This is a genomic window from Xanthomonas sp. NCPPB 1067 (genome assembly GCF_020783795.1).
In the GTDB taxonomy this organism is placed as follows: Bacteria; Pseudomonadota; Gammaproteobacteria; order Xanthomonadales; family Xanthomonadaceae; genus Xanthomonas; species Xanthomonas melonis.
On record NZ_JAJGQG010000002.1, the window covers coordinates 225,753 to 283,151 of the forward strand.

The 57,399-nt window shown below is 64.8% G+C and carries 51 protein-coding genes and 1 other RNA gene (2 of these 52 running past the window's edge); 27 read left to right on the forward strand and 25 right to left on the reverse strand.

Annotated elements, in window-relative coordinates:
* The 6 genes from LL962_RS02795 to LL962_RS02820 all read right to left on the reverse strand — a co-directional run.
* A protein-coding gene (locus LL962_RS02795) for a sigma-54-dependent transcriptional regulator (RefSeq protein ID WP_228315809.1) crosses the window boundary here: on the reverse strand, positions 1-275 show its beginning. 1,069 nt of this gene lie to the left of the window's left edge; 275 of the gene's 1,344 nt are visible here — the first part of the coding sequence; its start codon is at positions 273-275; the stop codon falls past the left edge of the window.
* Positions 276-424: 149 nt separating this feature from the next.
* Positions 425-811 carry a hypothetical protein gene (locus LL962_RS02800; protein ID WP_425599920.1) on the reverse strand — a complete coding sequence of 129 codons (387 nt, stop codon included), beginning with the start codon at positions 809-811 and terminating at the stop codon, positions 425-427.
* Between the two features lie 121 nt (positions 812-932).
* A complete protein-coding gene (locus tag LL962_RS02805) occupies positions 933-2,141 on the reverse strand; it encodes an ABC transporter permease (protein WP_228315810.1) in 1,209 nt (402 codons plus the stop codon).
* 60 nt (positions 2,142-2,201) lie between these two features.
* Positions 2,202-3,494, reverse strand: coding sequence for an ABC transporter permease (locus LL962_RS02810; RefSeq protein ID WP_228315811.1), 1,293 nt, complete (start codon positions 3,492-3,494; stop codon positions 2,202-2,204).
* A gap of 11 nt (positions 3,495-3,505) precedes the next feature.
* Entirely contained in the window at positions 3,506-4,225 is a 720-nt protein-coding gene (locus LL962_RS02815) for an ABC transporter ATP-binding protein (protein WP_228315812.1), read from the reverse strand.
* A 134-nt stretch (positions 4,226-4,359) separates the two neighbouring features.
* Positions 4,360-5,631: an efflux RND transporter periplasmic adaptor subunit gene (locus tag LL962_RS02820; protein WP_228315813.1), complete on the reverse strand. Its 1,272-nt coding sequence runs from the start codon at positions 5,629-5,631 to the stop codon at positions 4,360-4,362.
* A 206-nt stretch (positions 5,632-5,837) separates the two neighbouring features.
* Here LL962_RS02820 and glmS point away from each other — a divergent pair, with 206 nt between their 5' ends.
* From glmS to LL962_RS02840, 4 genes are all read left to right on the forward strand, one after another.
* Positions 5,838-7,667 carry a glutamine--fructose-6-phosphate transaminase (isomerizing) gene (glmS, locus tag LL962_RS02825; protein ID WP_228315814.1) on the forward strand — a complete coding sequence of 610 codons (1,830 nt, stop codon included), beginning with the start codon at positions 5,838-5,840 and terminating at the stop codon, positions 7,665-7,667.
* A gap of 302 nt (positions 7,668-7,969) precedes the next feature.
* Entirely contained in the window at positions 7,970-8,443 is a 474-nt protein-coding gene (locus LL962_RS02830; protein ID WP_228315815.1) for a hypothetical protein, read from the forward strand.
* A gap of 68 nt (positions 8,444-8,511) precedes the next feature.
* A non-coding RNA gene (locus tag LL962_RS02835) (sX9 sRNA) lies at positions 8,512-8,593 on the forward strand.
* A gap of 236 nt (positions 8,594-8,829) precedes the next feature.
* A complete protein-coding gene (locus LL962_RS02840; RefSeq protein ID WP_228315816.1) occupies positions 8,830-9,963 on the forward strand; it encodes a hypothetical protein in 1,134 nt (377 codons plus the stop codon).
* A gap of 46 nt (positions 9,964-10,009) precedes the next feature.
* On the opposite strand, the gene LL962_RS02845 is transcribed toward LL962_RS02840, so the two are convergent.
* The 6 genes from LL962_RS02845 to LL962_RS02870 all read right to left on the reverse strand — a co-directional run bounded on the left by LL962_RS02845 (position 10,010) and on the right by LL962_RS02870 (position 17,714).
* On the reverse strand, positions 10,010-11,890 hold the full coding sequence (locus LL962_RS02845) for an XVIPCD domain-containing protein (protein WP_228315817.1): 1,881 nt from the start codon (positions 11,888-11,890) through the stop codon (positions 10,010-10,012).
* Positions 11,891-11,997: 107 nt separating this feature from the next.
* Complete coding sequence (locus LL962_RS02850) at positions 11,998-12,756, reverse strand: hypothetical protein (RefSeq protein WP_228315818.1); 759 nt, start codon at positions 12,754-12,756, stop codon at positions 11,998-12,000.
* A gap of 325 nt (positions 12,757-13,081) precedes the next feature.
* Positions 13,082-13,606 (reverse strand): lactoylglutathione lyase, encoded by a 525-nt coding sequence (gene gloA, locus LL962_RS02855; protein ID WP_228315819.1) that lies wholly within the window; start codon positions 13,604-13,606, stop codon positions 13,082-13,084.
* 242 nt (positions 13,607-13,848) lie between these two features.
* Positions 13,849-14,898 (reverse strand): copper resistance protein B, encoded by a 1,050-nt coding sequence (locus LL962_RS02860; RefSeq protein WP_441004848.1) that lies wholly within the window; start codon positions 14,896-14,898, stop codon positions 13,849-13,851.
* A 368-nt stretch (positions 14,899-15,266) separates the two neighbouring features.
* The gene (locus LL962_RS02865; protein WP_228315821.1) at positions 15,267-17,042 is read right to left on the reverse strand and encodes a copper resistance system multicopper oxidase; all 1,776 of its coding nucleotides are present in this window, start codon (positions 17,040-17,042) and stop codon (positions 15,267-15,269) included.
* A gap of 222 nt (positions 17,043-17,264) precedes the next feature.
* Positions 17,265-17,714, reverse strand: coding sequence for a CopL family metal-binding regulatory protein (locus LL962_RS02870; RefSeq protein ID WP_228315891.1), 450 nt, complete (start codon positions 17,712-17,714; stop codon positions 17,265-17,267).
* Between the two features lie 91 nt (positions 17,715-17,805).
* Here LL962_RS02870 and LL962_RS02875 point away from each other — a divergent pair, with 91 nt between their 5' ends.
* The 3 genes from LL962_RS02875 (at position 17,806) to LL962_RS02885 (ending at position 21,808) form a co-directional block, all read left to right on the forward strand.
* Positions 17,806-18,909, forward strand: a complete 1,104-nt coding sequence (locus LL962_RS02875) for a PLP-dependent cysteine synthase family protein (RefSeq protein ID WP_228315822.1) — start codon at positions 17,806-17,808, stop codon at positions 18,907-18,909.
* A 90-nt stretch (positions 18,910-18,999) separates the two neighbouring features.
* A complete protein-coding gene (locus tag LL962_RS02880) occupies positions 19,000-21,024 on the forward strand; it encodes a M3 family metallopeptidase (protein WP_228315823.1) in 2,025 nt (674 codons plus the stop codon).
* 127 nt (positions 21,025-21,151) lie between these two features.
* A complete protein-coding gene (locus LL962_RS02885; protein ID WP_228315824.1) occupies positions 21,152-21,808 on the forward strand; it encodes an SH3 domain-containing protein in 657 nt (218 codons plus the stop codon).
* A gap of 87 nt (positions 21,809-21,895) precedes the next feature.
* Here the strand turns inward: LL962_RS02885 and fabB are convergent, their stop codons facing one another.
* Both fabB and fabA read right to left on the reverse strand, forming a co-directional pair.
* Positions 21,896-23,104, reverse strand: coding sequence for a beta-ketoacyl-ACP synthase I (fabB, locus tag LL962_RS02890; RefSeq protein ID WP_228315825.1), 1,209 nt, complete (start codon positions 23,102-23,104; stop codon positions 21,896-21,898).
* Positions 23,104-23,619 (reverse strand): 3-hydroxyacyl-[acyl-carrier-protein] dehydratase FabA, encoded by a 516-nt coding sequence (fabA, locus tag LL962_RS02895; protein ID WP_228315826.1) that lies wholly within the window; start codon positions 23,617-23,619, stop codon positions 23,104-23,106. Before fabA ends, fabB begins: the two co-directional genes overlap by 1 nt.
* A 333-nt stretch (positions 23,620-23,952) precedes the next feature.
* Between fabA and dinB the strand changes: the two genes are divergently transcribed.
* Positions 23,953-25,029, forward strand: coding sequence for a DNA polymerase IV (gene dinB / locus LL962_RS02900; RefSeq protein ID WP_104585125.1), 1,077 nt, complete (start codon positions 23,953-23,955; stop codon positions 25,027-25,029).
* Positions 25,030-25,204: 175 nt separating this feature from the next.
* A complete protein-coding gene (gph, locus tag LL962_RS02905; RefSeq protein WP_228315827.1) occupies positions 25,205-25,855 on the forward strand; it encodes a phosphoglycolate phosphatase in 651 nt (216 codons plus the stop codon).
* A gap of 101 nt (positions 25,856-25,956) precedes the next feature.
* Here the strand turns inward: gph and LL962_RS02910 are convergent, their stop codons facing one another.
* Positions 25,957-26,349 (reverse strand): TfoX/Sxy family protein, encoded by a 393-nt coding sequence (locus LL962_RS02910; protein WP_104585121.1) that lies wholly within the window; start codon positions 26,347-26,349, stop codon positions 25,957-25,959.
* Positions 26,346-26,828 carry a GAF domain-containing protein gene (locus LL962_RS02915; protein ID WP_104585119.1) on the reverse strand — a complete coding sequence of 161 codons (483 nt, stop codon included), beginning with the start codon at positions 26,826-26,828 and terminating at the stop codon, positions 26,346-26,348. Before LL962_RS02915 ends, LL962_RS02910 begins: the two co-directional genes overlap by 4 nt.
* A gap of 298 nt (positions 26,829-27,126) precedes the next feature.
* Between LL962_RS02915 and bioD the strand changes: the two genes are divergently transcribed.
* On the forward strand, positions 27,127-27,801 hold the full coding sequence (bioD, locus tag LL962_RS02920) for a dethiobiotin synthase (protein WP_228315828.1): 675 nt from the start codon (positions 27,127-27,129) through the stop codon (positions 27,799-27,801).
* Between the two features lie 252 nt (positions 27,802-28,053).
* Here bioD and LL962_RS02925 read toward each other — a convergent pair whose 3' ends face one another.
* The 3 genes from LL962_RS02925 to LL962_RS02935 form a co-directional block, all read right to left on the reverse strand.
* Entirely contained in the window at positions 28,054-28,389 is a 336-nt protein-coding gene (locus tag LL962_RS02925) for a phasin family protein (protein WP_228315829.1), read from the reverse strand.
* Positions 28,390-28,580: 191 nt separating this feature from the next.
* Positions 28,581-28,934, reverse strand: coding sequence for a 6-carboxytetrahydropterin synthase QueD (queD, locus tag LL962_RS02930; protein WP_228315830.1), 354 nt, complete (start codon positions 28,932-28,934; stop codon positions 28,581-28,583).
* A 135-nt stretch (positions 28,935-29,069) separates the two neighbouring features.
* Positions 29,070-30,452, reverse strand: a complete 1,383-nt coding sequence (locus LL962_RS02935) for a DEAD/DEAH box helicase (RefSeq protein ID WP_104585113.1) — start codon at positions 30,450-30,452, stop codon at positions 29,070-29,072.
* Between the two features lie 375 nt (positions 30,453-30,827).
* Between LL962_RS02935 and LL962_RS02940 the strand changes: the two genes are divergently transcribed.
* Both LL962_RS02940 and maiA read left to right on the forward strand, forming a co-directional pair.
* Positions 30,828-31,817: a fumarylacetoacetate hydrolase family protein gene (locus LL962_RS02940; RefSeq protein ID WP_329957103.1), complete on the forward strand. Its 990-nt coding sequence runs from the start codon at positions 30,828-30,830 to the stop codon at positions 31,815-31,817.
* A gap of 31 nt (positions 31,818-31,848) precedes the next feature.
* A complete protein-coding gene (maiA, locus tag LL962_RS02945; RefSeq protein ID WP_228315832.1) occupies positions 31,849-32,511 on the forward strand; it encodes a maleylacetoacetate isomerase in 663 nt (220 codons plus the stop codon).
* A gap of 657 nt (positions 32,512-33,168) precedes the next feature.
* Here the strand turns inward: maiA and LL962_RS02950 are convergent.
* Positions 33,169-34,302 (reverse strand): PilT/PilU family type 4a pilus ATPase, encoded by a 1,134-nt coding sequence (locus tag LL962_RS02950; RefSeq protein ID WP_003484093.1) that lies wholly within the window; start codon positions 34,300-34,302, stop codon positions 33,169-33,171.
* A 98-nt stretch (positions 34,303-34,400) separates the two neighbouring features.
* Here LL962_RS02950 and LL962_RS02955 point away from each other — a divergent pair, with 98 nt between their 5' ends.
* From LL962_RS02955 to LL962_RS02995, 9 genes are all read left to right on the forward strand, one after another.
* Positions 34,401-34,784: a DUF4398 domain-containing protein gene (locus LL962_RS02955; RefSeq protein ID WP_329957104.1), complete on the forward strand. Its 384-nt coding sequence runs from the start codon at positions 34,401-34,403 to the stop codon at positions 34,782-34,784.
* Positions 34,781-35,671: a hypothetical protein gene (locus LL962_RS02960; protein WP_104585106.1), complete on the forward strand. Its 891-nt coding sequence runs from the start codon at positions 34,781-34,783 to the stop codon at positions 35,669-35,671. Before LL962_RS02955 ends, LL962_RS02960 begins: the two co-directional genes overlap by 4 nt.
* Positions 35,672-36,013: 342 nt before the next feature.
* Positions 36,014-36,232, forward strand: coding sequence for a YdcH family protein (locus tag LL962_RS02965; protein WP_019237985.1), 219 nt, complete (start codon positions 36,014-36,016; stop codon positions 36,230-36,232).
* A gap of 234 nt (positions 36,233-36,466) precedes the next feature.
* Complete coding sequence (locus LL962_RS02970; RefSeq protein WP_228315833.1) at positions 36,467-37,837, forward strand: pyridoxal-phosphate dependent enzyme; 1,371 nt, start codon at positions 36,467-36,469, stop codon at positions 37,835-37,837.
* 90 nt (positions 37,838-37,927) lie between these two features.
* Positions 37,928-39,109: a cystathionine gamma-synthase gene (locus tag LL962_RS02975; RefSeq protein WP_228315834.1), complete on the forward strand. Its 1,182-nt coding sequence runs from the start codon at positions 37,928-37,930 to the stop codon at positions 39,107-39,109.
* Complete coding sequence (locus tag LL962_RS02980) at positions 39,106-39,912, forward strand: ABC transporter permease (protein WP_228315835.1); 807 nt, start codon at positions 39,106-39,108, stop codon at positions 39,910-39,912. The genes LL962_RS02975 and LL962_RS02980 overlap by 4 nt, the downstream gene beginning before the upstream one ends.
* Positions 39,912-41,207 (forward strand): ABC transporter ATP-binding protein, encoded by a 1,296-nt coding sequence (locus LL962_RS02985; protein ID WP_228315836.1) that lies wholly within the window; start codon positions 39,912-39,914, stop codon positions 41,205-41,207. The genes LL962_RS02980 and LL962_RS02985 overlap by 1 nt, the downstream gene beginning before the upstream one ends.
* Before the next feature lie 8 nt (positions 41,208-41,215).
* Complete coding sequence (locus LL962_RS02990; RefSeq protein ID WP_228315837.1) at positions 41,216-44,443, forward strand: glycosyltransferase; 3,228 nt, start codon at positions 41,216-41,218, stop codon at positions 44,441-44,443.
* A gap of 75 nt (positions 44,444-44,518) precedes the next feature.
* On the forward strand, positions 44,519-45,820 hold the full coding sequence (locus LL962_RS02995) for a glycosyltransferase (protein ID WP_228315838.1): 1,302 nt from the start codon (positions 44,519-44,521) through the stop codon (positions 45,818-45,820).
* Between the two features lie 18 nt (positions 45,821-45,838).
* Here the strand turns inward: LL962_RS02995 and wecB are convergent, their stop codons facing one another.
* From wecB to LL962_RS03010, 3 genes are all read right to left on the reverse strand, one after another.
* Positions 45,839-46,981, reverse strand: a complete 1,143-nt coding sequence (wecB, locus tag LL962_RS03000; protein WP_228315839.1) for a non-hydrolyzing UDP-N-acetylglucosamine 2-epimerase — start codon at positions 46,979-46,981, stop codon at positions 45,839-45,841.
* Between the two features lie 45 nt (positions 46,982-47,026).
* Positions 47,027-47,968 (reverse strand): electron transfer flavoprotein subunit alpha/FixB family protein, encoded by a 942-nt coding sequence (locus LL962_RS03005; RefSeq protein ID WP_228315840.1) that lies wholly within the window; start codon positions 47,966-47,968, stop codon positions 47,027-47,029.
* Positions 47,969-48,061: 93 nt separating this feature from the next.
* Positions 48,062-48,808, reverse strand: coding sequence for an electron transfer flavoprotein subunit beta/FixA family protein (locus LL962_RS03010; RefSeq protein ID WP_228315841.1), 747 nt, complete (start codon positions 48,806-48,808; stop codon positions 48,062-48,064).
* A 229-nt stretch (positions 48,809-49,037) separates the two neighbouring features.
* On the opposite strand from LL962_RS03010, the gene rfbB reads away from it, so the two are divergent.
* The 5 genes from rfbB (at position 49,038) to LL962_RS03035 (ending at position 54,001) form a co-directional block, all read left to right on the forward strand.
* A complete protein-coding gene (gene rfbB, locus LL962_RS03015) occupies positions 49,038-50,093 on the forward strand; it encodes a dTDP-glucose 4,6-dehydratase (RefSeq protein ID WP_228315896.1) in 1,056 nt (351 codons plus the stop codon).
* A 63-nt stretch (positions 50,094-50,156) separates the two neighbouring features.
* Positions 50,157-51,044, forward strand: coding sequence for a glucose-1-phosphate thymidylyltransferase RfbA (rfbA, locus tag LL962_RS03020; protein ID WP_228315842.1), 888 nt, complete (start codon positions 50,157-50,159; stop codon positions 51,042-51,044).
* A complete protein-coding gene (rfbC, locus tag LL962_RS03025; protein WP_228315843.1) occupies positions 51,041-51,598 on the forward strand; it encodes a dTDP-4-dehydrorhamnose 3,5-epimerase in 558 nt (185 codons plus the stop codon). Before rfbA ends, rfbC begins: the two co-directional genes overlap by 4 nt.
* Positions 51,595-52,494, forward strand: a complete 900-nt coding sequence (gene rfbD, locus LL962_RS03030) for a dTDP-4-dehydrorhamnose reductase (RefSeq protein WP_228315844.1) — start codon at positions 51,595-51,597, stop codon at positions 52,492-52,494. Before rfbC ends, rfbD begins: the two co-directional genes overlap by 4 nt.
* A gap of 340 nt (positions 52,495-52,834) precedes the next feature.
* The gene (locus tag LL962_RS03035; RefSeq protein ID WP_104585073.1) at positions 52,835-54,001 is read left to right on the forward strand and encodes a nucleotide sugar dehydrogenase; all 1,167 of its coding nucleotides are present in this window, start codon (positions 52,835-52,837) and stop codon (positions 53,999-54,001) included.
* Between the two features lie 298 nt (positions 54,002-54,299).
* Here the strand turns inward: LL962_RS03035 and LL962_RS03040 are convergent, their stop codons facing one another.
* Both LL962_RS03040 and LL962_RS03045 read right to left on the reverse strand, forming a co-directional pair.
* Positions 54,300-55,703: a mannose-1-phosphate guanylyltransferase/mannose-6-phosphate isomerase gene (locus LL962_RS03040; RefSeq protein ID WP_104585070.1), complete on the reverse strand. Its 1,404-nt coding sequence runs from the start codon at positions 55,701-55,703 to the stop codon at positions 54,300-54,302.
* 47 nt (positions 55,704-55,750) lie between these two features.
* Positions 55,751-57,097 (reverse strand): phosphomannomutase, encoded by a 1,347-nt coding sequence (locus LL962_RS03045; RefSeq protein ID WP_228315845.1) that lies wholly within the window; start codon positions 57,095-57,097, stop codon positions 55,751-55,753.
* Positions 57,098-57,231: 134 nt separating this feature from the next.
* Here LL962_RS03045 and LL962_RS03050 point away from each other — a divergent pair, with 134 nt between their 5' ends.
* Positions 57,232-57,399: the beginning of a CoA transferase subunit A gene (locus tag LL962_RS03050; RefSeq protein ID WP_228315846.1), read on the forward strand. Its footprint extends 561 nt past the window's final position; 168 of the gene's 729 nt are visible here — the first part of the coding sequence; the start codon lies at positions 57,232-57,234; its stop codon lies off the right edge, out of view.

The following is a 57,399-nucleotide window of genomic DNA, read 5'->3' on the forward strand; positions in this document are numbered from 1 at the left end:
CTACCCAGATGCGTCCAGGCAGTGAGCAGGATGACCGGCAGATCCGGGTGGCGCTGACGGATCTGTGCGAACAGCGCTTCGCCCTCTTCGCCGGAGGTGGTGTCGGCAGTGAAGTTCATGTCCTGGATCACCAGGTCGAACGCCTGCTCGTCGAGCAACGCCAAGCCTGCGTGCGGCGACTGCGCATGCTGCGCCTCGATGTCGTGCAGCGAGAACAGCACCTCCAACGCGGTGGCCACGGCGGCGTTGTCGTCGATGATCAGGATCTGCGGCATCGCGGTGCTCAGGAAGGCGCGGGAAGAGGGATCGACACAGAATACTGTGCAGGACGGTGCTGCAAACCATTGCGGGGCAGCGAGGCGGCAGGTTGTGAGGCAACACCGCTGGCGGACGCATGTGGTCGCTACGGCGGCACCTGGCCCCGCTAGCGCGGCGTGGGCGGCAGCAAGGGCGCATAGCTTGCCGCTGCCCAGGTCAGGCGCAGCTGGACGCCATCGCGCAGGACATCCACGACGATGGGGTTGCCGGCAGCGGCACGCAGTGCGTCCAGCAAGTGCGCCACCGCGGTGATCTGGGTCCGGCCCGCCGTGCGCACGCGGTCACCGCGCTGCAACTGCAGGTCCAGCGCCACACTGGCCTGGGTGACCAGCAAGCCATCCCCGGTGGTGACGAGCTCCAGAACCTGATCGTTGTGGTGCCAGTTGAGCCGGGTGTCATCGATGACAAGGACGTCGTGGGTCGAAGCGCCCGCCTTGGCTATGGCATGCGGCTGGCCTGCGGGGACAACACAAAAGACCGCCAGAACGATCAGCGCCGGTGTCGCAAATAAGGTGGCCATATGGAGGTCCGGTTCGGAACGGTGGTTGCAAGAGATCGATGCTGGCAATACCAGCCCCATCCCGGCCACCAGGGCCGGGAAGGAGCGCTGATCATCATGCACTGCGGGTGGCAACGGCCGGGGGGACCGCAGCCGCGCGGCGGGCCGGCCAGAACACCGCAATCTGACCCAACAGCCACAGCGTGATCGCGCCGATCGGCAGATAGATCAGCGGCAAGCGCGGCAATTCATAGCGTGTCATCAGCCAGACGTTGATCGAGTAGGCCATCAGCATGCCGAGCACGATGCCGATCGAGGCCAAAAGAAGGTTCTCGATCTGGAAGTAGCGCAGGATCTGTCCACGTGTGGCACCTAGCGCCCGACGGATGCCGATCTGTTTGGTGCGCTGTTGGACCCAGAAGCTGGCCAGCCCCACGATACCCAGTGCGGTGACGATCAGCAGCGCGATGCTCATGGTGATCAATAGCCAGGCCATGGCGCGGTCCTGGCGATAAAAACTGCGACGCATTTCCTCGAACGTCTTCGGGTTTTCGATGATGCGACTTGCGCTGTTCTTTTCCAGTGTTGTTACTGCTTGACGCAATACCTCCGCACGTCGATTGGGATCGGTGCGTAATAGATAACGTCCGCCGTCCTTGTAGGTCATCTTGACTGGGGTCAGCATCGAATCGTCGTAGACCGCCGCACCGCCATAGTTACCGACACGCGCAAGGTGCGCCACGATGCCGACGATTTTCATGGGAGTGCCGCCGCGATAGATTGATTTCCCTAAAGCGGATTGATCAGGAAACAGCTTGTCGGCCGCACTTTTTGTCAGGATCACGCTCGGAATGATAGCCGTCTTATCATCGGACCAGGTGAACTCGCCTTCTGTAAAGCGGCGCCCCTGTATCAACGTCAATCCCATCGTATCCAGGGTTTGGCTGTCTCCAGTGTAGTCGTTGACGGTGATGGTGGCGTTTTTCTGGTCGGCTGTCAGTTTGAGCCCGCTGACCCACATGCTGTCGCCATAAGGGACCTGGCTGACGCTAGAAGCATATTTGACGCCGGGGATGCTGCGCAGGGCCGCCAAGTCTGTTTCAGTTAGTGCACGTGCATCTTCGTCGCGTCCAATGCCGCTGATGGTCAGCGTCACCAGTTCATTCTCTGTTAGCCCGCTGGGGCGCTTTGTACGCTCCAGGCGATTGCCGATCAGAAACAGGGCATTGGAGATGATGGCGCAGCTGAGTGCCACTTCCAGCACAATCAATGCAGCAGCCGTCTTGTGGCGCCGCAGGGTGGACAGAATAGGGCGGATTGCCATGTGCGATTCCTTGGTGAGGGCTGGCGAACGACGCAAAAATCGCGCTGTCCGGATTTCAGTTCACTGCGCTTTGAGTTGAATGGCGGGAGGAATGGTGCATGCCCGCCAGGCGGGGAGCAGCCCAGCCACGACGCTGGCGATGAGCGCTAGCGCGAACGTGGCCAGCAACATGGTTAGATCGAGCGTTGCCAGATCGGCATATTGAGCGGGCTGTTGACGCACACCCCACAGGCCCACCATGGCGAGGCCGAGCCCCAGGATGCCTCCCGCCAAGCCGATCGTTCCTGCCTCGACCAAGGACTGCGCGAAGATGCTGCGCTTGGTGGCTCCCAGTGCCCGGCGCACGCCGATTTCTCCGCTGCGGCGCATGAACTTGGCCAGCAGCAGGCCCACTGTATTGACCAGGCAAACCAACAGGAAGCCGAATGCCAACCACGTCTGCAGACGCACATCGCTGGGAACGACCTTCTTGAAGTCCAGCCACTGCATGACGCTGCGCAACTGGACATTGGTTGGCTGCTCGAAGCGTCCTGCGCGTCGCTGCTGATCGGAGTAGTTCTCGAGGTATCGACGGTATGCGGCGACCTTTTGCGGGCTATCCAGCTTGACCCAGTATTGAACCCAGGAACAGGCTGCACTGATGTCATCCGGTGAACCGCTGTCACCCCAGCACGAACGCTGGCCGCTGGTCGAAAGTTTCAGCTCCATCGCAGTACCGAAGGGCAGAAAGAGTTGCTCGGGCTTGTCGTAGGTGCTGCCCCCCAGGTTGTAAAACGTCGGTGTCAAACGCCATTCGCGGGTAACGCCAACAATCCGCATGCTGTTGCGATTGACGCTTACCGTACGTCCAACGCTATTGTCGCCACTGAACAGTTTCTTGTTGAGGGCTTCGGAGATCACAACCACGCGTGCACGGCTGCCGTCATCATTGCTGGTCCATGGACCGCCATACAGGAAAGGCACATCGAACATCGGGAAAAATTCGACAGACGTATAACGCGCTTCCAGCAAGAGCGGCCGCAAGGACTTATTTTCCGGCTCCAACGGAACGGTGCCGGCGGTCATCATGACCTGCTGGTCTCCGCGTTTCTCCCGCAGCAATGCTTCGGCATCGAACCGGGTCAACTGATCCAATGCATCGTCGTCTTGATAATCCAATGAGCGTGCATCCAGCTGTGGATGAAACAACACACCGCTCTTTGCCGGGATTGGATCGCCAGACAGGATGTAGAACACCGTCAACGTGGTCATGCTGGCACCGATGCCCAGCGCAATGGCCAGCACCATCAGTGCGGTGAGCACCTTGTTGCGGCGGAAACTGCGCACCGCCAGAGTGAAGTAATAGCCGAACATGGGCGGGCTCCTTAGTCGGCCAGGGTTGCAGCGGCGCTGGGCGCGCGCATCAGGCTGGGATCGCGTTCCAGATCGGTGGCCTGTCCATCGACGATGTGCACGTTGCGTTGCGCGCGTGCGGCCAGCTCCGGGTCGTGGGTGACCATCACGATGGTGGTGCCCTGGCTGTTGATTTCCTCCAGCAGTTCCATCACCCCGCGGGCCATTTGCGAGTCGAGGTTGCCGGTGGGTTCGTCGGCCAGCAGCAGGCGTGGGCTGCCGGCCAGTGCGCGGGCGATGGCAGCGCGCTGCTGTTGTCCGCCGGACAGCTCGGTGGGGTAGTGCTTCAGGCGCGAGCCCAGGCCGACCTTGGTCAGCGCCTCTTCGATGCGCTGCTTGCGCTCGGCGGCGGGCATGCCGCGATAGCGCAGCGGCACGTCGACGTTGTCGAACAGGTTGAGGTCGGGGATGAGATTGAAGCCCTGGAAGATGAAGCCGATCTTGCGGTTGCGCAGGCGCGAGCGGGCGTCGTCGGACAGGTGGCTGACATCTTCGCCATCGAGCAGATACTGGCCACTGGTGAAGGTCTCCAGCAGTCCGGCGATATTGAGGGAAGTGGTCTTGCCGGAGCCGGAAGGCCCGGTCACTGCGACGAATTCGCCCTCGCGCACATGCAGGTCCAGCGAGCGCAGCGCGTGCGTTTCCACCTGTTCGGTGCGGAAGACCTTGGAGACGGAGCGCATTTCGAGCATGGCGGAAGTTCCTATGGTAGGGAGTGGTGGTGGATGGTGGATGGTGGAGCCGGGACCCGGGACCCGGTAGATCAAGAACAAAAGCGGTAGCCGGTCGCTTTGGCTTTTCCGGGTCCCGGGTCCCGGGTCCCGGCTCAATGCACCGTGACGCGCGGCGCATCGCCGAAGTTGTCCGCGCCGGAGACCACCACGCGGTCGCCGACCTGCAGGCCGGACAGCACCTGCACTTCGCCCAGGCTGCTGACGCCCATGCGTACCGGGCGGCGCACCGCGGTGTTGCCGTCCATCACGTAGGCATAGCTGCCACCGGACTGCTCGAGGAAGGGGCCGCGCTCGACTTTGAGTACGTTGCGGCGGGTATCCATCATCACCCGCGCACTCATGCGCTGGCTCTGGCGCAGACCCGGCGGTTGCTTGTCGGTGAAGCGGATGCGCGCGGTGACCTCGCCGTTGACCACTTCCGGCGATACCGCCGAGATGGCGCCGGCGAATGGTTCGCCGCTGCCGCTGGTGAGCTGGGCGGGCATGCCGATGGCAAGGTCGCGCGCGAAGCTTTCGGGCACCTTGACCTCGACTTCGAACTTGGACAGATCCACCACACCCAGGATCGGCGCGTTCGCCGCCACCTGGGTGTGCTGTACCGCCTGCACCTGGCCGACCTGACCATCGAACGGGGCGAGCAGGGTGAGCGCGTCCACCTGGCGCTGCACCTCGGCCACCACCGCACGCTGGCGATCGGCCAGCAGGCGCTTGTTGCGCGAATCCAGGTCCGCGCCCTGGCTCTTCAACGCCGCATCGCGTTGGGCGTGCTGCAGATCGATGTCGGTCTTCTTCAGGGTGTCCTGCGCCTTGGCCAGTTCCACCTGCGGCACCGCGCCGCCATCAAAGCCGCGCTGGTAGCGCTCCAGATCGCGGACGGCGGCCTGCTTGTCGATCCGGGCCTGGTCGGTGAGTTTGCTGGCATTGGCCCGCGCCAGCGTGGCATCCAGGGCGGCGCGGCTGGATTCGGCTTCCAGCCCCGCCAGGGTCGCCTGCTCCTGGGCGAGCTTGCTGCGCAGTTCCGGGCTGTCGATGCGTGCCAGCTCCTGGCCTCGCTTGACCACGTCGCCGGCCACCACGCTCAGCGTCACCGTGCCGGCGGAGATGGCGTACAGCACCGGGCTGTTGGCGGCGATCACACGGCCGTCGGCGGCGATGTCGCGCACCAGGTCGCCCTGGCCGACGGTGGCGATGCGCACCCGGCTGGCATCGAACGACCGGCTGCCTGCACTCCATGCGGTGACCGCCCAGCCGATCCCGGCCAGGACCACGATGGCGCCCACTCCGGGCCACAGCCAACGGCGCCAGACCACGCGCTGTTCGGTGGAACGGATGACCTGGTCCTGTGCAGAAGTGTCACGAATCATGGTGGCTGGGCTCGGTGGCGTCACAGGACGTCAATGCAGGTTGCGTGCCAATCCATAAGCTATTGATAAAAAACAACTTATTATCCGGTGGACAGGTGTCCGCAGTGTCCGCGGACACCCACCCGGACAGCCTGTCCGGGCGCGGTCATGCGGTGGACAGGCTGCGGACACGTTAGACTGTACGGCTTACCAAAGAGGGGTGTCCTATGTGCGGCATTGTCGGAGCGATCGCCGGGCGCGACGTGGTCCCGGTCCTGATCGAAGGACTCAAACGGCTGGAATACCGCGGCTACGATTCCTCCGGCATTGCGGTACTCGACGGCCACCAGGTCCGCCGCGTGCGCCGCACAGGACGCGTGGCTGAGATGGCCCAGGCCGCGCAGGCCGAACAGCTCGACGCAACCCTGGGTATCGGCCATACCCGTTGGGCCACCCACGGTGGCGTCACCGAAGCCAATGCGCACCCGCACATCAGCGACGGCATCGCGCTGGTGCACAACGGGATCATCGAAAACCACGAGGAACAGCGCGAAAAGCTGCGTGCGCTCGGCTATCGCTTCGAGTCGCAGACCGATACCGAGGTCATCGCCCACCTCATCCACCATCATCTAGGCGACGCCGGCAATCTGTTGGCGGCCTTGCAACGCACGGTCAAGGAACTCACCGGTGCCTACGCACTGGCAGTGGTGAGCCAGGCAGAGCCGGAACACTTCGTCTGCGCCCGCATGGGGTGCCCGCTGCTGATCGGCGTGGGCGAGGGCGAAAACTTCGTCGCCTCCGATGTCTCTGCCATCGTGCAGGCCACCCGCCAGGTGATCTTTCTGGAAGAGGGCGACACCGCCGAGCTGCGGCGCGATGGCGTGCGCATCTTCGACGGCAACGATGCGCCGGTGGAGCGCGCGCTGCACCTGTCGGACGTTTCGCTGGCCTCGTTGGAGCTCGGCCCGTTTCGCCATTTCATGCAGAAGGAGATCCACGAGCAGCCGCGCGCGCTGGCCGATACCATCGAAGCGGCCATCGACGCGAAGGGATTCCCTGCGTCGCTGTTCGGGCCCAAGGCCGAAGCAGTGTTGGGCGCCATCGAGGGCGTGCAGATCCTGGCCTGCGGTACCAGCTACTACGCGGGCATGACCGCGCGCTACTGGATCGAAGCCCTCGCCGGGCTGCCATGCAGCGTGGAGATCGCCAGCGAATACCGCTACCGTGCCGCCTATGCGAACCCCAAGCATCTGATCGTCACCATCTCCCAGTCCGGCGAAACCTTGGACACGATGGAGGCGCTGAAGTACGCCAAATCGTTGGGACATCTGCACACGCTATCGATCTGCAACGTGCCCGAGAGCGCGATCCCGCGCGCCAGCGAGCTGGTGTGCTACACGCGCGCCGGTGCCGAGATCGGCGTGGCCTCGACCAAGGCCTTCACCACGCAGCTGGCGGTGCTGTTCCAGCTCGCCGTGGTACTGGGCAAGCTGCACGGACGCATCAACGAGACCGAAGAAGCCGAGTACCTGGAGCAACTGCGCTTCCTGCCGGGCAGCGTGCAGCACGCGCTGAATCTGGAGCCGCAGATCATGGCCTGGGCCGAACGGTTCGCGCCGAAAGAAAACGCCTTGTTCCTTGGCCGCGGCCTGCATTATCCGATCGCCCTGGAAGGGGCGCTCAAGCTGAAGGAAATCTCCTATATCCACGCCGAAGCCTATCCGGCCGGCGAATTGAAGCATGGGCCGCTCGCCTTGGTGGACGCGTCGATGCCGGTGGTGGTGATCGCGCCCAACGATCGCCTACTGGAAAAAGTCAAATCCAATATGCAGGAAGTGCGCGCGCGCGGTGGCGAGTTGTTCGTCTTCGCCGACCAGGACAGCCACTTCAACGCGTCCGAAGGCATCCACGTGATCCGCACGCCGCGCCATGCCGGCGTGCTGTCGCCGGTGATCCACACCATCCCCGTGCAGCTGCTGGCCTACCACACCGCGTTGGCACGCGGCACCGATGTGGACAAGCCGCGCAACTTGGCCAAGTCGGTGACGGTGGAATGAGGCCGCGCTGCGGAGCCTGCGAGGATGGCTCGGCAACACGCATCGCGACGCTGATGGCCTGAGTATCGCGCCGCCGCCTGCCTGGCGTTGCGGCAGATCCTGTTGCGGTCACAGTCTTCCCGGTGCGATCGGTGAACGCATCGGGAGCGTCGCCGGTCCTGCCCGGCGACGCTCGCATGTGTCGGCCGCTGTGGCAGTGGCGGGCTGCAGCACGATTGGCAGCCGCAATGCGCGGTTGCCAACGGTTTGGCCCGGGTTATGCATACGCTACTGGCGAGGGTCCACACCACGCAGGGGGACGTATGCACGAGTCTTTCAGGCAGGGCACGCCGGCCGAGTTGTGGCAGGCGTTGGTGCGCGAGGCGGGGCAGCGGACCGCATGTCCGCTGGACGAATCGCGCGAGCATTATCTGGTGTTCGTTCTGCTCCGTTTCCAGCGCGATGCGCATCTGCTCTCGCGGACGCAGGCACTGGCATGGCTGCACGCGCAGGAACAGGTAGGTAGCGTGCGTGCCGATCTGCTGCGCGATGTCGGCGATGGCTGCCTGCTGATCGCGGGCCTCTTCCCTGGCGTGGCGCAGCGGCGCCGTCTCAGCGTGGAGTACTTCATCGATCTGGGGCGCGGCGCCTACTCCGAAGTGGCCGATACGCGCTGCAGCGACGCCGGCCTGTTCGCACAACTGGCCGATGGCTATCGCGAGCTCGTCCAGACCCTGGCCGCACTGCGCACGCCGCGACAGTGGCAATGCGCGAGCAGTGGAATCCTGCATGCCTGACCACTAAGAGCGGCTAACAAAGCGACTGCGCAGCCGCCAGGCGGGCGCGGCCGGTGCTCGGAATCGGCATGTACCAAACGTACACTCCGGGTTTCTCCGCGCCGTCCACACCCACCTGACGACTGCTCGCTACGCTACGCTCTGTCAGCCGCTCTGAGCTCTCCCGCACGGGACCCTCCCGACAGTTCGGTGGGGACCGCCCCGACTGCCAAAACGCCAGCGTCGGCCCACACTATCCCGGCAGACTTGATCCGCCGGGCGACGCTGCAGTGCTCCGGATGGGTCGATCCTGTGCCAACGACCACCGCGCAACCTGTGCGGTGACGTCTTGCCGCACTGCGTGGGGGCGCGCAGTGCGGCACTTATTCCATGGGAAGGACATCCACATGAAGGTGTGTATTGCGGCCGTGCTGTTTGCGGTGGCTGGCGCGGCGATGGCGCAGGGGATTCCTCCCGGTTACGCCGGCGAGGGCGGGATGACGCTGCAGGAGATCGACCCTGCGATCTATGCTTACCATTACGATCACGGCTTCGTCGGCGAAGACGCGATGGGCTGGGACCCGGCATTGCAGTTTGCCTGGTCGCGCATCGCCGCCGCACACGTCTGCGCGCAGCGGCCAGTGTCCGACGCCGTGATCGGCAAATTGGTCGAGCAGTACGGGCAGTCGGCCGATGTGCATCAGATCAACGGCATCGGATTTCATGAGGCGCAGATGCGTGCGGCCGGCAGTTTCTGCACGCCAACGCGCAGCGACGAGGCGACTGCCGTGCTGCCGGCGTTCACCGGTGGCGATTTCTCGACCGCCACCGCCTACGCGGCAGCGGCCGCTGCCGGGACCCTGGCGGTGACAGAGCAGGCGCTACCGTCTCCACCCGTCGGCGATGTCACGATCGCGCCGTCGGCGGATTGGGCACTGCAACTGCCGTTGGGTGCACAGCTCAACCTGGGTGCGGACGGCCTGCCCAATGGCGACGAAATGTTGCGCGTGGTGCGGCGCGGGCATACCGGGGCTTATGTCGGATTGCAGGTTGCAGCCAGTCTGTTCGCGCGTGGCGTGGTGGCATCGGCCTTCAGCAAGGACCAGTTGAAGGGCGAGAAGATCAAGGACATCGGAAACCCCGGTTACGGGCTGCAGCGCGATGCCGTCAATGGACAGTTGAAGCGCTACTTCACCGGACATCCCGGCGCGATTCCGGTCGATCCGTTCCCGTTGCAGGTGGTGATGTCCGATTGGGCGCTGATCTATCAAAGCCTGAGCGACGACCGCTCGCCCTATGAATTGCGCTACAGCGTGACCATCGGCGGGGAACGCACCGGTCTGCTCAAGCGCAAGGCCAGCCGGGTCCATCTGGCGTGCACACCGACGCCGCGTACCGCCTCGTTGCAGGAGTGGGAAGCCGACAACTACGCCTTGGTCAAGCAGGCGGCTCAGGCGTATACCGACGAGTGCGCGGCCAGGTTCGCAGAACGTCTGCCGCAATGGTTTCCCGATACCGCCACGGTGGCGGCATCCGACTGAGCCGGGCACCAGCGGCGCCCGGCGTTGCATGCGCCAGAACGATCGTTCAGATCGCCGCGCGTGACGGGTTGCGTTGCTGGTCCTGCTGGTCCTGAGGCGGTTGCGGCTGCTGGGCCTGGGTTTCCTGCCGCACCGCATTGCTGCTGTGCTCCAGCGGGCGCTCTGTCGCCGCGGCCTTGTCGGCATAGATGCGTTGATGCGCGGGATCGTTGGGTTGCCCCTGCACCGCAAACAGCCCGCTGCCGTCCTTGCTCTGCACCACCATGTCGATGCGCTGCATGCCGCCGACCTTGGCTTCGAAAGCCAGTGCGCCAGCCGCGTTTTCCAATGCGCGCCGGTTGGGGAATGCCTGCGGGCCCAGCTGCTCCAGCTTGCCGACCGCCTGGTTGTACAGCGGATGGTCGGGATTGGTCTTCTCCGACAGCAACGGCGCTTTCTCGGCCTGCCTGAGCGCATTCCAGGTATCGCGGCCGACGATGCCGTCGTCCTGCAGGCCGTGCGCCCGCTGAAACGCCTTGACCGCTTCGCCCGTGCGTGGCCCATACGCACTGTCGGCCTGCAAGGCATTGCCGCTGGCGTCCTTGTAGCCGAGCTGCTGCAGCGTGTGCTGCAGCTTCTGGACCTCGGCGCCGTGCGCATCCTCGCGCAGCACCCCGGGGCTGCCCGCGCCAGCCGATGCGGGTGTGGGTTGCTGCGTCGCGGTGCCGTGCGACTGCTGCCTGTCCTGGCTACGGGCCTGCAGCAGATCGCGCGCTTCGGCAAGCGGGTCGCTGGCGAAGAGCTTGACGCCCTGGGCGTGCTTGCGTTGCAGATAGGTTTCCAGCGAACTGAGTTCGACCCCCTCGCCGCCGCGCGACTGGCTGATCTTCAGCTCCCCATCCCTGGGGTCGCGCACCACCATGGTGATGTGGTCGATGCCCTTGTAGCGGCCCGCATCCCAACTCTTGGCGCCGTTGTCCTCGCCGATGATCATGCCCTCCTTGAGCTTGTCGGCGGTGACGTCCTGGCCCTGGATCAGCACACCCGAGCGGTGCTCGGCCTTGCGCAGCAATTCGGATGCGCTATCGAAGCCCGGGCTGAACTTCTCGGCCTTGCTGAAGACCGACCTTCCCGCGCCGCGATTGATCTCGTCCATGGTGGCGTTCTGCATCTCGACCACCCAGCCGGAGCAATCGACCCGTCCCTGGTCCGGGTCCTTGGCGCCCAGGCCGTACTTCACGTGGTCGTACTTGTTCGTCAGTTCATAGGCCGCGCTCAGCGCGATGCCTTGGGTTGCAGCCTGTGCCGCCTGTGCAGGCGGTGCCTGCGGCGCGGGCGTTGCCTGGGCCGGCGCCGGAGCGGGCCGTTGTCCGGACAGCGGCTCGATCCCTTTTTCCGGCAGGTGGATACGGTCCATCTTCGTATCCCAGTAGCGGATGAAGGTTTGCGCCATGTCCTTGTCGGACATGCCCCTGAACGTGGCCGCATCCACGCCGGTCAGGGACTGCAGCTCTCTCCCGCCGATATTGTTGAGGATGTTGGCGCGCGTGCTGTCGAGACTGAAAGACCCGGTGGCCAGCGCTGCCTGCAGGGAACGATAGCCGCCGGCGCCCTGCTGGTGCGCCATGTACATGTCCAGGCCATCGGGCTCGGGTTTGCCTGACAGGTAGGGCCGGCCATCGCGTTCGTGCCGGTCCACCAGGGCGTTGCGGTTGTTCAGATAGAGGCGGGCGGCTGCATCGGTATTGACCACCGCATCCAGCTCGCGCCCTGCAATCCCGTACTCGGCAGCGGTCGGTGGCGTGAACTGGAACAAGCCCTTGGCACCGTTGGGGCCACGGTTTGCCAATTCGTCGAAACTGCCGCCTGTTTCCGCATAGGCGAAACGAAAGAAGTCATCGCGCGGAATGTTCCGCTGCTGCGCTTCACGTTCGATAATGTCGAGCACTTCGGCTCGCGAGTAATTCGTCGGCATCGCTCATCGTCCTTTCATTGAGTGCCGCAGCCCGGCGGCTGCAGCGGTACGCCGCCCGAACCAATTCCTTTGGTCCTGTGTCAGGGGGTCGGCAAATACGATTTGTGGGCCGCATCGTACCGGTATTGGACCGTCGCGTCACGCCCGGTTGCCGAGGGATCACCGGAGAGCGTAATGCGGATGTCCGGCAGCCCCGACTGCTGGACGAATGCCAGTGTGCTGCCGTTCTTCACGCAGGCGATCCTGCCGGGCGCATCCTCGCCGCAGTTGGCGCTATTGTCCTGGCCGGCCGGCAGATTGCCCACATAGGTCCAATGCGTGTCGTCGACCTCGGCGGTCTCCTTCGGATTGAACGCCAGCAGGTCGTAGGACAGGATGCGTACGCCGGACTGCAGGCTCCAGGTCGGTAGCGCGAGCACCAGGCGACCATCGTCGGTGACGTGGGTCTGGGGCTTGCGTGTGGTGTCGATGGTATTGGCCTGCTCCATGCCGCCGAACTCGCCGATATACGGCTCGGCACCCAGCAGCTTCCATGGCGACTTGCTGCCGGGTTCGCTGGTGACGAAGGTGGCGTGGGCCAGGGTCACCTTGGCGTCCGGTGCGGGATAGTGATTCTCGCGCTCGGCCCCGTAACGCTCGGGGGTTTCCCACGCAAAGCCGGTGTAGTAGCGCGTGCCGCCGAGGGCGAATTCGAAACCGTACCAGTAGTTGATCCAGCTGCCGTTGGCGACCTCGTACGACAGGGCGCCGTCGCCATCGACGTTGCTGATGAAGTACAGCACGCTGTCCGGGCGCGGCGGCTGCAAGTGCTGGGTCGTTCCCTGGGTCGCATCCTGCATGGAAGTGGCTTCCTTGTCTGAAGGGTGGGGGGCGGTGCTGGGAGTGCTTGCCTTCGGGGCCGCGGCGTCCGGGGGGGCCGGCTTGCATGCGGCGATCGTCGCCAGCGCAAGGATCAGTGGAATCTTCCTGACGAGCATTGGGGTGCATCCGTTGCGAAGGGCGGAAAAAGTCTACCCCAGCCCGGGGATGTGTCCATCCGTGGGGCTGGAGCGCGCATCATGCAGGCAGGGGTGCGGCAGCGGATGCACGAACTCTTCACGTACGCATGGATGGCATGCGCGCGAGGCGCCGCGCTGCGCCGCGCCTCGTCCAGGCGGAAGGGGCCTATACCAGCGGCGTGTTGGAGATGATCTCCACCCAGTAGCCGTCCGGGTCCTTGATGAAGGCCAGGTGCTTCATGCGGCCCTCTTCCAGGCGTTTCTGATAGGGCACGGCGAGGCTGTCGAAGCGCGCGCAGGCGGCGTGGATGTCCGGCACCGACACGCAGATATGACCGAAGCCACGCGGGTCGCTGTTGCCGTCGTGATACACCGCTCCCTCCTGGGCCTCGGTGCCATGGTTGTGGGTCAGCTCCAGCACGCCGGGAATGCCGGCCATCCACAGCCGCCGTTCGTCATCCTGTTCGGGAATCGTGGCGGTGCCGGGCAACAAGGCCAGGAAATACAGGCTGAATTGCGCATCCGCGAAGTGGCGGGCATCGAGCAGGCGAAAGCCCAGCACGCGGGTGTAGAAGTCCAGCGAACGTTGCGCATCCTTGACGCGCAACATGGTGTGGTTGAACACGAAGCCCTGGGTGTCACTGGGGGCGGCGCTGACGCCGGCTACCTGTTGCAGGTCGGTCAAAGGCATTGTGGTCTCCTCGGTCGAATCGTGCGCGCGGGCCAGGCGCGTGGGGTGAGTAGTTTAGCCAGGGGGAGGTGGGCGATGTGTCTGCGTCATGCGTGGCCTTGCCCGGGCGTGTCGCTGCATATGCGGTCTCTCTATCGAACGATGAGGCGATTCGCCAAATCGATCGCGCCGCGCGCTTTGCCGGCACCGTAAGTGCATCGGCGCGGCCGGCATCGCAGGCGCGGCGACGTGCATGCATCGCCTCAGAACCAGAGGCGGATACCGGCGACGAATTGGCTCTCGCGCGGCCGTTCGCCTGCGACCGCGTCGCGTTGAGCAGCATCGCCGAAGCGGCGGGTATGCACCCAGCCGATGTACGGTGCGACTTTGCGGGTGAACTCGTAGCGCAGCCGCACACCGGCTTCCACCTGCTCCAGGCCGGTGCCGATTCCGCGGCGGTCGTCATCGGTGAGGGCGATGTCGGCCTCCACGCGCGGTTGCAGGATCAGGCGATTGGTCAGCAAGACCTCGTACTCGCCTTCCAGGCGCAACGCGGCGCGACCGCCGTTGCCCAGATACAGGGTGGCTTCGGTCTCGAACTTGTACGGTGCCAGGCCCTGTAGGCCGATGGCGGCCCAACTGCGACGGTCATCCGGCGCCAGATCCTGGCGTGCGCCGATGAGCAGATCCCACCACGGCGAGATGGCGTGACCGTAGAAGGCTTCCAGCCAGGCCGATTGCGTACGGCCATTCGCGCGTTCGCCTTCGCTGCGCAGCCAGAGCCGGTCGATATCGCCGCCGATCCAGGCGCGCGCTTCCCAGTCCTGGCCCGTGCCGCGATCGGTGTCGACCGCTTCCAGGCGATCGAGCAGCACATAGTGATTGATGCCCATTCCGTGCATCGCATGTGCCTGCAATGGCGCGAAGGCGGCGGCGATCTCTTCGCTGGTGGGCACCGGAATCGGCTCGCGCGGCAACGCCGTTCCAGTTGGCGATGCGTGCATCGGTGCGGCATGCGCACCATGGCGCATCGCATGATGTTCCATGCCGTCATGCATGGCGGAATCGTGCTGCATCGTGTCGTGGGTCATCGCGTGCTGCGGCGTGACGCGGTGAGCCGGCGTGGCGGGATGTATCTCGTGCTTCATCGCGCCACGTGTCGTCGCATCCGTTGTCGTCGTGGTGTGCTCCGTTGCAGCTCGACTCTCCGTGGCGTGTTCGTTGGAATCATGGCCCATCGCCTGATGCTCCATTGCGCCGTGGCCCATGTCGGCGTGATGCATGGCGGCATGGTCCATGTGCGAGTGATCCATCGGCGCTGCGCTGCCGTCGTGCTGGGTCTGCGGTTCTGCAGCTCCGATTGCTGGCGCCGCCGCCGGGCGTGCGGCAGCCTCGTCCGCAGCCGTGACCGACGCATCCGGCACCGCCTGCGAACCGGCAGGGGGTTGAGCGTGCGTATGCGTCATCGTAGGCATGGCCTGTCGAGCGGTTGGCGACGGCTCGGGCGGAATCGCCTGCATGCCTTGCGAGGCGGGTGCGTCCGCCATTCCATCGGCCTGCAGCGCTGCTGCATGATCGCCATGAACGGCCGGACCCGTCGCAGCATGTGCGTGTTCCTGCGCGGCCAGCGATGCGCTGAACAACCAGGTGCCGACCACCAGCGAACGTAGTGCGCGCATGTTCATGCCTCCACCCGCACTTCGCGCATCATGCCCGCTTCCATGTGGTACAGCAGATGGCAGTGGTAGGCCCAGCGGCCCACCGCGTCGGCGCGCACGCGATAGCTGCGGCGCGTGCCAGGCGGCATGTCGATGGTGTGCTTGCGGACCTGGAAATTGCCGTCTACATCTTCCAGGTCGCTCCACATGCCGTGCAGGTGGATGGGGTGCTGCATCATGGTGTCGTTGACCAGCACGATGCGCAGCCGCTCGCCGTAGCGCAGGCGCAACGGATCGGCCGAGGCGAATGCCACGCCGTCGAAGGACCAGGCGAATTTTTCCATGTGCCCGGTCAGATGCAGTTCGATCTCGCGCCCCGGCTCGCGTCCATCCGGGTCCTCGAACAGGCTGTGCAGGTCGCCGTAGCGCAGTACGCGGCGGCCATTGTCGCGCAGGCCCACGCCCGGGTCGTCCAGGCGCGGTGTGGTGGCATTGCTGCGCATGTCGATCAGCGGGTTGCCCGCTTCGCTGGCGGCATGGTGCGGTGTCCTGGCATGCGCCTGCGCAACGTGATGCGCGTGCATCGGCATTGCCATCGCGCGTGCATCGGCGGCGCCGTGCATAGCATGGCCGTCGTGGTGCATGCCGTCGCCATGCCCCATGTCCTGCATGGTCAGGATGGCGCGCGGATCCAGTGCGGGAATCGGTGCCTGCAGGCCATGCCGCACCGCCAGCGTGCCGCAGGCGAAACCGGTGCGGCCCATGTCCTGCGCGAACAGGGTGAAGGCGTCCTGGCCGATGGGCTCGACCAGGACGTCGAAGGTCTCGGCCGCGGCAATGCGCAGCTCGTCCACGCTGACCGGATGCACGTATTGGCCATCGGCGGCCACCACGGTCATGCGCAGGCCGGGGATGCGGATGTCGAAGTAAGTCATCGACGATCCATTGATGAAGCGCAGCAGCACTTTCTCGCCGGGGACGAACAGGCCGGTCCAGTTGCCCGCCGGCGCCACGCCATTGAGCAGGTAGGTATAGGTATTGGCGTTGACGTCGGACAGGTCGGTGGGGGTCATGCGCATGCGCCCCCACATGCCGCGATCGGCCAGCGTGGCGCGCAGCCCGTCTTCGCGCGCATCGCGCAGGAAATCGCCCACCGTGCGCTGGGCGTAGTTGTCGTGGCTGGGCATCTGCTTCAAGCGGCGAAACAGTGCGGCAGGATCCAGGTCGGTCCAGTCCGACAGCAGCACCACATGTTCGCGATCGTAGCGGTACGGCGGTGGCGCCAGCGGGTCGATCACGATGGCGCCATACAGGCCGGCCTGCTCCTGGAACATCGAATGGCTGTGGTACCAGTAGGTGCCGGATTGGCGCAGCGCGAAGCGGTAGTGGTACTCCTGGCCCGGCGCGATGCCGTCGAAACTCATACCCGGCACGCCATCCATGTTGGCCGGCAACAGCAGCCCGTGCCAATGCACCGAGGTGGGTTGGTCGGTCAGCGTGTTGCGCACGCGCACGCTCACCGTGTCGCCCTCGCGCCAGCGCAGGATCGGTGCCGGCAGGCTCTGGTTGACGGTGATGGCAGGGCGCGAGCGGCCGGTGAGATTGACCGGCATCCGGCCGATCTGCAGCGACTGGCTGCTGCCGCGCAGCATCGGCGTGGCCATGGCGCCGGCAGCGCGCGCATCGCCGCGCCACAGGCCGGTGGCGGCAATGCCACCCAGGGCCAGGCCCTGCACGAAACGGCGCCGACTCATCCCGGAGCTGACAGTGTGAGGAACGACAGGAATAGCGGACGACATGACACCTCCGGTGCGCCCGCCGGAGCGGCAGACGCAACGCATCGCTGAGAAATCCCGCATCCATCGATGCAGGGCGAAGAGCGAGCAGGGCAGCCGATACCGCCGCGCGAAGCGGCGGCAGGCATGGACGACGCGGGGAGCGGGCGCGTACACGCCAGGCAGGGAGGTCCCCGCGACCGCTACACGCAGCTGACGCTGGGCGCCGCCCTGCGTGGGCTGCGCTCAGCCGATGGGAGGTCGAACCGGCTGTTCGGGGACCGGGCTGCCGCGCCCGTCAGCGGGAATCGACGGCAGGGCCGGCCGGCCGGGCAGGCCCGCCGGTACCGCCGGCAGAGTCAGCAGCGCCAGGCTGCAATGCTGCAGGCAGTCGCAGCTGCGCAGCTTGCAGCAGTCGGCCGCGTGCGGGTGCTTGGACGTCTCGGCCTGTATCGCCGTCGGTGGCTCGTGCGCATGACAGGGCATGGCATCCACGCTTACCGCGTGCCCGACCGCTGCGTGCGCAGCGGCTGTTGCAGCCGGCTGTTGCGTGTCCATCTGCGGCATCGCCATGCCCACCGACGCCCACGCACCGGTGGCCGTATTGGCGACCAGGCACAGGCACAGCAGCAGGCGAAGCAGGCAAGGCAGCACGGGCACGCACGACGGATCGGACGGGAGCGGCGAGCATACCACCGGCCCCTGGCTGTCCGCCCGATGACCGCCCGCCTCGGGCGTGCGCCCGGCAGCGGTAGAATCGACGCTTCCTTCGCCACACCGTCCTGCCATGTCGCAGCGCCAGTGGGTGGCCGCCGCCATCCAGAAGATCGAGGCCGATTTCAACCGATCGGCCGATACCCACCTGATCCCCATGGACCTGCCCGGCTATCCAGGCATCGACCTGTATTTCAAGGACGAGTCCAGCCACCCCACCGGCAGCCTCAAGCACCGGCTGGCGCGTTCGTTGTTCCTGTACGCGCTGACCAACGGCTGGTTGCGCGCAGGCCGGCCGGTGATCGAGGCCTCCAGCGGTTCCACAGCGGTGTCGGAGGCTTACTTCGCACGCTTGCTGGGGCTACCCTTCATCGCGGTGATGCCGGCTTCCACTTCGCCGGAAAAGATCGCCGCGATCGAATTCCAGGGCGGGCGTTGCCATCTGGTGGAGCGCGCCTGCGACCTGGACAGCGCCTCGCACCAGCTCGCGCGCGAGACCGGTGGGCACTTCATGGACCAGTTCACCTACGCCGAGCGCGCCACCGACTGGCGCGCCAACAACAACATCGCCGAATCCATCTTCAAGCAGCTGGCCGAGGAGCCGCACCCGATTCCGGAATGGATCGTCTGCAGTCCCGGCACTGGCGGCACAAGCGCCACCCTGGGGCGCTATGTGCGCTACCGGCGCCACGCCACCCGTATCCTGTGCGCCGATCCGGAAGTGTCGGTGTTCTTCGACGGTTACTGCCGTGCGGTGGATGGGCAATGCCCCAAGGAGCTGGCCATCACCGGTGGCTCGCGCATCGAAGGTATCGGCCGGCCGCGGGTGGAGCCCAGCTTCATCGCCACCTGCGTGGATGCGATGGTGAAAGTGCCCGACGCGCTGAGCCTGGCGGCGATGCGCCACGTCAGCGCCACGTTGGGCCGCCGCGTCGGCGGCTCCACCGGCACCAACTTCGTCGGCGTGCTGCAGGCGGCGCAACGGATGCGCGAGGACGGCCGCCAGGGCTCCATCGTCGCCATCCTGTGCGATGCCGGCGAGCGCTACGCGCATAGCTATTACGACCCTGCGTGGTACGCGGCACGCGCCATCGACATCACCGACAGCGACGCGGCCATCGCCAGCGCAGTGAATGGCGGCGCGCTGCCGCCACTGCCTTGTGCTGCGCTGGAATGACCGCCATATCGCTGCGGTAGGCAAGGGCAGGCCAGCTCCTGCCTTGTTCGCTCGTCCCTTCTCCTGATCCGTTCACCGCCGGAGCGCTCCATGACCAACCCCTTGCTCGACCTCTCCGGACTGCCGTCCTTCGATGCGATCCGACCCGAACACGTGGGCCCGGCGATCGACCAGCTGCTGGCCGAGGCCGAGGCGGCGGTCAAGACTGCCGAGCAGGTCAGCCCGGTGCGTTGGGACAGTTTCGTGGTGCCGCTGGACGATGCCACCGAGCGGTTGTGGCGTGCGTGGGGGCAGGTGGGGCATCTGCAGGCGGTGATGAATACCCCGGAGCTGCGCGAGGCCTACAACAGCAATCTGCCCAAGGTGAGCCGCTTCGGCAGTGCGCTGGGCCAGAACCTGGCGCTGTACGCGCAGTACAAGGCGCTGGCGCAATCGCCGGAGGCCTCCCACTACGACGACGCGCGTCGCAAGGTGCTGGACAACGCGCTGCGCGATTTCCGCCTGGGTGGTGCCGAGCTCGATGACGCGGACAAGGCGCGCTTTGCGCAGATCCAGGAAGAGTTGTCGGCGCTGGCGGCGAAGTTCTCGCAGAACGTGCTCGATGCCACCGATGCCTGGTCGTATGTCACCGACGACGAGACGCAGTTGTCCGGCCTGCCGGCCGAAGTGATCGCCGCCGCGCGCGCGGCCGCAGAAAAAGACGGCGTGCCGGGCTGGAAGTTCACCCTGCAGATGCCGTGCTACCTGCCGGTGCAGAGCGATGCCGACAGTCGCGAGCTGCGCGCAAAGCTCTATCGCGCCAACGCCGAACGTGCTTCCGAATTCGGCGATGCGGCGCTGGACAACAGCGCCAATATCGACCGCATCCTCGCGCTGCGCGCGGAGCTGGCGCACCTGCTCGGCTTTGCCAGCTACGCCGACTATTCCATCGCGACCAAGATGGCGCAGAGCCCGGAGGAGGTGATGGGTTTCCTGCGCGATCTGGCGGCCCGCGCCAAACCTCATGCGCAACGCGACCGTGCCGAACTGGAGGCTTTCGCCCGCGACGAACTGGGTCTGGACGAACTGCAGGCCTGGGACCTGGCCTATGCCAGCGAAAAACTCAAGCAGGCGCGTTACAGCTTCTCCGAGCAGGAAGTGAAGCAGTACTTCACCGAGCCCAAGGTGCTGGCCGGCCTGTTCGATGTGATCCACAGCCTGTACGGGCTCACCGTCAAACCCGACAGCGCGCCGGTCTGGCATCCGGATGTGCGGTTCTACCGCCTGGAAGATGCGCAGGGTGCACTGGTGGGCCAGTTCTATCTGGACCTGTACGCGCGCGAAGGCAAGCGCGGTGGTGCCTGGATGGACGATTGCCGCAACCGCCGCGACACCGCCAACGGTGTGCAGACGCCGTTGGTGTATCTGGTGTGCAACTTCGGCCGCGGCAGCGGCGATGCGCCGGCCACGTTCCGGCATGGCGAGGTCACCACGCTGTTCCATGAAATGGGCCATGGCCTGCATCAGTTGCTCACCCGCATCGGCGAACTCGGCGTGGCCGGCATCAACGGCGTGGAATGGGATGCAGTGGAGCTGCCCAGTCAGTTCATGGAGAACTTCTGCTGGGAATGGGAGCGGGTGCAGACGATGACCGCGCATGTGCAGACCGGTGAACCGCTGCCACGCAACCTGTTCGACCGCCTGCTGGCCGCGCGCAATTTCCAGAGCGGCATGTTCACCGTGCGTCAGCTCGAATTCGCCTTGTTCGACATGCAGCTGCACAGCAGTTTCGACCCGCTGCAGGACAGCGTGCTGAAGCTGATCGAGCGCGTGCGCGACGAAGTCGCCGTCAACCGTCCGCCGGCGTGGAATCGCTTCCCGCATCAGTTCAGCCACATCTTCGCCGGCGGTTACGCGGCCGGTTACTACAGCTACAAATGGGCCGAAGTGCTCAGTGCCGATGCCTACGCCGCATTCGAAGAGGCGCCCGAACAGGTGGCCGAGACCGGTGCACGTTTCCGCCACGAAGTCCTGTCGCGTGGCGGCAGCCGCAGTGCCGCAGACAATTTCCGTGCCTTCCGTGGTCGCGCGCCGACCATCGATGCATTGCTGCGGCATAACGGCATGGCGGGTTGATCCTTGCTGCACCACGCCTGACGTCGCCAGGTTGGCATCGCAGTGCGATGGCCCCGCGTATGGACGCAATCGCGTGGTGGCCCCTCGCCCGCTTGCGTGAAGGGATCGGTACATCAAGGAGCGTGCAATGCAGCGACATCTGTCATGGAGTGTGATGGTCGTGATGGCGGTGGCTGTGCCGGCGGCGGCGCAGCACGCCGGGCATGCCAATCGCCTGGCAGCCCTGCGTGCCGGCCCGGGCGATGAATACCAGCGCGTGGGCGAAGTCCGCGCTGGTCACGCGCTCACCGTCCATGGGTGCCTGAAGAACGGCAGGTGGTGCGATGTGCGTGCCCCCGATGCGCGCGGGTGGCTGCCCGCACAGGCAATCGCATTGGAACGCGGCGAGCTCACCGACGTGGTTCCCAAAATTGCGTTTTCACTGGACCCGTATTGGGATGCGCATTACCGCGGCCGCGAGTGGACGGTGGAAAGCGAGCGCGCGCTGTGGCGCCACCATCTGCCGGAAACCTCGCCGGAGCTGGAAGTATTGGCGCCCGGCGAGGGCCCGTCGCACCCTGGCGAGGCCTCCATTGCACGGCGCGCCAAGCGGCAAGCGCGTGAGAACACCGAACGGACCCGCCGCGAGCGGGCCGAGATCGACGCGGCCAAGGCCTTGCAGAACAAGCGCGAGGACTGTCGCAACCGGCAACGGGCGGCCGAACGGAATGCGGTCAGGGGCGCGGATGGCCAACCCGTCGGCGTTCAGGCCGCGCTGGAGGATTGCGACCGGCTGCGGGACTAAGAGCGGCGAACAGAACGTAGGGGGTGGATGGCGGATGCATAGCGCATCCGCGCGCCCGGAGAACCGCATCGTTCGCCCTGCACCGCATTACACCCGGCCGAACACCAGGGTGCCATTGGTGCCGCCGAAGCCGAAGCTGTTGGACATCACCGTGTTCAGGGTCGCCGCCTGCGTTTGTCGCAGGATCGGGAAGCCGTCGGCGCGTGGATCGAGTTCGTCGATATGCGCCGAACCGGCCATGAAGCCGTCGCGCAGCATCAGCAGGCAGAAGATCGCCTCGTGCACGCTCGCCGATCCCAGCGAGTGACCCGACAACGCCTTGGTCGACGACAGCGGCGGCACATCGTCGCCGAACACCTCGCGCACGGCGCCCAGTTCGGTGACATCGCCCAGCGGCGTGGAGGTGCCGTGGGTATTGAGGTAATCGATCGGGCGATCCAGCCCCTGCAGGGCCATGCGCATGCAGCGCACCGCGCCTTCGCCGCTGGGCGCGACCATGTCCGCGCCATCGGAGGTCACCCCGTAGCCGATCAATTCGGCATGGATGCGCGCACCGCGCGCGATCGCATGATCGTAGTCTTCCAGTACCAGCATGCCGCCGCCGCTGCCGATGACGAATCCGTCGCGCTGCGCATCGTAGGGACGCGAGGCCACGGCGGGGCGGTCGTTGAAGCCGGTGGACAGCGCGCCCATCGCATCGAACATCACGCTCATGGTCCAGTGCAGCTCTTCGCCGGCACCGGCGAACATCACGTCCTGCGCGCCGTGGCGGATCAGGTCCGCCGCCGCGCCGATGCAATGCGCCGAGGTGGCGCAGGCCGCCGACAAGGAATAGCTCAGGCCGCGGATCTTGAACGCAGTCGCCAGCGAGGCGGACACGGCAGAGCACATCGTGCGCGGCACCATGTACGGGCCCACCTTGCGCACGCCGCGGGCGCGCAGCAGGTCGGCGGTTTCCACCTGCCATTGGCTGGACCCGCCGCCGGAGCCGGCGATCACGCCGGTGCGCACATCGCTGACCTGTTCGGCGCTCAGGCCGGCATCGGCGATCGCATCGCGCATGGCCAGGTATGCATACGCCGACGCATCGCCCATGAAGCGTTTGAGCTTGCGGTCGATCAGCGCTTCCAGATCCAGTGCCACCGCGCCGCCGACCTGGCTGCGCAGGCCGGCGTCGGCATGATCGGGCAGCGCGGTGATGCCCGATCGGCCTTCACGCAATGCGGTGGAAACGGTGTCCAGATCATTTCCCAGACACGAATTGATGCCCATTCCGGTGACGACGACGCGGCGCATCAGAAGCTCTCCGTCGAGGTGAACATGCCCACACGCAGGTCCTTGGCGGTGTAGATCTCGCGTCCATCCACCAGCATGCGCGCATCGCTCTGCGCCATCACCAGCTTGCGGTTGATCACGCGGCTGATATCGATCTCGTAGTGCACCAGCGTTGCGCTGGGCAGCACCTGGCCAGTGAACTTGACTTCCCCGCAGCCCAGGGCGCGGCCGCGGCCGGGTGCGCCGATCCAGGTCAGGAAAAAGCCGGTCAACTGCCACATCGCGTCCAGTCCCAGGCAGCCGGGCATCACCGGGTCGCCGATGAAGTGGCAACCGAAGAACCACAGGTCCGGGCGCACGTCGAGTTCTGCGCGGATCACGCCCTTGCCATGCGCGCCGCCGGTGTCGCTGATCTCGGTGATGCGGTCGAACATCAGCATCGGGTCGTTCGGCAACCGACCGCTGTCGGGTCCGAACAATTCCCCACGCGCGCTGGCCAACAATTGATCGCGCGAATACGTACTTTGACGAGTCATGACGAACGGTTTCCTGCAGGCAATCGAAAGGCGAGGCCGGCAAGGGTGCATGAGGGCGCGCGGTTCAATCAAACGTTTTATCCGTACGCCTGCGTGCTGTTTTCAAGGCGGGATGCGCTGCGGAAGGCAGCGGTTGGGTGCAGGGCCAGGATCCTCAGCACGCGAGCCGTCGCCGCAACGGGCTGCATGGAGACATGCCGGGAGGCGGAGCGCACTCCAAACGCGATCGACGACGGTCGGGTCCGTTTCGCGGGCGCCCGGCCATGGCGCACGCAAGGCGTGAGACGCCGCTGATCTATCATGGGCCAACACCTGTGGAGAGACGTCAGCTTGATGCGCAAGATCGTGCACGTGGACATGGATGCGTTCTACGCCTCCGTCGAACAACGTGACGATCCAAGCCTGCGCGGCAAGCCGGTGGTGGTGGCCTGGCGCGGCGCGCGCTCGGTGGTCTGTGCGGCCTCCTACGAGGCGCGTGTGTTCGGGATCCGTTCGGCCATGCCTGCGCTGCGCGCCGAACGTCTATGCCCGGATGCGATCTTCGTGCCTCCGGATTTCGCGCGCTACAAGGCGGTGTCGCGCCAGGTGCGCGAGATCTTCCACCGGCAGACCGATCTGGTCGAGCCACTGTCGCTGGACGAGGCGTATCTGGACGTCACCGAGGCCAAGAGCGGCATCCAGCTCGCCAGCGAGATCGCGCAACTGATCCGCACCCAGATCCGCGACGAAACCCGGCTGACCGCATCGGCTGGCATCGCACCGAACAAGTTCCTGGCCAAGATCGCCTCGGACTGGCGCAAGCCCGATGGACAGTTCGTCATCGCCCCCAGCCGGGTGGATGCGTTCCTGCTGCCGCTCAAGGTCAATCGCATTCCCGGAGTCGGCAAGGTGATGGACGCCAAGCTGGCGGCGCTGGGGATCGTCACCGTTGCCGATCTGCGCACACGTCCGCTGGAGGAATTGCAGGCGCATTTCGGCAGCTTCGGACAGAGCCTGTATCGCCGCGCGCGCGGCATCGACGAGCGTCCGGTGGAGCCGGACCAGGAAGTGCAATCGGTATCCTCGGAGGACACCTTCAGCGAAGACCTCGCTCTCGAGGCGCTCGGCCCGCACATCCTGCGTCTGGCCGAAAAGACCTGGCATGCCACGCGTCGCACCGAGCGGATCGGGCGCACCGTGGTATTGAAGCTGAAGACCTCCGCGTTTCGCATCCTGACGCGCTCCCACACGCCCGAACAGCCGCCCGCCTCGTGCGAGGCGTTGGCGCAGATCGCGCTTGCGTTGACCCGGCGCGTCGAGCTTCCCGCGGACACGCGCTACCGCCTGGTCGGCGTGGGGATCAGCGGTTTCAGCGATTCCACAGAGGGCGCCGTGCAGGGGCAACTGTTCGGCGAACTGCCGCAGGCGTAACGCACGCCATGTGGCGCGTCGATCGCGCGTCAGCGGGCGGCACTGGTCGGCACCATCGGCAACGGTCGCTGGGCTGCGGCAACCGCTCCGCGGCCATGCATCGCCGTATCCGCGGCAACGCGCCGTGCAGCGCCAGCTCTTACACTGTGTCTGCTCCCCCGCACGAGGCCACTGCATGTTTGCGTATTCGCTGGTGATTTTCGATCTGGACGGCACCCTGGTGGATAGCGCCTCCGATATTGCCTATGCCCTCAATGCCACCTTGCACGAACTGGGCCTGCGGCAGTTCAGCGAATCCACCATTCGCTGCTGGATCGGCGAAGGCGTGCAGGTATTGCTCGCCACGGCGCTGCGCGAAGCCGGCGCAACGCATGATGCCGCGGCGGAAATGCCGGTGATGATGCGGCATTACGCCGCCAGCTTGTTGCGTAACCCGCAGTTGTATCCCGGCGTTGCCGAGGCATTGCACGGGCTGCGCGATGCCGGTGCAACGTTGGCGCTGTGCACCAACAAGCCCGCGCGCTTCATCGCCCCGTTGCTGGAGCACCTGGGCATCGCCGCGCTGTTCGGTGCGGTGCTCGGAGGCGATTCACTGCCGCAGCGCAAACCTGATCCGACACCGTTGCTGCATCTGGCGAGGCAGTTTCAGTGCGCACCGCGGCACTGCCTGATGGTCGGCGATTCGGGTACCGATGCAGCGGCGGCCAAGGCCGCCAACATGCCATTGGCGATGGTGCGCTATGGATATCTGCGCGGCTTCGATGTGCAAAGCGCCGGTGCGGTGGCGATCGTCGATGACATGCGTCAATTGCTTGCGTTGACCTGACGGCACCGTCGACGGGGAGTTCCCGCACAGCGCCGAGGCGGCAGGGTCGCTGCAGTGGCGTGGAAAAGCGGCGTGCGGCCGCCGCGCCCGGGTGCAGCCACTCAGTCGCTGCGCGTCTGGTCCGGGTCCGCAGCGTCGTCGTCGGCTTCGATCGTGTCGGCATGCACCTCGTGGTCGTCAGCGCGCGCATAGTGCACGGTTTCCACCGGCCCGCCGACCGCTCGCCCGCGGGGCGGCAGCAGTGCGCTGGCCGCCTCGTATTCGGCCAGCAAGGCCTGGCGACGCGCGTCGGGCACGTCCCGCCAGTGACAATCGGCCAGTGCGCCTTCCAGCGAATACAGCAGATTGAGGCTGGGTTTGAAGCCGGCACGGCGCACCTTGGCGAAGGCTGCCACCGCGCCCACCGCCTGCAGATCCTGTCGCGTGCGCAAGCCGACCTGGCGCAACCATGCGGCGCTCTTGGGGCCGATGTTGCGCATCCGTTCGGTGGTCACGCCACTGCGCTCACGAACACCTGCGCGATCGCTTCCAGGCCGCGTTGATCCTCGCCGTCGAAGCGGTCCAGCTCCGGACTGTCCAGGTCCAGCACGCCGATCAGTGCGTCGCCCTTGACCAATGGGATCACTAGCTCCGAACGCGATGCCGAATCACAGGCGATATGCCCGGGGAACGCATCCACGTCGGCAATGCGCTGGGTCTGTCGGGTGCTGGCAGCCGCGCCGCAGACGCCCTTGTCCAGCGGGATGCGCACGCAGGCCGGCAGGCCCTGGAACGGCCCCACCACCAGCTCACGTCCGTCGTAGAAGTAGAAGCCGGCCCAGTTCAACGATGGCAGCGCGTGGAAGATCAGCGCTGCCAGGTTGGCGGCATTGGCGATCCGGTCCGGCTCGCCGTGCACCAGGGCCTGGGCCTGCGCGGTGAGCTGGGCATATTGTTCCGGCTTGCTGCCGGTCAGCGATGAGGTGGCGAACATGCGCGAAGTTTAACAGCCGGGGTCTGCCGCGGCGTTGCGACCGGAACGGCCGCAACGCGCCGCCGCGGCGGACGCTGTTCTCCAGCAGCATCGCCATCCGGGCAAGCATGTCAAAGGCTGCCGATCCAGATCCAGATCCAGATCCGATCCGATCCGTTCCCGAATCCCGAATCCCGAATCCCGAATCCCGAATCCCGAATCCCGAATCCCGAATCCCGATTCCCGATTCCGCCGCACACACCCGCGCTATGCTGCGCGCCCTCACGGCAATCGCGGCGCAGCCGCAGGATCAAGGCGCATGCAGTTCCCGGCGTTCTATGTCACCGGCACCGATACCGGCATCGGCAAGACCATGGCCAGCACCGCCCTGCTGCATGCCCTGCGCGCACGCGGGCACACCGCGGTGGGGATGAAGCCGGTCGCCAGCGGCTGCGACCACACCCCGCAGGGCTGGCGCAACGAGGATGCGCTGGCGTTGCAGGCGGCCAGCAATCCGCAGCCGGACTACGCCACGCTCAACCCCTATGCCTTGCCCGCACCGTTGGCGCCGGAACTGGCTGCCGCCGAGGTAGGGGTGAGCCTGTCGCTGGAGCCGCTCGTCCATGCCTTCGCGCAGTTGCGTGCGCAGGCGCAGCACGTGGTGGTCGAAGGCGTCGGCGGCTGGGCCGCGCCGCTGAGCGCAACGCTGGATCAGGCAGACCTGGTGCGCGCGCTGCGTCTGCCGGTGGTGCTGGTGGTCGGCGTACGGCTGGGCTGCATCAACCATGCGCGCCTGACCGCGGCGGCCATCGCCGCCGATGGAGTGGAGTGCATCGGCTGGATCGCCAACGAAGTGGATCCGCAGATGGAGCGCATCGAGGAGAACATCGGCATGCTCGGCCAACGGCTGGCGATGCCGTGCTGGGGACGGATCCGCTGGCGCCCCGGCGCCGATGCCGCCAGCCAGGCGCAGGAGCTGCGGTTGCCTGCGTAGGCCGAGGCGGACCTCGCGCCTGCCGCGTCCACATCGGCAGCCGGACCGATCTTCCACGGTTGAGCGGAGCCGCGCCGTGCCGCCGTGCGCGCTGCGCCTCGTTGCCGGCTGCGGGCGCAGCCGCGCCCCACGTGTCGTACCTGCACGTGGACAGAGAGGCGCAAATAAAAAAGCCCGACAGAGGGAGGGATCTGTCGGGCCGGATTGCATGGGGGGAGGGACCCATGCAAAGACGCTGAATTGTGTTGGCCGTTACCTGCGCCGGCTCTTGGCGCTCGCGCCAGCCGGATCGCCGCCGTGTTCGAAGTGCTGCCTGGCGAACTGTCCGAATTCGCCGGACATCTTCAGCCCCATCCCGACCACTTCCTGGTTGGCCGATGCCAGCCGTTCCAGGTTGTCGCGGGCCACTTGCAGTCCTTTCGGCCAGAGTGTCTGGTAGGCCCCCAGATCGCGGGCCTGTGCGAACTCACCGAAGAAGCGGGTGGTCGCGTTGACGTTCTGCTCCAGCGTGTCCAACGCCAACTGGTTGGCGCGTGCTGCCGCAGAGGCGAACTGACTGGTGAAGCTGTTTTCGAACTGCGCCGACATTGCGAACCCCTTGGGGAAAGCCGTGACCGTTTGTTGCGTTGCAGCATACACTGCGATTGCTGCAACGCAACACGTTTCCTGAAGTTTTTCAGAACGTCTTTGGAATGTCTTTGGATTCAAAGGTTTGGCGAGGTCGCCAAAACGACAAGGCCGCCCGTACGGCGGCCTCGGGTAGTGCAAGTGCGCAGGGATCAACCGCGATAACGGCAGCCGGAGGTGCAGGTCTCATGCACCACGATCTCGCTCAGCTGCGGCAGTGCCGGCTTGAGCTGGTTCCAGATCCAGATCGCCAGGCGCTCGCTGGTCGGGTTCTCCAGTCCCTCGATGTCGTTGAGATAGTGGTGGTCCAGGCGGTCGTAGATCGGCTGGAAGGCCGCCTTGATGTCGCCGAAATCCATGATCCAGCCGGTCTCTGCGTCCGGTTCGCCGCTGACATGCAGTTCGACCCGAAACGAATGCCCGTGCAGGCGGGCGCATTTGTGCCCAGGCGGCACATTCGGAAGCCGGTGCGCGGCTTCCAGGGTGAATACCTTGAAGATGTCCATGGCGATGATTCGGCAAGCAGTGAGAGGGAAGGGCGTGCACCGGCACCGCGCCGGATCACGCAAGGGCTCGGTCGGGCCGGGACGCACGAAACAAGGGCCGCATCGCGGCCCTTGTGGTCAACCGAGGCGCAACGTTCAGACGCCGCGGTTGGCCGGACGGCCGTTGCCACCACGTCCGCCATCGCGCCGTCCTGCACCCGTACCGGCGTTGGCCTGACGCGGACCGCCGTTGCGCTGGCCGCCGGGCTTCTTCGGACCTGCATGCGCATGGCGCGGCGCCTCGCCGTGCGGACGACGGGCATGGCTCTTGCGCGGTGCGCGCTCGCCACCGGGCTGCTCGGCACGGCCCGGCGCGCTGTTGCCCCAGCGGATCGGGGTCTGGGGCTCGTAGCCTGGCACATCGCGGATTTCCACATCGCGGCCCAGCATGCGCACGATCTGGCGCAGCAGTTTGGCCTCGTCCTGGGCCACCAGCGAAATCGCCTCGCCGGTGGAACCGTTACGGCCGGTGCGACCGATGCGGTGCACGTAGTCCTCGGCCACCATCGGCAGGTCGTAGTTGATGACCTTGGGCAACTGGTCGATATCGATGCCGCGCGCGGCGATATCGGTGGCCACCAGCACGGTCACCCGGCCAGCCTTGAAGTCGCTCAATGCGCGCATGCGCTGGCCCTGGCTCTTGTTGCCGTGGATCGCCGCGGTCTTGATGCCCGACTTCTCCAGGAACAGCGCCAGCTTGTCGCTGCCGTGCTTGGTGCGCGCAAACACCAGGGTCTGCTCGCGGCTGTCCTGCGCCAGCAGGTGCAGCAGCAGGTCGCGCTTGCGCGCGCCATCGACCGGGTGCACACGGTGGGTGATGCTCTCGGCCACGGTGTTGCTCGGGGTGACCTGCACCTGCATCGGGTTGCGCATGAATTCCAGCGCCAGCTGCTTGATGTTCTCCTCGAAGGTCGCCGAGAACAGCAGGGTCTGGCGGTTCTGGCGCGGCAGCTTGCCCAGGATGCGCTTGATCGAGGGCAGGAAGCCCATGTCCAGCATGCGGTCGGCCTCGTCCAGGATCAGCACCTCGATGCCGGACAGGTCCACGCTGCGGCGTTCGATATGGTCGATCAGGCGGCCCGGGCAGGCGATCAGCAGGTCAACGCCACGGCGCAGCGCATCGAGCTGGTTGCCCATGCCCACGCCGCCGTAGATCACCGCGCTGGGGATGCGCAGGTATTTGCTGTAGCCGCGCAGGCTGTCATGCACCTGGGTAGCCAGTTCGCGGGTGGGGGTCAGGATCAGCGCGCGCGGCTTGCGCGGGCCGTTGACGGCCTGCGGCGAGGTGCCCAGGTGTTGCAGCAGCGGCAGGCCAAACGCCGCGGTCTTGCCGGTGCCGGTCTGCGCACCGGCCAGCAGGTCGTGGCCTTCCAGCACCAGCGGGATCGCCTGCTGCTGGATCGGGGTGGGGGTCTCGTAGCCCTGCTCGGCCAATGCGCGCAGCAGGAAGGGCGCAAGGCCCAGGGATTCGAATGACATCAGGAAGCTCCAAGTAAAGCGCCGCCGCCAGGCCGGGCCCGGAGCGCGAACGCATTGCAGATGCAAAAAGGTGAGGCTCGGAGCGTTCCCGTGAACCGCGCTGCGAGATGGTGGATCAACCCGATAGGACACGACGGGTTTGTCGGCACCACGAAAGGCGTCGGGTGGGGCGGGCGAGCGGATCGATCGATCCTGGCCTCGCCGGCGGTCCCAGAGGGAAACGGACGGCCGCATGCAGACCCGGCAAGTGTACGCGTGTTTGGCGCGCTGCACAAAAAGCGGGATTCGCAGTAGGCCACGCTTCAGCTGTTTCAGGTGTAACGGATGTTGCGGCAGGCCGTACAATCGGCCAACCCGTCACTGCACAGGAAGATCATGAAGCTAGGTTCCCTGAAGGAAGGCGGCCGTGATGGCAGCCTGATCGTGGTCTCGCGCGACCTGGGCAAGGCGGTCCGCGCCACCGGCATCGCCGCCACCCTGCAACGCGCGCTGGAAGACTGGAGCAATATCGCGCCGCGGCTGAATGCCCTGGCCGATGCGCTGGAGGACGGCAGCGCCGATGGCGTGTTCGACCTGGATCCGCAGGCGCTGGCCGCGCCGCTGCCGCGCGCCTACGAATTCGTCGACGGCAGCGCCTACCTGCCGCACGTGGAGCGGGTACGCCGCGCACGCAATGCGGAGGTGCCCGAGAGCTTCTATACCGACCCGTTGATGTACCAGGCCACCAGTGCCGGGTTCTACGGCCCGCGCGATGCCATCAAGGTGGTCAGCGAGGAGTACGGCATCGATCTGGAGGCCGAGCTGGTGGTCATCACCGACGACGTGCCGATGGGGGCCTCGGCCGAGCAGGCGGCCGCGCACATCCAGCTGATCGGCCTGGTCAACGATGTCTCGCTGCGCAACCTGATCCCGGCCGAGCTCGGCAAGGGGTTCGGCTTCCTGCAGTCCAAGCCGCGTTCGGCGCTGTCGCCGGTGTTCATCACCCCCGACGAACTGGGCGATGCCTGGCGCGGCAACAAGGTGCATCTGCCGCTGGTGACCCATGTCAACGGCGCCTGGTTCGGCGCGCCGGAGGCCGGCAACGACATGCAGTTCGACTTCGCCCAGTTGGTGGCGCATGCCGCCAGGACCCGGCCGCTGTCGGCCGGTACGATCGTGGGCTCCGGCACCATCGCCAACCAGGACACGACGCTGGGTGCCTCGTGTTTCGCCGAACAGCGCGTGGTGGAGACCTTGCGCGACGGCAAGCCGAGTACCCCGTTCATGTCCTTCGGCGACGAGGTGCGCATCGAGATGTTCGCCGCCGACGGCAGCAGCCTCTTCGGCGCGATCGAGCAGCGCGTCGAACGGCAGCCGCTGCCGTGACCTGCGGCGCAGCGGCGGCGGGTGCTCGTGTATGAGCGCGGCCCTGGAGCTGTTTTCGTACTGGCGTTCCAGCGCGGCCTATCGCGTGCGCATCGGGCTCGGGTTGAAGGCGCTGGACTACATCGCCCGCCCAGTACATTTGGTGCGCGACGGTGGCGAGCAGCATGCGCCTGCCTATGCACAACTCAATCCGCAGGAATTGGTGCCCACCTTGCGGTATGGCGAGGTGGTGATCACGCAGTCGCTGGCAATCCTGGACTATCTGGAAGAGGCATTCGCAGACACCATGGCATTGCTGCCGGGCGCGCCCGCCGAGCGCGCCCGGGTGCGCGCGCTGGCCCAGCTCATCGCCTGCGATGTGCACCCGCTCAACAACCTGCGCGTCATGCAGGTGCTGGAACGCGAGTTCACGCTGGACGCCGCACGACGCCAGCAGTGGACGCGGCTCTGGATGGAGCGCGGCTTCGCGGCGCTGGAAACCCAGCTGGCGCGCGATGCGCGGACCGGGCGCTTCTGTCATGGCGATACGCCCGGCCTGGCCGATTGCGTGCTGATTCCGCAGCTCTACAACGCGCACCGGTTCGAAGTCGACCTGGCGCCCTATCCGACCCTGCGGCGCATCGAGCAGGCCTGCCTGCAGTTGCCGGCCTTCGACGCGGCGCGACCGGAAAAGCAGGCTGACGCGGTGGTGTAGGGGCGCAGCGTTGCAGCCCTCATCCGCCCTTCGGACACCTTCTCCCGTAGAACGGGAGAAGGGCAGGCAGGAACGCACCCGATCCGGGCGGATGTCGCCACGCGTGGCCGACAGCGCAGTACAAGCCGACAGCGCAATGCAGGCCGGCACCGCAATACAGGTTTCAACGTTTCGACGCCGGCACCCTGGAACACCACGCGGCCACCGCTCTTTTCTTTCTCCCGCCTGCGGGAGAAGGTGCCCCGCAGGGGCGGATGAGGGGGAGAGATCGCGCCGACCTCGCAGATGAGCGGCCTATCCCAGCGGCCTGCCACCGAACGGCTCAGGCAAGGCAGCGCCCCCAAAGCGACCGCACGGCCACCGATCTCCTTCTCCCGCCTGCGGGAGAAGGTGCCCCGCAGGGGCGGATGAGGGGGGAGAGATCGCGCCGACCTCGCAGATGAGCGGCCTATCCCAGCAGCCTGCCGCCGAATGGCTCAGGCAAGGCAGCGTCCCCAAAGCGACCGCAGGACTACCGATCTCCTTCTCCCGCCTGCGGGAGAAGGTGCCCCGCAGGGGCGGATGAGGGGGAGGCTGTCGCATCGGCGCCTACCCTCGACGACCAGAAGCCAACAGCTCCCAACACCACAAGACCACCGCTCAGCCCGGCCGAACCGATCAAATGAATCCGTGACTGATCTTCGGTGCCGCAGCCGCCTCGTAATCGGCATACGGATCGTGTTCGCCGGAGCCGCCTTCGGACAGGCGGAACTTCAACGCCAGGCCATCGCGCGAATCGGCCGCGCGCAACGCCTCTTCCTGCTCGATCTCGCCCGACTTGACCATGCGGAACAGGCATTGATCGAAGGTCTGCATGCCTTCTTCCAGCGATTCCTCCATGGCCTGCTTGACCTCGTGCACCTGGCCGCGCCGCAGCAGGTCGCGGATCATCGGCGTGTTGAGCAGCACCTCGGTGGCCGGCCGGCGGCGCCCGTCCACGCCCTTGACCAGGCGCTGGGAGATCACCGCGCGCAGGTTCAGCGCCAGATTCATCAACACGTTCTTGTGCGCGCTTTCCGGGAAGAAGTTGAGGATGCGCTCGATGGTCTGGTCGGCGTTGTTGGAGTGCAGTGTCGCCAGGCACAGGTGCCCGGTCTCGGCGAACGCGATGGCCGCCTCCATGGTCTCGGCATCCAGGATCTCGCCGATCAGGATCACGTCCGGCGCCTCGCGCATGGCGTTCTTCAGCGCGCTCTGGAAGGCGTGGGTATCCAGACCGACCTCGCGCTGGTTCACGATCGACATCTTGTGCTTGTGCAGATATTCGATCGGGTCCTCGATGGTGAGGATGTGTCCGGTGGTGGTGCTGTTGCGGTGGTCGATCATCGAGGCCAGCGAAGTCGACTTGCCCGAGCCGGTCGAGCCCACCACCAGCACCAGCCCACGCGGGGTCATGATGACGTCCTTGAGCACCTGCGGCAGGTTGAGCTCCTCGATGCTGGGGATCCGGCTGCGGATGGCGCGGATCACCATGCCCACCTCGCCGCGCTGCTTGAACACGTTCACGCGGAAGCGGCCGGCGTCGGGCAGCGCGATGGCCATGTTCAGCTCGAGCTCGCGCTCGAACTGCGGCACCTGGCCTTCGTCCATCAGCGAGTAGGCGATTTTCTTGACCATTCCCGGCGGCAACCCCGTATTGCCGAGCGGGTAGAGCTTGCCTTCGATCTTGATGTAGACCGGCGCGCCGGTGGTCAAGAACATGTCCGAGGCATTCTTTTCGGTCATCAGCTTCAGGAAGTAGCCGATATCCATGCGCAATGGTTCCCCAACAAACAGCAGCGTCTCGTTGCAAGTCCGCCGCAGGCTTCCGACAATGGCCGTGCTCGAGACTTCTCGCTACGGCTCCCCTAATGACGGCTAGCTTCGCATACTTGCGGCGATCCCTGTATGGCATCGCCTGTTTCATGGTTCTGTCCGCTCCGGCAAATGCCCAGGTGGCGCCGGAACTCACCGCCGCCGAACAGGCGGTGCAACGCGCCACCCAGGCCGATGCCGACCAGTACGCCCCGGACCTGGTCAATCTGGCTCGCCAGGAGCTGATGCAGGCCCAGCAAGCGCAACTGGACAAGCGCCAGCGCAAGCAGGTGCCGCAAATCGCCCTGCGTGCTGCCGCCGACGCCGATCTGGCCAAGGCGCGCAGCGAACAAGCCGTGGTCAGCGCCCAACTGGAGCAACGCCGCAGGGAAGTGGCACAGTTGCAGACCACCCTCAATACCGGGGAGGGCGCCCGATGACCTTGCGCCCCCTGCTGTATCTCGGTGTGCTGGGGCTGGCAGCCCTGCCGCCGCTGGCCCTGGCGGCCAAGGACGACCCCCAGGCCGATGCACTGAACCGGCGGCTGGCAGTCCTGCAGAGCGACCCGCAGACCAGTGAGCTGGCCCGCTACGAGCGACTGCAGGCACAGCAGACCGTGGCGGCCCTGGCCGAGGCCAAGCGCCGCGACCGCGACGAACTGCTGTTCCTGGCCGACCGCCGGGTGGAGATCGCGGAGCTGACCGCCCGCACCGCGCTGGCCCGGCGCGAGCTGGACCGGCTGGAAAGCACCCGCAACGATCTGTTGATCGAAGCCAGCCGCCGCGACGCCTCGCGCGCGCGCCAGGAAGCCGAACGCCTGCGCGTGCAGGCGCAGATTCAGGCCGAGGCCGCCGAGCAGGCCCGCCTGGCCGCCGAACAGGAGGTGCTGGCGCGGCAGGACGCCGAGCTGGCCTTGAACAGCGTGGCCGGCAAGCAGACCGCCAAGCTCAATGCCGCCCAGCAGAAGGCCGTACAGCTCGCGCACGAGGAAGCCGAACTGGTGTCCGGCGCCAAGCTGCCGCCGGCCAAGTTCGACAGCCGGGGCGAGGTGTTCTCATTGGGCAGCGGCGCCTTCGGTGGCAAGGCCACGCTGTCCGGCGATGCCGCGGGCCAGGCCAAGGCGCTGGCCGAGTACCTGAACATCGGCAAGAAGGGCCGGGTCAACATCGTCGGCTTCGACAGCGATGCGGCCACCGCCCGCAAACGTGCCGAGTCACTCCGCGATGCTCTGGTGGCCGGCGGGGTCGCGGCCTCGCGGCTGCAGATCAGCGGCAACAAGGGCGCTGCCAGCAAGACCCGCGCGGCCGAGGTCGTTATCGCGCCTTGATGGCAAGTGTCTGGAAGTTAAGGTGTTTTAACCGGGGCATGACGCCTGGTTGAACCACGGTCACCGAATCGCCCAGGCATTGCCAAAAGCGACCGTTCCGGCCTTGAACCACTCCCGCGACCGGCGTAGGGTCGTACCTCCGGGCAGCAACTCCGCTGCCCGGGAAGTACGGAGGGCCAGGCCAGTGACGCAGAGGCACGCAACGATGCACAACGGCGGGACAGTGGGTGGTGGTTTCGCCTGTGAGTCGGCTACTGCACTGCGCTGGTCCTTCATTCCCAAGCTGCGCCCCGTGCCGTCGACGGCCGGGGCGTTCTTGTTTTAAGTGAAGGAGGTAACGCCATGTTCGAAGGGCAACCGCAGACCGAAATCGATGCATTGATGAAGTCCGATCCCGAGTTCAAGCAGCTCTACCAACGCCACAAGCTATTGAACAAGAAGTGCATGGATGCCGAACTCGGGGTGCTCCCGATCGACGACGTGACCTTGGGCCAGATGAAGCGCGAGAAGTTGCAGGCAAAAGAGAAGCTCACCCGGATGTACGACCAGCTGACGCACTGATCCTTCCCCAGCGTTAGAACAAGTTCACCGTCGCGGGCGGTGGCGGCCTCCTCGTCGGCTTGCCACCGTCCGCGTCTTTTTTGTGGATTCAATGGTCGGGGCTGCGTGCCGCGCGTCGCAGCCGAGCCTGCTTTTCAAGGCGCTGTCGATCTCACTGCTGCCTGAATGAGCATTCACCGGCCGTTCGACGGATAATGCCCGGTCTAGCCCGCGCGGCGCAGCGACGATATCCCGATGGCGATCCATTCCTCCGTACTCGAACTGATTGGCAACACGCCGATCGTCAAGGCCCAGCGCCTGGACACCGGTGTCTGCGAGCTGTTCCTCAAGCTGGAGGCGAACAATCCCGGCGGATCGATCAAGGACCGCATCGGCCTGTCGATGATCGAAGCGGCCGAACGGCGCGGCGACCTCAAGCCCGGCGCGACCCTGGTGGAAGGCACCGCCGGTAATACCGGCCTGGGCCTGGCGCTGGTGGCGCAGCAGAAGGGCTACCAGCTGATCCTGGTGGTGCCGGACAAGATGAGCCGCGAGAAGATCTTCAACCTCAAGGCCATGGGCGCCAACGTGGTGTTGACCCGGTCGGACGTGGCCAAGGGGCACCCCGAGTACTACCAGGACCTGGCTGCCAGGATCGCCGCCGAGACCCCGGGCGCCTACTTCATCAACCAGTTCGGCAACCCGGACAACCCGGCCGCGCACGAGTTCGGCACCGGTCCTGAGATCCTGGCGCAGATGGACGGCCAGCTCGACGCGATCGTGTTCGGCTGCGGCAGCTCCGGCACCATGACCGGCCTGTCGCGCGCCTTTGCCAGCGCCTCGCCGCACACCGAACTGGTGCTGGCCGACCCGGTCGGCTCGATCCTGACCCAGTACATCGAAGAAGGCACGGTCAGCGAGAAGTCCGGCAGCTGGCTGGTCGAAGGCATCGGCGAGGACTTCCTGCCAGACATCTCCGATTTTTCGCGGGTCAAGAAGGCCTATTCGATCACCGACGCGGAAAGCTTCCACACCGCGCGCGAGCTGCTGGCCAAGGAGGGCATCCTTGGCGGCTCGTCCACCGGCACCCTGCTGGCCGCCGCGCTGAAGTACTGCCGCGAGCAGACCACGCCCAAGCGCGTGCTGGTGTTCGTCTGCGATACCGGCAACAAGTATCTGTCCAAGATGTACAACGACTACTGGATGCTGGACAACGGCTTCCTGGAGCGCCCGCAGCACGGCGACCTGCGCGACCTGATCCTGCGCCCGTACAACAAGCGCGACACCGTGGTGGTCGGGCCGAAGGACCTGCTGACCACCGCCTACCAGCGTATGAAGCTCTACGATGTCTCCCAGTTGCCAGTGATCGACGACGGCGAACTGGTCGGCATCGTCGACGAGAGCGACGTGCTGCTGCATGTGTATGGTGACGAGGCGCGCTTCCGTGACCCGATCTCCACCGCCATGGTCAGCAAGCTCGATCGCCTGGATGTCGCCTCGCCGATCGAGGCATTGCTGCCGGTGTTCGATCGTGGCCAGGTGGCCATTGTCATGGACGGCAAGCAGTTCCTGGGCCTGATCACCCGCATCGACCTGCTCAACTACCTGCGCCGCCGCGTGCAGTGACGCCCGTCGCCGTGCGCGCTCGCTTGAGACGCATGGCAAGGGGCATTCAGTCCTGCTTGTTACAATCGCCCACTTTTTCCGGGAACCTCCATGTCCAACCGCACCACTCATAGCCATGACGGAGAGCGCGCGCTATCGCTCGCGACGCTGGCGATCCATGGAGGACAGTCGCCGGACCCCAGCACCGGGGCGGTGATGCCGCCGATCTATGCGACGTCCACCTATGCGCAGTCCAGCCCTGGCGAGCATCAGGGCTTCGAGTATTCGCGTACCCACAACCCCACGCGCTTTGCCTACGAACGCTGTGTGGCCGCACTGGAAGGCGGCACGCGGGGCTTCGCCTTCGCCTCCGGCATGGCCGCCACCTCCACGGTGATGGAACTGCTGGACGCCGGCAGCCACGTGGTGGCGATGGACGACCTGTACGGCGGCACCTTCCGCCTGTTCGAGCGCGTGCGTCGCCGCACCGCCGGCCTGGATTTCAGCTTCGTCGACCTGACCGATGTGGCCGCGTTCGAAGCCGCGATCCGCCCCGACACCAAGATGGTGTGGATCGAAACCCCGACCAACCCGATGCTCAAGCTGGTCGATATCGCCGCCATCGCCACGATCGCGCGCAAGCACGGCCTGCTGATCGTGGTCGACAACACCTTCGCCTCGCCGATGCTGCAACGCCCGCTCAGCCTGGGCGCCGACATCGTCGTGCACTCGGCAACTAAGTACCTCAACGGTCACTCGGACATGGTGGGCGGCATCGCCGTGGTCGGCGACAACACCGAACTGGCCGAACAACTGGCGTTTCTACAGAACTCCATTGGCGGCGTCCAGGGCCCGTTCGACAGCTTCCTCGCGTTACGTGGATTGAAGACGTTGCCGCTGCGCATGCGCGCCCATTGCGAAAACGCTCTGGCGCTGGCGCAGTGGCTGGAGACGCATCCCGCGATCGAGAAGGTGATCTACCCCGGCCTGCCTTCGCACCCGCAGCACGCGCTCGCGAAAAGCCAGATGTCCGGCTTCGGCGGCATCGTCTCGATCGTGCTCAAGGGCGGCTTCGAGGCGGCCAAGCGCTTTTGCGAGAAGACCGAGCTGTTCACCCTGGCCGAATCGCTCGGCGGCGTGGAAAGTCTGGTGAACCATCCAGCCGTCATGACCCACGCCTCCATCCCCGTGGCCCGCCGCGACCAGCTTGGCATCAGCGATGCACTGGTGCGGTTGAGTGTGGGAGTTGAAGATGTGGGGGATTTGCGTGGGGATCTGGAGCTGGCCCTATGATCGGGTGGCTGATTTCGCGTTACAGCCGCCTGCCGCAGCTCTATTATCTGTACAGCCAGATGGTCAGGCGTGATATCGAGCGGCGTTACAAGGCGACCGCCGGCGGCATGTTGTGGGCCATCATCCAGCCGGTGCTGATGATCGGCATCTACACGGTGGTTTTTGGTCTTATCTTCCAACCGCGTTGGCCGTCGGTACAGAGCTCATGGGACTATGTGCTGATTCTTTTTTTGGGCAAGATCCCCTACCTGTTCGTCACCGAGGCCCTCGCTTCGGCCACCATATCGATCCGCTCCCATGCCAACCTGGTAAAGAAGGCCGTCTTCCCGCTGAAGCTGCTGCCGGGCGTCTCGGTCGGTACCAGTGCCTACCATGCGGTGGTAGCCAGCCTTGTCTGGGTGGTGTTCTATGTGGTCATCAAGGGCGCGGTACCGCTTGCCGTACTGCTGTTGCCGCTTCTGTGGCTGCCGATGCTGATGTTTTGCCTGGGTGCTTGCTGGTTTTTGGCGTCATTTGGAGCGTACTTCCGTGATACCGATCAGATCGTGGGAACGTTCAATATCGCCCTGATGTTCCTGTCTCCAATCTTTTATCCGCTTTCCAGTGTTCCAGCTCCGCTGCGCCATCTGATGCTGTTCAATCCACTCAGCTATGCGATCGAATCGGCGCGCGCCCTGATGCTCTGGCCGGACAAGCTAGACCTGAGTACATATCCTTTGCACCTCGTCGTCGGGTTTGTCTTCATGCTTTTGGGTTACACCTTTTTCAACCGGATGCGGTCCGGTTTTGCGGATGCCATCTAATGACGACGGTTCTCACCGCCGAAGGCCTTGGCAAAGCGTACCCTCTCAAGCCGTCGCCCGGCGTGCAGTTCCGATCGCAGCTTTTCAAGCGTCCTGCTGCCGCCGTCGACCAGTTCTGGGCATTGCGCAATGTCAGCTTTTCGGTCGACAGCGGCGAGTCGGTGGGCATCATCGGGCGCAACGGCAGCGGTAAGAGCACGCTGCTGCAACTGGTCTGCGGGGTCATGGAACCCAGTGCAGGCGCGGTGCGCACGCACGGCAGGATCGCCAGCCTGCTTGAACTCGGTGCCGGGTTCGACCCTGAGTTCACGGGCCGGGACAATGTATTCATGAACGCGGCACTGCTTGGACTGACCCGTGAGGAAACCGACGCCAAGTTCGACGAGATTGCTGCGTTTGCTGAGATCGGCAGGTTTATCGATGAGCCGGTGAAAACCTACTCAAGCGGTATGTTCGTGCGGCTGGCGTTCGCGGTCGCCTCCCATGTCGAACCGGAAATCCTCATCGTCGACGAGGCGCTGGCAGTCGGCGACGCGCGGTTTTCTGCAAAGTGCATCAAACGGATTCGTTCGCTGCGGGAGCGCGGTTGTACGCTGTTGTTCGTCAGTCACGACGTGGGCATCGTCCGCACGCTGTGCGATCGCGCCATCTGGCTCGACTCCGGGTCGATGGTGGCGATGGGCGATGTCTTCGGCGTGACCTCCCGCTACATGGAAAAGATGTTTGAAGACGTTGAGGACGGTGACATATCGACAGCCCCGAGCCGGATAGGCACTTCCGAAGAGATCGTCGCAGGTGCGGCAAGCCCGGCCGAATCAGGCAGCGCCAGCCTGGCGGAAGTTGGCCTGGCACCGATCAATCACTGGGGCTCGCATGTCGGGTCGATCGGTCATTGGTGGTTCGAGGACGTGACCGGCGCCTTGGCGAAGGTCATTGAGTATGGCGAAACGGTGCGTGTCCGCTGCGCGCTGACACTGCCTGAGCATGTCGATCCGGGCTGCCTGGCGCTGTCGATATCGATCAAGGATCTGCGTGGCACGGATCTGCTTGTGCTCTCGACCCATGATGAGCAACCCGGTCTGTTCTCCGGTCGTCGTGATGTGGCGGAAATCAGCTTTGAATTCGTCAATCGTCTCACCGAGGGGAAATACTTGCTGGTTCTGGCGCTTGAGGACCGCTCCGTCGAAGCGATTCAGTACTTCGAGTACATCGAAGGCGCTCACTATTTCGCCGTCACGAGCCGTGCCCGACGCTTTGGCGTCTTCAATGTGCCTGCGACTGTATCGCTAAAATAGGAAACGACATGTCCAACATCAATGACAAGGATTACTGGGACGGCCGCTTCGACAGCGACTGGACCGACAAGCGGGGCCGGGAGCAGAGCCGGTTCTTCGCGCGGCTTGCGCTAAGCATGATGCCGGAGTGGTTGAAATGGACACTTGCCGACCGCAACGTCTCCCTGCTGGACTGGGGCTGCGCGATGGGCGATGGCACCGATGCGCTGGCGCAGGGTCTGGCCGGCGCCAAAGTCACCGGCTCGGATTTCTCCAGTGCAGCCATCATCGATGCAGCGCAGCGTTACGCGCCGCTGGGCTTCGTGTGCTTCGATGTCATGACGGACACGGTCGAGGAACGTTGGGACTTTGTCTTCAGTTCAAACACCCTCGAGCATTTTCGTGAGCCGTGGATGGTACTTTCGCGGCTCGCGCCGCTGGCCAACACCGGTCTGATCCTGCTGGTTCCGTACGAGGAGTTTCTGCGGATCGACGAGCACTTCTACACGTTCGAGTCCGCGAACATTCCGTTCGAGGTGGTCAGCGATTTCGTACTGGCGTATTCGCGTGTGATTGACGGCGCGCAGCTGCCTGCCACGGAGTGGGCGGGCAAGCAGATCCTGCTGGTCTACCTGCGTAAGAATGCGTCGCTGCTTGGTCAGCTTCGTATGGACAGCGTGGCGAGCCCGTCGACGAGCGATTTCGGCGCGGATGCGGTAGACCAGGATCGGCTACTCCAGCAACTGCTGGACGAGCGCCGGTCCGCAGTGCAGTTGCAATTGCGCATAGCCGAGCTCGAGGGCCGCGTGCAGTACGAGCAGTCGGTCGCGCTACAGCGCAATCAGGAACGCGACGCTCTGCTCCTCAAGGTCGAGCAAATGCATATTGAGCACCAGCTCGAGCGTGATCGCGCGTGCGCGGATGAGCTCGTACCGGGGCTCGCCGAGACCCACGGCTTGGCGATCGCGCCTCACGCCGCCCCGCCTGCTGACGGACACACTTCGGACCTGACGCAGGAACTGGCCCGTGTGGAGCAACAAGACCAGCAGCAACTGGATGGGTTGCAACCGCAGGACAGCCAGGGGCTGGAGTCGCGGCCGCTGAAGAGCCGGCACGCGCATGAGCAGCGCTCGCGTAGCCAGCGGTTCCGTGTGGGAGCACGCGAAACCGCACAATCGCGGACCGCAAACAGGCAAATGGGCGAGATCGCTTCGGGGATTTCGGCGTATCTCAATGACCTCGTCAGGCAGCGTAATGAGTTGGCTCAGGCGTTGAGCGAGGTAAAGCGCAGCAACAGCTGGAAACTTACCAGTCCGATTCGTCGTCTGGTGGGCGGGCTGCGAGGCAGCGCGGTGCAGCAGGACGTCAACGATGTCGTGCAGGACGAGGTCCGCTTTGAGCATTTCGTCAAGGAGCTGGAGCAGGTTAAGAAGCAGTTGTTCGATTACGCGCCGGCCGAGGCGAGCAATCGACAGATCTACATTTTCACAGGCGTGCCTTACGATGACATCGGCGGTGGTCAGCGTGCAGCTCAACTCGCGCGCGTGCTGCTGGAGCGCGGCGAGCAGGTCACCTACGTCTACGCGTACCGCAAGTGGGAAAACGGTATCGCGGTGGAGAGCGACTACCGTGCGCCCCGGTTGAGGCATTTGTTTCTGGAGCGCACCAGCGTGGACGAGCTTGTCGGTGCCCTCAGCGCCGACGATGTGGCGATCTTCGAGTTACCGCACCGCGGATTTATGGAGCACTTCGAGCACTTCGGAAGGGCGGGCGCGCGACGCGTCTTCGAGCTTATCGATGCGTGGGACAGTTCACTGGGCGGCGAGTGGTACAGCGACGAGGTCATGGCTCGATACATCGCTGAAAGCGAGGTGGTGGTGGGTACGGCGAAGGTGCTGCGCGACAAGCTGGTCGCCGCCGGTCGTCCCGACGGGCTCTATCTTCCCAACGCCGTCAACGAACGAATCTTCGACAGCTATAAGACCTACGCGCGTCCGCACGAGTTCGAGGCGGGCAAGCGCGCGCTGCTTTACTTCGGATCGCTCTACGGCGAGTGGTTCGACTGGGAGTGTATCGATGCTGCCGCGCGCGCTGGCACCGGAACGACTAACATCTATCTCATTGGTGATCCGCCCGCCGGCCGTGAAGTGCGCAGCAACGTCCACTTCCTCGGCAGCCGAAAGATCGACGAACTGCCCGCTTATCTGCGGCATTGCACCGCCGCGCTGTTGCCATTCATTCCTGGGCATATCTCGGATGCGGTGTCGCCCATCAAGGTGTTTGAGTATCTGGCGATGGGTGTGCCGGTGATCGCCAATGCGCTACCGGAGCTGGTGGGTTATCCCAACGTCCTGATTGCCGAGAATGCCGACGAATTTGCCAATCTGTGCATCACTGACCTAGAGGCCAACCCGGCCCGGGTCGACGCGTTCCTGATGGCCAATACCTGGGCCTCGCGTGCCGACGCGATTGTCCCAGCCAGGAACTTCGGCAGGATCGTCAGTGCGGTCGTATTGATTCACAACAATGCTCGCATCATCGAGCGCTGCATCCGCAGCCTCAAAATGCACGGTGAGGACTATCTTGCCGATATCATCGTGGTTGACAATGCCAGTAGCGATGGTGGCGCCGAATTGGTCGAGCGTCTGTTTCCCGACGTCAAGGTGCTACGCAACGCGAAGAATGGCTGTAGTTCCGGCCGTAATCTGGGTGCTGAGCATGCGTCGGGCGATGTGATTGCCTTCTTCGATTCCGATCAGTGGATCACCAATCGCGGCTGTTTCGAAGAAGCGTTGCAGGTACTGGACGGCAACTCCGATATCGGCGCTGTCGGCTGGGCAGCCGGCTGGTTCAGCAGCGGAGGCGAGCATCTGGGTGGTCCGATCGCGGATTATCTTCCGCATCGGGGCACGGACACAGAAGAGTATCGTCAACTTGGATTCCGCACGGATATCGCGTATCTCGGGTCCGGCGGCATGTTCATCCCGCGCGATGTGCTGGTGAAGTCCGGTGGCTTCGACGACTACTACGATCCCACCTGTTTCGAGGATACCGACCTGTCGTTCAGCATCCTCAATCATGGCTTCTCCCTGGCCTACCGTGACTTGCAGGGTATTCGTCATCAGCCTCATCAGACCACTTCCGCGTCGGCAGGCTCCGATGCGTACTCGCGTTTGTTTTTACGCAATTCAAAATACTTCCAGGAAAAATGGAAGGGGCGTCCGCAGTTCTTCTTCGACGTACCTGTGATTGCCTGACGGCATCGACATGGCGTGGCCGGCACCGGTCACGCAAATAGGTGCGACACGGCTTTGCTGGATTCTGGATGCGGAATGCACATACTGGTGCTTAGTCATGAGTTTCCGCCAGACCCCTCACCGCAGGCATTGCGGGTGGGTCGGCTTTGCAGGGAGCTGGTGGCGAACGAGAACACCGTGCAGGTGATCTGCGCCGCCTCGCTGGGTCGGAGCATCGGCGCGGTTCGCTGGAATAACGTGGATGTCCTGCGCGTCGATCCGGGCGGAATCGATGCGGCGCTGATGCAGCTGCGCCCTGAAAAAACCCAGGCAATAGGTGCCGCGCCCGCATTGCAGGCAGCCCCGCACGCCGCGTCTGGTTCACTAAACTGGAAGGGACGAACCGTGGCCTTGTTGCGTCGGGGCTTGGACCAGTTGATCTTCCCAGACGCACGGGCACTGTGGCACGGCAATGCGCTGCGTGCGGCGCTGGCCAGCGCGAGGCAACGACGGCCTGGGTTGATCATTGGTTCGCACGAGCCCGCGGTCGGCATTCTCGCCGCGCACCGGCTCGCGGTTACACTGGGCGTGCCCTGGATCGCCGAACTTGGTGATCCGATTCTTGCGCCCTACACGCCTCGCCATTGGCGCCAGCGTGCGTTTAAGCTGGAGCGCGAGGTGTTTCGCCAAGCCGACGCAGTGGTGCTGACTTCGCATGCAACTGCAAATCTTCTGCTGGAGCGCCACGGACGAGCGCGGCTGCTTGAGGTCATCCCGCAGGGATTCGACGTGCCGAAGGCGGCCTCCGACACTGCCTGCGACCGCACTGCCGCAGACCCACTGCGGATTGTCTACACCGGCCGTTTCTACCCCTTTCGGGATCCTTTGCCGTTGCTGTCCGCGGTCGAACAGGTCGATGGCGTCGAACTGGTAATCGCGGCGCCGGAGCTGCCGGCGGAGGTTCGCCGCGCCGTGCAGCACAGCGCCGGCAAACTACAGTACGTGGGGATGCTCGAGCATGCCGATGCAGTCGCGCTCCAGGCCAGCGCCGATCTTCTCGCCAGTGTCGGCAACGCTGGCATGACCCAGATCCCTGGCAAAGTGCTTGAGTATCTGGGAACAGGCGTTCCGATCCTGCATCTGTGCGCCGGTGAGCACGATGCGGCAGCTGCGATCATTCGTGAGGAAAAGTGCGGCTACGTGGTCGCTGCTGATCGGGACGAGGTGCAACGGCTGCTGCTGCTGCTGCGCGACGCACGCCGAGCCGGCAGCATGGGCGCCGGCCTGACACTCGGCGCCAACCATTTCAGCAAGTACCGCTGGGAAACGTTGGGCAAGGCGTTGGCCGTGCTCTGCGAACGTGTGGCCGCCAGCGGCCCGCGAGCAGCTGGCGATTGACGCGGCGGGCACCAGCCTTCAGATGGTGGCGCGCCCATTGAGGATGATATCGACGATGCGCGCCGCGGCCTTTCCATCGCCGTATGGATTGTGCGCCTTTGACATGGCCCGGTACGCGTGCTCGTCGTCGAGGAGACGGTTGGCTTCCACGATGATTCGCTCGGTGTTGGTTCCGACAAGCAACACCGTGCCGGCATCCACCGCTTCCGGACGTTCGGTCATGTCGCGCATCACCAGCACTGGTTTGCCGAGGGACGGTGCTTCCTCTTGGACGCCGCCGGAGTCGGTGATGATGAGGCTCGCGCGCGTCATCAGGTACACGAATGGCAGGTAATCCTGCGGTTCGATCAGCACAACTCCCGGAGTATCCGCAAGGATACGCTTCACCGGGCCCTGCACATTCGGGTTGAGGTGCACCGGATAGATCACCTGGGTGTCGCCGCGATCGGCGATGGCCTTCAGCGCGCGGCAGATGTTCTCGAAGCCTTCGCCAAAATTTTCGCGCCGATGCCCGGTGACCAGCACCAGCCGTTTGGAGGTGTCGAGGAAGGGAAAGAGCTCGGCGAGGGAAGCGGCCAAGCTAGAGTTGTGGTCGAACTTGTGGGCTACGCTCAACAACGCGTCGATGACGGTGTTTCCGGTGACGAAGACCTGATCGTTGGGCAGGTTTTCCTGTAACAGGTTGCGCCTCGATCGCTCGGTTGGCGCGAAATGCAGCGATGCGAGCGGGGCGGTGAGACGGCGATTGGCCTCCTCCGGCCACGGAGCATAGATGTTACCGGTCCGCAGTCCCGCTTCGACATGCCCGACCGCGACCTGGTTATAGAACGCTGCCAGGGCGGAGGCGAGTGTTGTGCTGGTATCGCCGTGGACCAACACCAGGTCCGGCTTGTGCTCGGCAATTGCGGCGGTCATTCCGCTAAGGATCTTCGCAAACAGACCAGCCAACGTCTGCCCTGGCTCCATGACATCGAGGTCGATGTCGGGTGTAATCCCGAACAGTTCCAGTACCTGGTCGAGCATCTGCCGATGTTGGGCGGTCACTGCGACAACAGTTTCAAGTTCCGGGTGCGCCCGGAGTGCTTCGACCACTGGTGCCATCTTGATCGCTTCCGGGCGCGTGCCGAAAACGATCATGACCTTCTTGAACTTTGTACTCATTTCAACTCTCAGTAAAAAAGCAGGAGGACAGCCCCGACGGTTGATTCAGAGCGCCTGTTCCAACTCCGGCAACAGCGTAAACAAATCCCCAACCAACCCGATGTCGGCAATCTCGAAGATTGGCGACTCCGGGTCCTTGTTGATGGCCACGATTGTCCCTGCGTCCTTGATGCCGGTCAGATGCTGGATCGCGCCGCTGATGCCGATGGCCACGTAGAGCTCAGGGGCGATGATCTTGCCGGTCTGGCCCACCTGGAGTTCGTTGGGCACGTAGCCGGCGTCCACTGCCGCACGCGAGGCGCCTACGGCGGCGCCGAGTTTGTCGGCCAGGCTGTAGATGTGCTTGAAGTTCTCCGCCGAGCCCACGCCGCGGCCGCCGGAGACCACGCGCTTGGCGCTCTGCAGGTCTGGGCGATCGGAGCTACCGGCGGACAGGCCGATGAATCGACTATGGGTCGGCAGCGTGGCATCAACCGTCACCGACTCGACAGCCGCGCTGCCGCCCTTGGCGGCTTCGGGCCAGGAGGCCGCGCGCACTGTCGCCACCACGATCTGGTCGGCCGGGGCCTTGACGGTGATGATGGCGTTGCCTGCGTAGATTGGGCGCTTGAAGGTGTAGGCATCTTCGACCGCCATCAGGTCGGACACCTGATTGACGCCCAGCAGCGCGGCAACCACCGGCATCAGGTCCTTGCCGAACGTGGTCGAGGGGCCGAACACATGGGTATAGCCCTGGCCGGCCAGCTGGGCGATTTGCGGCCCCAGCACCTGCGCGATGGCATGCTCGTTGGCCGCGTTTGCCACCGTCAGTACGCGAGCGACACCCGCCAGCTGCGCGGCCTGCGCCGCAACCGCAGCTGGGTCGGCCGCGAGCACGACGATGTCGACGGACTCGGCCGACACCGCCAGCGCAGCGCTGAGCGTCTTGGCAGTGGCCGCATTGAGCTGGCCGTTGAGATGTTCGGCAACGATGAGGATTTTAGACATCACTGTGTCCTTTCAAACGTGGGGCGCTGGAAGATGCGAGCTTCGGCATTGAGAAGTTCGGCCATGGATGGCCGGGCCCTTGATCAAGGACGATCACAGAAGCCCCTTCTGCTTGAGTGCGGCCACCAATTCGGCGGCATCCTTGACCATCACCCCGCGGCTGCGCTTGGACGGCGCGGCGTAGTGGGTGGTGGTCAGGCTGTCATGGGCGTCAACGCCCAGGTCGGCAAACGCCAGCGTTTCCAACGGCTTGCTCTTGGCCTTCATGATGTCTGGCAGCTTGATGAAGCGCGGTTCGTTCAGGCGCAGGTCGGTGGTGATCACGGCGGGCAGGTCGACTTCCAGCGTCTCCAGGCCAGCGTCCACTTCTCGCGTGACCGTGGCCTTGCCGTCGGCGACCACCAGCTTGCCGGCGAAGGTGGCCTGCGGCCGGCCCCACAGCGTGGCCAGCATCTGGCCGGTCTGGTTGGCATCGTCGTCGATGGCCTGCTTGCCCAGGATGACCAGGTCCGGCTGCTCCTTCTCCACCAGCTTGAGCAGTGCGCGCGCAGCGGTCAGCGGCTGGATCGCAGTGTCGGTGACCACGTGGATGGCGCGGTTGGCGCCCATGGCCAGCCCATTGCGCAGGTGCGCGGCCGCATCGGCCGGCGCCAGGGTGGCGACCACCACCTCGGTGGCGATGCCGGCGTCGCGCAGGCGCAGCGCCTCTTCCAGGGCGATTTCGTCGAACGGATTGGGCGAGAGCTTGACGCCCTCGGTGACCACGCCGGAGCCATCCGGCTTGACCTGAATGCGGACGTTGTAGTCCACCACGCGCTTGTAGGCGACGAGGATTTTCATCGTGTACGAGATCCTTCAGCTGTTGCGGGAAGGCCCGGCCGCGGCGGCAGGCTCGGGAGTGGAGACATTCTACCCGTGGGAGAGCCACCATGCGATGGCGTATGGAGGTTGATTGTTTGAAGGCCCACCCAGTTGGAGCGCGGATGTTCCTTAAGGCTTGCGCGGCCTCCACCATATATCCTGTGTCGTTACCGAGCCGAGCGCGGCACGAAATCAGGAGGGTGTGGCAGTGGCAACTTGGCTCGTAACCGGCGGCGCCGGCTTCATTGGCGGCAACTTTGTTCTGGAAGCTGTCGCCCGCGGCGTCAAGGTGATTAATCTGGATGCGCTCACCTATGCGGGCAACCTGGATACTTTGGCGTCGATCAAGGGCAATCCGAGCCATGTCTTCATCCATGGCGATATCGGCGACCGCGCTCTGGTGACGAAAGTGCTGGCTGAACACCGTCCGGACGCGGTGCTGAATTTCGCGGCTGAAAGCCATGTGGACCGCTCGATCGAAGGTCCCAGTGCGTTCATCCAGACCAACGTAGTAGGAACGCTTGCCTTGCTTGAGGCGGTGCGCGATTACTGGAAGGCGCTACCTGATGGGCTTCGTGCTGCATTCCGGTTTCTGCACGTGTCAACCGATGAGGTCTATGGCTCGCTGAATGAGACCGGCAGGTTCACCGAGACCACACCTTATGCCCCGAACTCTCCGTACTCGGCATCCAAGGCGGCGTCGGACCATCTCGTTAGAGCGTTTCACCATACCTACAGTCTCCCGGTACTCACCACCAACTGTTCGAACAACTACGGTCCGTATCACTTTCCGGAAAAACTCATCCCGTTGGTGATCGCCAAAGCGCTGGCCGGCGAGCCGTTGCCGGTGTACGGCGATGGCAGGCAGGTGCGCGACTGGTTGTTCGTCAGCGACCACTGCGAGGCGATCCGCACCGTGCTGGCCAAGGGTAAGGTCGGCGAGACCTACAACGTGGGCGGCAACTCCGAGCGCCAGAACATCGAGGTCGTGCAGGCGATCTGTGCGCTGCTGGATCAGCACCGGCCGCGTGAGGACGGCAAGCCGCGCGCCAGCCAGATCACCCACGTCACCGACCGCCCCGGACACGACCGTCGCTACGCGATCGATGCCTCCAAGTTGAAGAACGAGCTGGGTTGGGAGCCGGCATATACCTTCGAGCAAGGCATCGCGCAGACAGTGGAGTGGTACCTGGCCAACCAGGCCTGGGTGCAGGGCGTGCTGGATGGCAGCTATCGGCTGGAACGGATCGGCGCCTCGGCCTAACGCGAGCCCTTAGCAAGAGCCCGCGCAAGTATGCGTGTGCGGGCCTCCAACAGGACACCCCCGATGACACAACGGAAAGGCATCATTCTGGCAGGCGGCTCCGGCACCCGCCTGTATCCAATTACCAAGGGCGTCAGCAAGCAGCTGCTGCCGGTTTACGACAAGCCGATGATCTATTACCCGCTCAGCGTGCTGATGCTCGCGGGTATCCGGGACATTCTGATCATCAACACGCCGCACGAGCAGGCGCTGTTCCAGTCGCTGCTGGGCGAGGGTTCACAATGGGGAATCAACATCCGTTATGCAGTGCAGCCCTCCCCGGATGGTCTAGCCCAGGCTTATCTGATCGGTCGCGAGTTCGTCGATGGTAAGCCTAGCTGTCTGGTACTCGGCGACAACATCTTCCACGGCCATGGCCTGACCGACACATTGAGGCGCGCGGATGCACGCGATCGGGGCGCCACTATCTTCGGCTATTGGGTCAACGATCCGCAGCGCTACGGAGTTGCCGAGTTCGACAGGCATGGAAAAGTGATCGATATCGCCGAAAAACCCGCGCATCCACGCTCCAACTACGCAGTCACCGGGTTGTATTTCTACGATGAAATGGCCAGTGACTATGCTGCATCGTTGCAGCCTTCATCGCGTGGCGAACTTGAGATCACCGATCTCAATCGATGTTACCTGGACTCGGGCGATCTGCATTTGGAGCAATTGGGTCGAGGCTATGCCTGGCTGGACACGGGAACGCATCAATCATTGCACGAGGCCTCCAATTTCATTGAGACGATACAGACACGGCAGGGCCTGCAGGTCTGTTGCCCGGAGGAAGTGGCCTTTGGACAAGGATGGATCGATGCCGGTCAGCTGGAACGTCTCGCTGCGCCGCTGTTGAAGAATGGGTACGGGCAATATCTTCATTCACTCGCTAAACGCGGAGTTGTTTCTTGAAAGTGATACATACAGGGTTGCCAGGCTGCCTGCTGATCGAGCCGGCGGTGTTTGACGATGGACGAGGACATTTCTTCGAGAGCTGGAATGCCGAGCGATTTGCTATGCAAGGGCTTCCTGTCAGTTTCGTCCAAAGCAATGTCTCAAGCTCATCGAAGGGGGTTCTCCGCGGCCTTCACTATCAATGGCCGCGTCCGCAAGGGAAGCTGGTCAGCGTGCTGGACGGCGAGGTCTATGACGTCGCCGTCGATATTCGGCGGGGCTCTCCGCACTTTGGGCAATGGGTGGCCGCAGTGCTGAGTGCAGAGAACAAACGACAGTTTTGGATCCCTGAGGGCTTTGCTCACGGGTTCGCGGTGCTGTCCGAACGTGCGGTCTTCAGTTATCTGTGCACGGATGTGTACGTCAAGGAAGCCGATGCAAGCGTGCGTTGGGACGACGCAGCGATCGGCATCGATTGGCCGATCAGCGATCCGGTGCTCTCGGCCAAGGATGCCGAAGCGCCATTCCTGTCGGACTTGCCAGTCGAGCGTCTGCCGATATTTGCACCATGACGGCGTTGGTACTGGGAGCCAGTGGACAGGTCGGCACGGAATTGCTGCGGGCATTGGCAGGCGATGGCCCGATCCTGGCCACCACCCGCAGTGGTCGATTGCTGGACGGTGCCGCGTGTGAGGTCGCCGACTTCGACGCGCCGCAAAGTCTAGGGGCCTTGCTGGATCGGCTTGCGCCAACTCGCGTCGTCAACGCAGCCGCCTACACCGCCGTCGATCGTGCCGAGCAGGAGCGCGATGCGGCATTCCGCGCCAACGCCGAGGCGCCAGCGGTCATTGCGCAATGGTGCGCGCGTGCCGGTGTGCCGCTGGTCCATTACTCGACCGACTATGTGTTCGATGGGCAGGGCACGCGTCCTTATCGGCCGGACGACGCCACCGCGCCGCTCGGCGTGTACGGGCAGAGCAAACTGGCCGGCGAACAGGCGGTGCAGGCGGCCGGCGGTCGGCATCTGATCTTCCGCACTGCCTGGGTCTACGCCGCGCACGGACACAACTTCCTGCGCACGATGCTGCGCGTGGGAGCCGAGCGCGACGTGCTGCGCGTGGTCGCCGATCAGATCGGCACGCCGACCCCGGCGGCGTTGATCGCCGACATCACCGCGCATGCGCTGCGCCAACCGGGCGAACCTTCCGGCGTGTGGCATCTGACCGCTGCCGGGCAGACCAGCTGGCACGGTTTCGCCGAAGCCATCTTTGCCCAAGCGCGCGCGCGCGGCCTGATCGCACGCGCGCCGCGCGTGGAAGCGATCGCCACCGCCGACTATCCCACGCCGGCCACGCGCCCGGCCTATTCGCGGTTGGATACCCAGAGCCTGCAGGACACCTTCGGCGTCCGCCTTCCCGACTGGCAGGACGGACTGAGCCAGGTGCTGGACACGCTCGCCCAGGATTGAGCGTCTTCAGTGGTGTCATGGCCCGATGCGGCTTCAGCACCGACTCATAGCTTGCCTCTCGCTTCGGCTACCATCGGGACTGGTCCACGCCAGGCCGGCGAGCTGCTCCATGCAGCTCGTGGCCGACGTGGATGTGCCGCCGAAGCGGGCGCGTCGCGCGATGCACGGGCTGGATGCGTGCATCCGTGTGCACCGCGTTGCATCGGTCGGCACCGTGCAGTTCTCGCGTGTCCCCCAGCGGCGCGGCGGCCCATAGCGGGCTCGGCCGCGCCGGCATCACGCCAGGATCTGCGCGCAGCGCGCTGCTTCCTCCCCCCACCCAAAATCGCAAGGAATTCCAATGAAGATCGCTGTCGCGGGTACTGGCTATGTCGGCCTGTCCAATGGCGTGCTGCTCGCCAAGCGCCATGAAGTCGTGGCGCTGGACATCGTCGAGGCCAAGGTCAAGCTGCTCAACGAAGGCCGCTCGCCGATCGTCGACAAGGAGCTCGAGGCTGCGCTGGCCGAGGGCGGCCTGAACTTCAAGGCCACGCTGGATGCCAACGAGGCGTTCGCCGGCGCCGAGTTCGTGATCATCGCCACCCCCACCGACTATGATCCGGACACCAATTACTTCAACACCGGCTCGATCGAGGTGGTGATCGCCAAGGTGCTGGAGATCAACCCGCAGGCGACGATGGTCATCAAGTCGACCATCCCGGTCGGCTACGTCGCCAAGCTGCGCGCGCAGTTCGGCACCGACAACATCATCTTTTCGCCGGAATTCCTGCGCGAAGGCCGGGCGTTGTACGACAACCTGTACCCGTCCCGGATCATCGTCGGCGAGCGTTCGGCGCGTGCGGAAACCTTCGCGCGCTTGTTGCAGGAAGGCGCGCTCAAGCCCGACGTGCCGGTGCTGTTCACCGAGCCGACCGAGGCCGAGGCGATCAAGCTGTTCGCCAACACCTATCTGGCGATGCGGGTGTCCTACTTCAACGAACTGGATACCTACGCGCTTACCCACGGGTTGGACAGCCGCCAGATCATCGAAGGCATCTGCCTGGATCCGCGCATCGGCAGCCACTACAACAATCCCTCGTTCGGCTACGGCGGTTACTGCCTGCCCAAGGACACCAAGCAGCTGCTGGCCAACTATCAGAGCGTGCCGCAGAACATCATTCGGGCAATCGTCGATTCCAACACCACGCGCAAGGATTTCATCGCCGCCGACGTACTGCGGCGCCATCCCAAGGTGGTTGGCATCTATCGCCTGATCATGAAGGCCGGTTCGGACAATTTCCGCTCGTCCAGTATCCAGGGGGTGATGAAGCGTCTCAAGGCCAAGGGCGTGGAAGTCATCGTGTACGAACCCACCCTGAGCGATCCGGAGTTCTTCCGCTCGCGCGTGGTCAACGACCTGGCTGCGTTCAAGCGCGAGGCCGACGTCATCATCAGCAACCGCATGGCCGAGGCGTTGCAGGACGTGCAGGACAAGGTCTATACGCGCGATCTGTTCGGCGACAACTGAGCGGGGCAGCCGCTGGGCGCGGGCGGGTGGCGGTGCCACTCGTCCATGCCATGCATCAGGCAGCACCCGATGCGGCGCTGTTTGGGCCCCTCGGCGAGCGTCGATTGCATTCGGCCGGTATCAAATGCGGGCGCTGCAGCGGCGTCGCCCGCACGCACGGGTGTGCGATGCAGCCAACGCAGGCAGGCGCCCTCTGGTCTGCAGACGCGTGGCGTGTTGCGATCCGAGTAAGCCGCGTACAACGCAAGACGGCGGCCATTGGCCGCCGTCGATCTTGCCGTCTACCTCGAGTGCGCAATCAGGCGCGGCCGTAGGTGTCCTCGAAACGCACGATGTCGTCTTCGCCCAGATAACTGCCGGACTGCACTTCGATCAGTTCCAGCGGCAGCTTGCCCGGGTTGCGCAGGCGGTGGGTGACGCCGAGCGGAATGTAGGTGCTCTGGTTTTCGGTCAGCAGCAACACTTCTTCGCCGCGCGTGACTTCTGCAGTGCCACTGACGACGATCCAATGTTCGGCGCGGTGATGATGCATCTGCAGGCTGAGCACGGCGCCCGGCTTGACGGTGATGCGCTTGACCTGGTGACGCTGGCCCATGTCGATCGAGTCGTAAGCGCCCCACGGACGGTAGACCTTGCGGTGCCAGGTCGCCTCGGAGCGGCCGTCGGTCTTGATCCGCCCGACCACGTCCTTGACCTCCTGGATGCGATCGCGGTGACCGACCAGCACAGCATCCGGCGTCTCGACCACCACCACGTCCTCCAGGCCGACCATGGCGATCAGCCGCGAGCCATAGGCGTAGGTGTTGCGGCAATCCAGCTGGATCACGTCGCCATGATGCGCATTGCCCTGGGCATCCTGTTCGGACACATCCAGCAGCGACGACCACGAGCCGACATCGTTCCAGCCTGCATCCAGCGGCACGACGACCGCGTCGGCGGTCTTTTCCATCACCGCGTAGTCGATCGAGTCCGACGGGCTGGCCCCGAACGCGTCCTTGTCCAGGCGGGTGAAGTCGGCATCGCGCTTGCCATTCTGCCAGGCCTGCTGGCAGGCATCGGCAATGGCCGGATGGAACTTGCGCAATTCTTCCAGGTAGCGCGAGGCACGGAACAGGAACATGCCGCTGTTCCAGTAGTACTCGCCGCTGGCCAGGTAGCTCTGTGCGGTGGCCAGGTCGGGTTTCTCGACGAAGCGATCGACCGCGCTGACACCAGCGCCCGCACCGGCCTTGATGTAGCCGTAGCCCGTCTCGGGTGCGGTCGGCTTGATGCCGAAGGTGACCAACTTGCCCTGCGCTGCCGCTTCAGCAGCAACTTTCACCCCGGCTTGAAAGGCGGCCTCGTTGCCGATCACGTGATCCGACGGCAGCACCAACAGCAACGGGTCGGCGCCATCGCGGGTGGCTTCCAGCGCGGCAACCGCGATGGCGGGGGCAGTATTGCGGCCCTTGGGTTCGAGCAGGATGGCCGATGGCTTCACGCCCAGCTGCTGCAATTGCTCGGCGGCCATGAAGCGGTGTTCTTCGTTGGCGACCACGATGGGGGCATGGCCGGCGACGGGAGCAGCGCGCAGCCAGGTGGACTGCAGCATGCTCTTGTCACCGATCAGGGGCAGGAACTGCTTGGGATAGGATTCGCGCGACAGCGGCCACAGGCGCGTGCCGGAACCGCCGGACAGGATGATGGGTAGGACGTCGCTCATGGGCGGGGGAGACTCCAAAGTGCGTCTATGGGTGGGAGAGAGGTAAATCAACCGCGCAGCAGATCGGAAATCTCTTGCGTGCGGCTTTCCAGCAGTGCGGCATCGCCGCGCGTTTCCACGTTCAGACGCAGCAGCGGCTCGGTATTGGAGCTGCGCAGGTTGAAGCGCCATTGGCCGAAATCGGCACTGATGCCGTCGGTGTAGTCCAGTTCCGGCGACAGGTGCGCGTAATGCTCCATCACGCGGGCCACCGAGGCCTTGGCATCGGCCACCTTGAAATTGATCTCGCCGCTGCAGGGGAATTTCTGCATGCGTGCTTCGACCAGGTCCGCCAGCGAGCGGCCGGACTGCGATACCAGCTCGGCGATCAACAACCAGGGAATCATTCCCGAGTCGGCGTAGGCGAACTCGCGGAAGTAATGGTGCGCACTCATCTCGCCGCCGTAGACAGCGTTCTCGCTGCGCATCTTTTCCTTGATGAAGGCATGCCCGCTCTTGCACAGCACCGGAATGCCGCCGGCTTCCTCGACCTGCTCCACGGTGTTCCAGGTCAGACGCGGGTCGTGCACGACCTTGCCGCCCGGCTGCTTGGCCAGGATGGCCTGGGCCAGCAGGCCGACCAGATAGTAGCCTTCGATGAAGCGGCCGGTGTGGTCGAAGAAGAAACAGCGATCGAAGTCGCCGTCCCAGGCGATACCGAAGTCCGCGCCATGGTCCTTGACCGCCTTGGCGGTGGCATCGCGGTTTTCCGGCAGCAGCGGGTTGGGAATGCCGTTGGGGAAGTTGCCATCGGGCTCGTGGAAAACGCGCACGAACTCGAACGGCAGGTGTGGGGCGAGCAGGTCCACGATCAGGCCGGCGCCGCCGTTGCCGGCGTTGACCACCAGCTTGAGCGGCTTGAGCGTGCTGCGGTCCACGTAGCTGAGCAGGTGCTCCAGATACGCGGTCTTGTCGGTGCGGCTGTGCTCGGCAGCGGTGGGCTCGCCTGCAGCAGCAGTGTCGGCCGCGACCGTGTCGCGGATGGCGAACAGGCCGGTATCGGAGCTGATCGGTCGCGCCTGTTCACGCACCAGCTTCATGCCATTGTAGTCCATCGGGTTGTGGCTGGCGGTGACCATCACGCCGCCGGCGGCCTTGAGGTGATCGGTCTGGAAATAGACCTCCTCGGTGCCACACAGGCCGATGTCGATCACCTCGCGGCCGCTGGCACGCAGGCCGGCAGACAGGGCTTCCTGCAGTGCCGGGCTCGCCAGGCGCACATCGTGGCCCAGGACCACGGGCCCTTGATCCAGCTGCGCCGCCAGTGCCACGCCGATGCGGCGGGCCAAGTCCTCGTTGAGTTCATCCGGCACGCGGCCGCGAATATCGTAGGCCTTGAAGGCGGGTAGCGTCATGGGCAATTCCTCGGGTGGGGGACAGCCGAGTTTAGCGGCTGCGCCGTGTCTTGGGTGTGGCGGAACTGCGACCGAGGACAGGGAACAGTCAGCGGCTAGAATGCCCGCTTCGCATCAGCGAGGTGAGGGCGGTGATGAACCAAGTTGCAAGGGGGGCGGGCGCCAAGCGCTATGCCGATGCCAAGGCGGCGCTGGCCGGCGTGGTGGCCGATGGACAAACGCTGGCAGTTGGCGGCTTCGGGCTGTGCGGCATTCCGGAAGCCTTGATCACTGCGCTGCGCGACAGCGCAGTGAGCGGCCTG

Bases quoted from the DNA above. Each gene is read 5' to 3' on its own strand.
- gloA (WP_228315819.1), bottom strand. From the start codon at position 13,606: ATGCCTTTGACCGACCTGCAACAGGTAGCCGGCGTCAGCGCCGCCCCC.
- LL962_RS02935 (WP_104585113.1), bottom strand. From the start codon at position 30,452: ATGTCATTCGAATCCCTGGGCCTTGCGCCCTTCCTGCTGCGCGCATTG.
- LL962_RS02990 (WP_228315837.1), top strand. From the start codon at position 41,216: ATGTCCAACATCAATGACAAGGATTACTGGGACGGCCGCTTCGACAGC.
- LL962_RS02975 (WP_228315834.1), top strand. From the start codon at position 37,928: ATGTCCAACCGCACCACTCATAGCCATGACGGAGAGCGCGCGCTATCG.
- LL962_RS03040 (WP_104585070.1), bottom strand. From the start codon at position 55,703: ATGAGCGACGTCCTACCCATCATCCTGTCCGGCGGTTCCGGCACGCGC.
- maiA (WP_228315832.1), top strand. From the start codon at position 31,849: ATGAGCGCGGCCCTGGAGCTGTTTTCGTACTGGCGTTCCAGCGCGGCC.
- LL962_RS02810 (WP_228315811.1), bottom strand. From the start codon at position 3,494: ATGTTCGGCTATTACTTCACTCTGGCGGTGCGCAGTTTCCGCCGCAAC.
- dinB (WP_104585125.1), top strand. From the start codon at position 23,953: ATGCGCAAGATCGTGCACGTGGACATGGATGCGTTCTACGCCTCCGTC.
- rfbA (WP_228315842.1), top strand. From the start codon at position 50,157: ATGACACAACGGAAAGGCATCATTCTGGCAGGCGGCTCCGGCACCCGC.
- LL962_RS02940 (WP_329957103.1), top strand. From the start codon at position 30,828: ATGAAGCTAGGTTCCCTGAAGGAAGGCGGCCGTGATGGCAGCCTGATC.
- LL962_RS03045 (WP_228315845.1), bottom strand. From the start codon at position 57,097: ATGACGCTACCCGCCTTCAAGGCCTACGATATTCGCGGCCGCGTGCCG.
- LL962_RS02860 (WP_441004848.1), bottom strand. From the start codon at position 14,898: ATGGATCACTCGCACATGGACCATGCCGCCATGCATCACGCCGACATG.
- fabA (WP_228315826.1), bottom strand. From the start codon at position 23,619: ATGACTCGTCAAAGTACGTATTCGCGCGATCAATTGTTGGCCAGCGCG.
- LL962_RS02865 (WP_228315821.1), bottom strand. From the start codon at position 17,042: ATGTCGTCCGCTATTCCTGTCGTTCCTCACACTGTCAGCTCCGGGATG.
- LL962_RS03035 (WP_104585073.1), top strand. From the start codon at position 52,835: ATGAAGATCGCTGTCGCGGGTACTGGCTATGTCGGCCTGTCCAATGGC.
- LL962_RS02965 (WP_019237985.1), top strand. From the start codon at position 36,014: ATGTTCGAAGGGCAACCGCAGACCGAAATCGATGCATTGATGAAGTCC.
- wecB (WP_228315839.1), bottom strand. From the start codon at position 46,981: ATGAGTACAAAGTTCAAGAAGGTCATGATCGTTTTCGGCACGCGCCCG.
- LL962_RS02850 (WP_228315818.1), bottom strand. From the start codon at position 12,756: ATGCAGGATGCGACCCAGGGAACGACCCAGCACTTGCAGCCGCCGCGC.
- LL962_RS02840 (WP_228315816.1), top strand. From the start codon at position 8,830: ATGAAGGTGTGTATTGCGGCCGTGCTGTTTGCGGTGGCTGGCGCGGCG.
- LL962_RS02830 (WP_228315815.1), top strand. From the start codon at position 7,970: ATGCACGAGTCTTTCAGGCAGGGCACGCCGGCCGAGTTGTGGCAGGCG.
- gph (WP_228315827.1), top strand. From the start codon at position 25,205: ATGTTTGCGTATTCGCTGGTGATTTTCGATCTGGACGGCACCCTGGTG.
- fabB (WP_228315825.1), bottom strand. From the start codon at position 23,104: ATGCGCCGCGTCGTCGTCACCGGAATGGGCATCAATTCGTGTCTGGGA.
- rfbD (WP_228315844.1), top strand. From the start codon at position 51,595: ATGACGGCGTTGGTACTGGGAGCCAGTGGACAGGTCGGCACGGAATTG.
- LL962_RS02925 (WP_228315829.1), bottom strand. From the start codon at position 28,389: ATGTCGGCGCAGTTCGAAAACAGCTTCACCAGTCAGTTCGCCTCTGCG.
- LL962_RS02815 (WP_228315812.1), bottom strand. From the start codon at position 4,225: ATGCTCGAAATGCGCTCCGTCTCCAAGGTCTTCCGCACCGAACAGGTG.
- LL962_RS02950 (WP_003484093.1), bottom strand. From the start codon at position 34,302: ATGGATATCGGCTACTTCCTGAAGCTGATGACCGAAAAGAATGCCTCG.
- queD (WP_228315830.1), bottom strand. From the start codon at position 28,934: ATGGACATCTTCAAGGTATTCACCCTGGAAGCCGCGCACCGGCTTCCG.
- LL962_RS02885 (WP_228315824.1), top strand. From the start codon at position 21,152: ATGCAGCGACATCTGTCATGGAGTGTGATGGTCGTGATGGCGGTGGCT.
- LL962_RS02880 (WP_228315823.1), top strand. From the start codon at position 19,000: ATGACCAACCCCTTGCTCGACCTCTCCGGACTGCCGTCCTTCGATGCG.
- LL962_RS03005 (WP_228315840.1), bottom strand. From the start codon at position 47,968: ATGTCTAAAATCCTCATCGTTGCCGAACATCTCAACGGCCAGCTCAAT.
- LL962_RS02875 (WP_228315822.1), top strand. From the start codon at position 17,806: ATGTCGCAGCGCCAGTGGGTGGCCGCCGCCATCCAGAAGATCGAGGCC.
- LL962_RS02915 (WP_104585119.1), bottom strand. From the start codon at position 26,828: ATGTTCGCCACCTCATCGCTGACCGGCAGCAAGCCGGAACAATATGCC.
- LL962_RS02960 (WP_104585106.1), top strand. From the start codon at position 34,781: ATGACCTTGCGCCCCCTGCTGTATCTCGGTGTGCTGGGGCTGGCAGCC.
- LL962_RS02820 (WP_228315813.1), bottom strand. From the start codon at position 5,631: ATGATTCGTGACACTTCTGCACAGGACCAGGTCATCCGTTCCACCGAA.
- LL962_RS02970 (WP_228315833.1), top strand. From the start codon at position 36,467: ATGGCGATCCATTCCTCCGTACTCGAACTGATTGGCAACACGCCGATC.
- bioD (WP_228315828.1), top strand. From the start codon at position 27,127: ATGCAGTTCCCGGCGTTCTATGTCACCGGCACCGATACCGGCATCGGC.
- LL962_RS02985 (WP_228315836.1), top strand. From the start codon at position 39,912: ATGACGACGGTTCTCACCGCCGAAGGCCTTGGCAAAGCGTACCCTCTC.
- LL962_RS03010 (WP_228315841.1), bottom strand. From the start codon at position 48,808: ATGAAAATCCTCGTCGCCTACAAGCGCGTGGTGGACTACAACGTCCGC.
- glmS (WP_228315814.1), top strand. From the start codon at position 5,838: ATGTGCGGCATTGTCGGAGCGATCGCCGGGCGCGACGTGGTCCCGGTC.
- LL962_RS02955 (WP_329957104.1), top strand. From the start codon at position 34,401: ATGACGGCTAGCTTCGCATACTTGCGGCGATCCCTGTATGGCATCGCC.
- LL962_RS02995 (WP_228315838.1), top strand. From the start codon at position 44,519: ATGCACATACTGGTGCTTAGTCATGAGTTTCCGCCAGACCCCTCACCG.
- LL962_RS02980 (WP_228315835.1), top strand. From the start codon at position 39,106: ATGATCGGGTGGCTGATTTCGCGTTACAGCCGCCTGCCGCAGCTCTAT.
- LL962_RS02805 (WP_228315810.1), bottom strand. From the start codon at position 2,141: ATGGCAATCCGCCCTATTCTGTCCACCCTGCGGCGCCACAAGACGGCT.